The organism is Micromonospora rubida (assembly GCF_009908295.1).
Lineage (GTDB): Bacteria > Actinomycetota > Actinomycetes > Mycobacteriales > Micromonosporaceae > Micromonospora > Micromonospora rubida.
This window is the reverse complement of the sequence record NZ_JAAALO010000005.1, coordinates 357,077-414,747: the sequence shown is the minus strand read 5'-3', so window position 1 is coordinate 414,747 and position 57,671 is coordinate 357,077. Positions and strand designations below refer to the sequence as shown.

Genomic DNA, 57,671 nt, shown 5'->3' with positions numbered 1-57,671 from the left:
CGGGCGTTGGTCCGCTCCCTACAGGGCCGGAGCGCGGCGGCGCGGGAGGACATCCGGGCCGCCGAGATTCTCGCCGACCAGGTCGACGACCCGCACGGCCGTGCCAACGCGGCGCTCTTCGACGGCTGGAGGGCGTTGCAGGAACGCGACGTTCCCGGCGTACGGGCGGCGGCGGAGCGGTGCCGGTTGACCGGCGCGGCGACGGGGCTGCCGCACTTCGTGACGACCGGCGAGTTCCTCGCCGAGTGGGCCAGCGCCTACGGCGGGGACCCTGGTCGGCTGCCGGCGATGAGGGCCGCCGGCGAGGCGATCTACCGTCCTGGGCTGCGCTCGACCCGCACCATCACGCTGTGCGCGGTCGCCGAGGCGTACCTGGTGGGGGGTGAGCGGGCGACCGCGGCGGAGCTGGCCGAGCAGGCGTTGTCCGTGGCGGAGCAGTTGGGGGAGCGGGTCTGCGTCGCCCGACTGCGCCGGATCCGCGGCGCAGCCCGCCACGACCCGGTGGAACTGCGTGCCGGCGCCCTGCTTGCCGTCGAGCAGGGCGCCGGGCTGCTGCTGGACAGCTTCCCCGAGACGGCTCCACCGGCACCCTCGCGCCGACCGACGCGGTACGGGCCGGACGACACGGATCGCCACCGGGCCGGCTGATTCGCGGCGGGTCACCTCCACACGGTCTCCACATGGTCTCTACGTCTGCCTGGTGTCGTTGACGGGCAGGAGCGCCGGCGGCCGTCGCGGGGTCCTGCCGGAAGGAGACGTCCCATGCCCCCGGCGCAGGAGAAGGTCCACGACGTCGACGTCGCGGTGATCGGCTGTGGACCCGTCGGCGCGCTGACCGCCAACCTGCTCGGTGCCCGAGGGGTCCGCACCCTGGTCGTCGAGCGACACGCGTCGCCGCACGGCCGCCCGCGCGCGCTCTCCTGCGACGACGAGGCACTGCGCATCTACCAGCAGGCCGGCCTCGTCGAGCAGGTGAGTCGCGACACGCATACGGTCCCGGTCGCCGAGTACGTCAACCGTGCGGGACGAGCCGTCGCAACCGTCGCCCTGGCGGAGGTGGACTTCGGCCTCGGCCACCCGCCGCTGGGCTTCGTCGACCAGCGGCCGCTGGAGCAGACCCTCCGCGCCGGCCTGGGCCGCTTCGGCCACGTCGACCTCCGCCTCGGCGTCGAGCTGGTGGCGTTGCGGCAGGACGCCGAGGGGGTGACCCTGGTCCTGCGCGACGTGATCACCCTGGAGAGCCGGATGGTGCGGGCCCGCTACGTTCTCGGCTGCGACGGCGCCCGCAGCACCACCCGCGCCGCCACCGGCATCGGCGTGGTGGGTTCCAGCTACGCGGAGCCCTGGCTCGAAATCTCAGGGGATGTTGCGCCGGACGGAATCCGCGTCGAGCGGACGACGTTCGTCTGCGACTGGCGGCGTCCGGCTTTCGCGTCACCCGGGGCGAAGGGGAGCTATCGGATGGCGTTCATGCTGCGCCCCGGGGAGACCGCCGACGAGATGCGGCGGCCGGAGACCATCGGCGCACTCGTGGAGCCGTACGTCGACCCGTCGCGTTTCGCCGTCACCGGCGCGGTGGTCAGCACCTACCACCACTTCGTCGCACGGCAGTGGCGCGTCGGCCGGGTGTTCCTGCTCGGCGACGCCGCCCACCGGATTCCCCCGTTCCTGGGGCAGGGACTCTGTGGCGGGCTGCGGGACGCGGCGAACCTCAGCTGGAAGGTCGCCCTGGTCCTCGCCGGCGCCGCCGACCCGACGCTGTTGGACACGTACGAGATCGAGCGGCGTCCGCACGCCACGGCGATGGCGCGGACGAGCGCCCGGCTGGGACGGGTTTTCCTGGTGCGGAGCCGGTCGGCGGCATGGTTGCGCGACAGCGCACTGAGGGTCCTTCAGACCGTCCCCCGGATACGCCGGTTCGTTCGGCACTTCGAGTTCAAGCCGTTGCCGGCCTACCCGACCGGGCTGATGGCGGGCGGTCGGTGCGACGGCGGTGTCGGGACGATGTTCCCCCAGCCTCGGGTCGCGACGGCGGCCAGGCCCGCGCCGCACCTTCTCGACGAGGCGCTCGGTGCCGGCTTCGCCGTGCTCGGGTTCGGCGGAGCCGCCGAGCCGTCGCGGGGGGAGTGGCGGGAGCCGGCGGTGCGTTTCGCCGTCGTGCACCGGGCGGGCACCGCGCCGGAGGGCCTGCCGCCGCTTCGCGGGGACGGCGGGGCGGAGCGGGTCGACCTTGTCGATGTGGACGGGACGATCAGCGCCTGGCTGCGCCGGCATCGCGTCGAGGCGGTGGTGCTGCGGCCGGACCGGTTCGTCTACGGCGTCGTGCCGGCCGGTGGGACCGGCCGGGCGGGCCACGCCCTGGCGACGGCCCTCGGCACGCCACAGTCCGCGCCCGGGCCCCCGGTGGCCCGCCGGAGCGGCACGTAGCGGCCAGGCATTGCGGATCATGGCCGCGACCTGTTACAACGTAGTGAGTTTACTGCGAGTGGGGAGAACTACAGTGGACGCCGCACACCGCGTGGGTCCGCTGCTTGCGGTCGACTCCGCCACACTGGGGGGCTACCAGCTCGTCGGCCGGCTGGGCACCGACGGCACGGGGGTCGTCTACTTCGCCAAGGACGCGGACTGCAGCCCCGTGGCGATCAAACTGATCGACGCCGACCTCGCCGCCGATCCCGAGTTCATCGACCGGTTCCGCAGTGAGGCCGATCGGGCCCGGCAGGTGCCGCCGTTCTGCACGGCCAAGTTCATCGGCGCCGACCTTGACCACGATCCGCCCTTCCTGGTGGTGGAGTACATCGACGGCCCCAGCCTGAACGATGTCGTCGCGGAGCGGGGTCCGCTGCGAGGTGACGCGCTGCACTCGCTGGCGGTGGGGGTCGCCACCGCGCTGACCGGCATGCACGGTGCGGGAGTCATCCACCGCGACCTGAAGCCGGACAATGTCCTGCTGCCATCGGGCAGCACCAAGGTGATCGACTTCGGCATCGCCCGGCCGCCCGAGGCGACCAGCCACCACACCCGTACGGACGTCACGGTCACCTACCTGGCGCCGGAGCAGTTGTCCGGCGAGCCGAAGACGCCGGTGACCTCGGCGGCCGACGTGTTCGCGTGGGGCTGCGTCATCGCGTACGCGGGCACCGGCCGCGCGCCGTTCCTCGGTGACTCGCCCTCCGCGACCACAGGCCGCATCCTGACCCAGCCGCCTCGCCTGGACGGGTTGCCGGAGTCGCTGCGCGCTCCGGTACTGCTGGCCCTGGCGAAGGATCCTGCGGACCGGCCGACGGCGCCGGAACTGCGCGCCATGCTGCTCGGCGAGAAGGCCGGCTCGCGCTCGCTCCCGCAGACGGCCGCCGAACCGAGGCACCGCCGCCACCTTCCGCCGAGGAAGCGCCGGCGCCTCCTGTTGCCGACCGTCCTCGCCGCGCTGCTCGTGCTCGCCGGGCTGACGGCCGCCGGCCTCCTGCGCAACCGGGACACCGATCCGCAGCCGGCCTCCCTGGCGCCGATCAGGACCAGCGCCGCTGCCGCCCCGTCGGAGCCGGCCGGCTCTCCACCCGCCCCGCCGGCCCTGCTCTCCGCCAGCCCGAGCCCGTCGGTGGGTGTGTCCGCCCCGAAGACGCCGCCAACGTCACCCTCCGCCGGCCCATCCGCCTCCACCGCCTCCACCGCCTCGCCCTCCGCCGGCCCATCCGTCTCCACCGTCTCGGCCTCGGCCAACCCGACCGGCCGTAACCTGGCCCTCGGCCGCAGCGCCACCGCCTCCAGTTCGGAGGGCGTGCTCTTTGGCGCGGCCGAGGCCGTCGACGGCGACCCGGTGAGCCGGTGGAGCAGTGGCTTCAGCGACCCGCAGTGGCTGATCGTGGACCTCGGCGCCCGCTGGCAGATCAGCGAGATCGTGCTGCACTGGGAACGGGCGCACGCCGTGCGCTACCGGGTGGAGGTCTCGACGGACGGCAGGACATGGCAGTCCGTCTACTCCACCTCCAACGGCCAGGGCGGGGCCGTCAGCATCACCGCCGACCGGGTGCCCGGCCGCTACGTCCGGGTGTACTGCACCCAGCGCTTCAACGAGTACGGCTACTCCTTGTTCGAGCTTCAGGTGCGCTGAGGCGGCCCTCAGGATCCGGTGGAAACCGGCAGGCTCCAGTCCGTCCAGTGTTCGGCACCGTGCTCACGTACCAGACGGTCACCCGAACCACCCTGGACACGTTCAGCGATACCCCGAGGGGGGCCAGCCTCGGCCGATCTCGACGGCCCGCCCTCCTCGGGCCGGAGTGCGCCGGGGAGGAGTGGCTCCTCGATGTCGGGTGCCTTCCGGGCCCGGGCCAGCGAAGACTGTTCATGATCAAGGGCCGTCCGGCCGTTGCCCGCGAGCTGATCGACGGTCAGAATGCACACGGCTGCCGCGATGTCGCGACATCCGCGCCTTCCCGCCGGGCCGCGACCGGGTTCGGCGTGCCGCTGGGCAGCGACTGAGGAGGGCCGGGCATGGGTGCCGCGTGGGCGATGGCGGCGGCCTCGGTGGTCGGTGGTCTCGTCGGTGCCTCGATCATGGCGCTGATCGTCCGCCGGACGGCCACCGCGAGGACCGCCGAGCTGGCGCAGCTCGAACAGTTGGTGGAGCGGCGGGCGGAGCAGGTGACCGCGCTCAGCCATGAGCTGCGGACCCCGTTGAGCATGATCAAGGGCGCCGTCGATCTGCTACGGGAAGGCACCCCAGGGCCGCTCACCCCCGCGCAGGCCCGCTTCCTGCAGGTGCTGGATCAACAGTGCACGCAGGTCATCGGGCTGTGCGAGAGCCTGCTGATCCAGGCCAAGATCGAGGCCGGGCTGTTCACCCCGCAGTTGGAGAAGGTCGACGTCTCGGTGGTGGTGCGCGAGGTGGTGACCGCGATGCGACCCTTGTGCACGCAGCGGCAGCAGCGGATCAGCCTCGACATGCCGCAGGTGATGCCGCGCATCCCGGCGGACCCGATGCTGCTGACCCAGGCGCTGACCAACCTGCTGTCGAACGCGAGCCGGTTCACCACGACCGGCGGGAACCTCGACGTACGCGTCGCGCTGATCGACACCGGTGTCGCGGTGTACGTGACCGACGACGGCGCGGGGATGACCCGGGAGGAGCGGCACCGCCTGTTCCGCCGCTTCGCCACGGGCCGGCCGCTGGCCGATGGGACCGGCCTCGGCCTGGTGATCACCAAGACCATCGTGGAGCTGCACGGAGGCGAGATCATGGTGCACACGGCGTCGACCCGGGGGACCACCTTCCTCCTGACCCTGCCGGACAGGCCATGACGGGCCCCGGCGAGCAGCCCGGGGCTGGGCCCACCGCGTTGGTCGTCGACGACGAGCCGCAGATGACGATCATCGTGGAGTTCGCCCTGGAGACCCAGGGCTTCACCGTCCTCACCGCCCACGACGGCGCCACCGCCCTGCACCTGCTCCGGACGCACGCGGTCGACCTCGTGGTGCTGGACGTGATGATGCCGACGATGGACGGGCTGACCCTGTGCCAGCGGATCCGGGCGCGTTCGGAGGCGCCCATCATGATCCTCACCGCGATGGCCCAGCGTGACGACGTCATCGCCGGCCTGGAACACGGCGCCGACGACTACGTCACCAAGCCGTTCCACCCGCGGGAGGTGGCCCTGCGCGCCCAGGCGCTGGTGCGCCGCCGCCGGGGCACGGGCACCACCATCCGGGTCGGGGAACTGGTCATCGAACCGTCCACCCAGACCGCGACGTTGGCGCAGCATCGGCTTGACCTGCCGTTCACGGAGTTCAAGCTGCTGCACCACCTCGCGGTGCGCCGTGGCGTGCCGCAGTCGTGGCAGGACCTGCTGCGGGAGGTCTGGGGCACCACGGACCTGATCGGGGGGCGGGACGTCGTGAAGTCCGCGGTGTACCGGCTCCGGTCGCGGCTCGCCGGCCTGCCGGGCGGATCGGCGTACGTCCGCACCCTGCGCGGGGTCGGCTACCTGATGCCCGAGATGGCGGCCGACTCGCCCGACGGGAAGCCCTCCCCGCCGACCTGGTGACGGCGGCGTCACCAGCACTCACATCACCGTCACCGGTGCCCCGTTCACGCGCCTTTAACGTGGCCGTTACATCGCTCACATCAAATTTGCGGCCTCAGTAGGGAGACAACGTCGTGACGACGGACAGGTGGCGGGGAAACCGGGCGCTGCTGGCGGCTGTGCTGGCGGCCTCGACGGCGCTGAGCGTGGCCGGCTGCGCCCGCGAGGGCGGCAGCAACGGGGCCAAGAAGGACAGCGGCGTGGTCCACGTGGTGTGCGGCGCCACCGAGGACTGGTGCGCGGCGACCACGAAGAAGTTCAGCGAGTCGACCGGGGTGAAGGCCGACTTCGTCCGGCTCTCCAGCGGCGAGGCGCTGGCCCGCATCAAGGCGGGCAAGGGCAACGCCGAGTTCGACGTGTGGTACGGCGGGCCCGCCGACGGGTACGCCGCGGCCGGCGGCGAGGGGCTCCTTGAGCCGTACGTCTCCCCGAACGCGAGCGCCATCCCGGACAAGTACAAGGACCCCCAGGGCACCTGGACCGGCGTCTACGTCGGCGCCCTGGGCTTCTGCAGCAACAGCGAGCTGCTGGCGGAGCGGGGCGTCGAGGTTCCCGACTCGTGGGCGGATCTGCTCGTCCCGAAGCTCGCCAAGGACATCGGCATCGCGCACCCGTCGACCTCGGGCACCGCGTACACCACGCTCTGGACGCAGGTGCAGCTGGCCGGTGGCGACGAGGGCAAGGCGCTGGACTACATGCGCAAGCTGCACCCGAACGTGTTGCAGTACACCAAGTCCGGCTCGGCCCCCGGCCAGATGACGGCCCGTGGTGAGGTCGCGGTCGGGATCATCTTCGCGCACGACTGCGTGGCCACCATGGAGGCCGGCTTCCCCGGCCTGAAGGTGAGCTTCCCGGCGGAGGGCACCGGGTACGAGACCGGCGGCGTCGCCCTGGTGACGAACGCCAAGAACCCGACCAGCGCCCGGAAGTTCATCGACTGGGCCCTCACCGCCGAGGCGCAGGAGATCGGCCCGACCGTCAAGGCGTACCAGTTCCCGACCAACCCGACCGCGAAGGTGTCGGAGAAGGTCCTCCCGCTGTCCGGCATCAAGATGGTGGAGTACGACGCCGTGGCGGCCGGTAAGGCGAAGTCGGCCCTCAACAAGCGGTTCGACACCGAGGTCGCGCAGGCGCCGAAGTCATGACCACGCTGCTGTCCGACCCCGGGGTGACCGCCCCGCCCGAGGTGATCGCACCCCGGCGGCGTCGTCGGCTCAGCGCGGGGCTCAGGGTACTGGTCGGGATCTGCGCGGTACTGGTGGCGATCGGCGCGGCGGTCCCGCTCGTGGCGGTGCTGGCCACGGCCTTCGCGCCGGACGCGCTGCCCCGGTACGCGGAGTTCTTCACCTCCGCCGTCGATCTCGGAATTCTGCGCAACACGTTGGTGCTCGGGGCGCTCGTCGGGCTCTTCGGCACCGCCCTGGGGTTCCTGTTCGCGTTCGTCCAGACCCGGCTGGACGTGCCGGGTAAGAAGATCCTGCACGTCATCGCCCTGATGCCGATCGTCAGCCCGCCGTTCGCGGTGGCCACCGCCACGGTGGTGCTGTACGGCCGGCGCGGCGTGATCAGCAACGGTCTGTTCGGGCTCGAGTACGACATCTACGGCCTCGACGGCCTGGTCTTCGTACTGTCCCTGTCGCTGTTCCCGGTGGCGTACCTGGGCCTGCTCGGCATGATGCGGGGCCTGGACCCGGCGCTGGAGGAGGCGGCGATGAACATGGGCGCCAGCCGCTGGCAGATCATGCGCCGGGTGATCCTGCCGCTGCTGGCTCCCGGGCTCGTCGCCCCGTTCCTGCTGCTCTTCGTGGAGGCGATCGCCGACCTCGCCAATCCGCTGGTGCTCGGTGGCGACTACACGGTGCTGGCCAGCCGCGCCTACCTGGCGGTCACCGGTGAGTACGACACCACCAGCGCCGCCGTCTACTGCGTGATTCTGCTGGTGCCGTCCCTGGCCATGTACTTCGGCCAGCGGCGGTGGCTCAGCAAGAAGGTGCGCACCACCATCACCGGTCGGCCCTCCGGGTCGATCCATCTGATCACCGGCTGGAGCCGTTGGCCGGTGTACGGCCTGGCGCTGCTGGCCGCCGCGGTCATCGTCAGCCTCTACGGCACGGTGATCGTCGGCTCGGTGACCAAGGTGTTCGGCGTGGACAACACGCTCACCTTCGAGTACCTCGAAGAGGTGCTGTTCGGGGTGGGGGTCGAGGCGGTCCTCGACACGCTGACGTTCGCGGTCATCGCCACTCCGGTCGCCGCCATCCTCGGTCTGGTCATCGCCTGGCTGGTGGTGCGCCACCTGCGCCGTACCGCCTGGCTGCTCGACCTCGGCGGCACCCTGGGTGTCGCCGTGCCGGGCACCGTGCTGGGCATCGGGTTCGTGCTCGCCTACCGGCCCGACCGGTACATCGGTGACTACCTGGTGTTCCCCAGTCTGGTGGGCGGCAGCGCCATCGCCGGTGGCGCGATGGCCATCGTCGTGGCGTACGTGGTCCGCAGCGTGCCGGCGGGCCAACGCACGGCGGTCGGCGCCCTGACCCAGCTGCATCCGCAGATCGAGCAGGCGTCGACCGACCTCGGGGCCAGTCCGATGCAGACGTTCCGCTGGGTGACCCTGCCGTTGATCAGGCCGGCCCTGCTGACCGGGCTCAGCTACAGCTTCGCCCGCAGCATGACCTCCATGTCGACGATCGTGCTGCTGGTCACGCCCGAGACGAAGATCATCACGTCGCAGGTGCTCAGCGCCGCCAGCACCGGTCGGTACGGGGTGGCATTCGCCTACTGCACGGTGCTGACCGTTCTCGTACTGGCCGCCTTCGCGCTCATCCACCTCATCGTCGGTGGGGGCGTCGCACTGCAACGCACCGCCAAGTCTGAAAGGCCGAAACGATGACCGTCGCCGCGCCCGCCGAGGCCGCTGCGCTCGACCCCGCCGGACGCCGTGAGCCCAGCACCGGACGCCTGCAACTCGAGGCTCTGACCAAGCGCTTCACGGGCCGTGCCGGCGTCGTCACCGCAGTCGAGAGCGTCACGCTCGACGTCATGCCGGGGGAGTTCATCACCCTGCTGGGCCCGTCGGGCTGCGGCAAGACCACCACGCTGCGCATGGTGGCGGGTTTCGAGGACGCCACCAGCGGGCGCATCCTGCTCGACGGCAAGGCCATCGACAACATGCCGCCCCAGCGTCGACCTATGGCGATGGTGTTCCAGAGCTACGCCCTGTTCCCGCACATGACCGTCGCGGAGAACATCTCGTACGGTCTGCGGCTGCAACGGCGTACCCGCGCCGACATCGCCGAGAGCATGCGGATGGCGGTGACCAGCATGAACCTGGTCGGCCTGGAGAACCGCAGCCCGCACGAGCTCTCGGGCGGCCAGCAGCAGCGGGTCGCGTTGGCCCGGGCGCTGGTGGTGCAGCCGAAGGTGCTGCTGTTCGACGAGCCGCTGTCCAACCTGGACGCGAAGCTGCGCGACGCCATGCGGGCCGAGATCCGTCGCATCCAGAAGATGTTCGGGATCACCAGCATCTACGTCACCCACGACCAGGACGAAGCCATGAGCATGTCCGACCGGATCGTGGTGATGAACAAGGGCAAGGTCGAGCAGGCGGCGACGCCCGGCGAGATCTACGCCCGTCCGGCCAGTGTCTTCGTGGCGGACTTCATCGGCCGGGCCAATTTTGTCGAGACGGTGCCGGAGGGCGTCGCCGACGGTAGGGCGATGGTGACCGTGCTCGGCCGACGGCTGAGCGTCCCCGCCCATCCGACGGTGGCGTCCGGATCGATGGACGCGTACCTCATGGTCCGTCCGGAGACGGTGACGCTGTCCCCGGTCACCGACGGTGGGACCGGCATGGGCGTGGTGCTGCGTTCGACGTTCCACGGGCCGAGCATCGACTACGAGGTGGAGACGGCCGGCGGCACCATCACGGTGACCGAGTCGGGCAAGGACTCCAGGGAAGCGCTGGTCGAGGGCACCAACGTGGACGTGACCATCGCCCCGGACCGGGCGTACCTGCTCAATAGAGAATGATCTTGGTGGTGGCCCCCCGCTGTCGGCGGGCCACCACCAGCCGGTCGTCGACGACCGGCCCCTCGATCGGTCGCGTGCCGATCTGATCAACCCGAGGGTGAGGACACCATGGCCACCGTCACCGTAGCCGGTCGTCAGGAACTGACCGCGCGCGTCATGGCGAAGCTGGGTGACGGTGGCCGTGTTCTCCTCGTGGGCGACGCGGGCATGGGCAAGTCGACGGTGCTCCGCTCGATCGCCGTCATGATCGGGGAACGCCCGGGGCTGTCCCTGTCGGCGAGCCCGGTCGAGACCGACGCGCGGATGCCGTTCGTGACGCTGATCGACCTCTTCGCGGGCGTGCCCGCCGAGCATTTCGAGAGGTTGCCGGCGGCGACCCTCCGGGTCGTCGAGCTGGCCCTGCGCCGACGCGACCCCGCCGGGCAGGAACTGGACACCCTGGGCGTCTGTCTCGGGATGCTCGACCTCCTGCGACTCATGACCGATGCCACCCCCGTCACGCTGGTGATGGACGACGTCCAGTGGGTCGACCAGGCCAGCGCGGAGGTGCTCGCCTTCGCGCTGCGGCGGCTCGGCGCCGGGCGGCTGAGCGTGCTGGGCGCGCTGCGCTCCGGCGAGACACCGAGACTGGCCCTGCCGGACGCGGTCAGCCTGGAGGTCGGTCCGCTGCCGATGGACGCCCTCGTGCCCGTCGTCGTGGCACGGGCCGGTGGGCTGGTCGGCCGGCAGATCGCGCAACGGATCTGCACGCTCTCCGGCGGGAACCCGCTGTTCGCGCTGGAGATCGCCGCCGCTGTCGGCCGTAGCGGCGTGCGGCCGGTCCCCGGCCAGCCGTTGCCGGTGCCGGTGCACCTCGACACCCTGATGCGTCAACGCCTCGCCCTGCTGCCGGCCACCGCCCGCGACACCGTCCGGATGGCCGCCACCGCGTACCGGCCGACGCTGCCCCTGCTCGACCAGGCCGGCTGCCACACCGCCGAGGCGGATCTGACCGCCGCGTCCGAAGCCGGCATCTGCGACCTGGACAGCAGCGGCCGGGTCGCGTTCGGGCATCCCCTGCTGCGCGCCGCCGTCTACGCCGAGGCCCCGGTGATCGTCCGGATGGCGATGCACGCGCGGCTGGTCCAGGTCAGCATCGACCCGATCGACCGGGCCCGCCACATGGCGCTGGCCACCGGCCTTGAGGACGAGACCGTCGCCGTGGCACTGACGACCGCCGCCGAACTCGCCGGCCGGCGGGGCGCCTCCGGCGTGGCCCGGGAACTGATCGGCATGGCGGCGCTGCGCACCCCGGCGTCGAACCGGGCCGGCTGGGCGACGCGCAAGCTCGCTGAGGCCCGGTACGCCTACCAGGGCGGGCTGCTCAGCGAGGCGCGGGAGGCGGCCGGGGAGGTCCTCGCCGCCGAGGCGCCCCGACCGTTGCGGATGTCCGCCTGGCTGGCTGTGCTGGAGGCCAGCGGCGACGCCATCGGGCAGCTGGGTGACCAGGTGGCCGCGGCGTGCGCGGAGGCCGAGGCCGGCGGCGAGCCGCAACCGTGGGTGCGCGTCTACGCCGCGGCTCACCATGCGGCCGCCCTGCGCACCGACGCGGCTCTGGCCGACGCGTCGTGGGCGGCGCAGGCCGCGGCCACCGCCGGCGACGTCCGGGCCGAACTGCGCGCGCTGCACGTGCTGCTGAGGGTGAAGTCCCGGTTGGGGCAGCCCTGTGACGAGGAGACGGCCCAGGCCAGGCGGCTGCTGGCGGGGCGGGCCGACCTCGGTGAGGCCGCCCTGCTGATCCACCACGAGCTGGCCTGGCACCACTACGACAACGACCGCTACGACGAGGCGTACGACGAGCTGCGGGCGGCCGTGCGGTTGGCCGAGGACTGCGGGACGGTCGGCGGCCTCGAACTGGTGCTGCACCTGCTGGCCCGGGTCGAGTGGCGGCGTGGGCAGGGCGCCTCGGCGCTGGCGACCGTGGCCCGGCTCCAGCAACTGGCGGTCGACGTGGAGCCGGCGTCCGCGAACCTGGTGTCCTGGGCCCTGGCCGAGGCGGAGGCGGCCACCGGCAGCCTGCCCCGCGCCGTCGAGCTGGCCGAGCGGGTGATCGTCGCGACCGAACGGGTCGGAGACCTCGACAAGCTCGCGCAGTTCTGCCAACAGCTCGGTGCCTGGCGACTCGTCGCGGGCGACCCCGCCGGTGCCGTCGCCGTCCTGCGCCGCGCCCACCTGCTGGTCCGGGGCCTCCCGATCGGAAACCAGACCCGGCTGCTGCTCGCCGACCTCGTCGAGGCGCACGCCGACGCGGGCGACCTGACCCAGGCGCGCGGTCTGCTGGCCGAGCTGCGCGGCGCGGACACCCAGCCGGCCTCCGTGCTGGCCGTGGCCGCCCGGCAACGGGCCGAGGCGGTGCTCGCCTTCGCCGAGGGCCGCGCCGATGACGCCATCGACCTGCTCTCCTCGGCGGCCGACCGGTGCCGCGCCCTGGGCACGCCCATCGAGCTGTACCGCGTCCTGCTGTTGGCGGCGGGCATCGAGCGCCGGCGGCGGCGGCGCGGCGCCGCCCGGGCACTGCTCGACGAGGCGACCGAGGCGTGCCTCGCCGCGGGGTTGACGACCGGCGTCGACCGGCTCGCCCGGGAGGCCGCCCGGCTCATGCCGACCCAGAACCGCCGGGACACCCCGCTCACGCCGATGGAGAAGCGGATCGTGGCCCTCGTGGTGCAGGGGGCCACGAACCGCGAGGTGGCCCGGGACCTGTCCATCGCGGTGACCACCGTGGAGGGCTCGCTCACGAAGATCTACCGCCAGTTCCAGGTCCGTTCCCGCGTCGAGCTGGTCCGGGCGTTCGAACTCATCGACTCCCCGGTGGCGTGAGAACGGCGTCCCCGATGCCGATCATTTCGCGGTGAACTCTGGGTCGGCGGCGTGCGTAGTCACGGCGGAAGGACGCCATGGTGGGGTCGGAGCGGCAGGGGGCGGGGATGCGACGGCGGTGCCCGGTGCGGCTGTTCGCGTGGGTGGCGCTGGCTGTCCTGTCGGCCCCGGCCCTGCCGTCCGGACCGGCGGGCGCGGCCCCGTCGACCCGGTGCACGTCCCCCTCGCAGCAGCTGCTGCCCGCCGTCCCCTGGACGCACCGCCGGCTCGACCCGACCCGCGTGTGGCCGCTGACCAGGGGCGAAGGCGTGCTGGTGGCGGTGGTCGACACCGGGGTGGACGCGTCGGTGCCGCAGCTCGCGGGCCGGGTGCGGCCCGGCACCGACGTGGTGAACCGGACCGGTTCGGCGAACGACGACTGCTACGGCCACGGCACCTTCGTCGCCGGGATCATCGCCGCCCAGCCGAGGTCCGGCACCGGCATGGTGGGCCTCGCGCCGGGTGCGATGATCCTGCCGGTCCGACAGGCGAACGGTCCCAGTGACGGCACGGCGTCGACGCTGGCCCGGTCCATCCGGGTGGCCGCCGACGCGGGAGCCTCGGTCATCAACGTCTCGGCCAGCTCGTTCTTCCCCAGCGAGGAACTGCGGGCGGCGGTCGAGTACGCCGCCGAGCGCGACGTGCTGCTGGTGGCGGCGGTGGCGAACGAGGCCCAGCAGGGCAATCCGGTCGCGTACCCGGCCGCCTACCCACAGGTGTTGGCGGTCGGCTCGGTGGGGCCGGACGGACAGCGCAGCGAGTTCTCCGAGGTCGGGGCGTACCTCGATCTGGTCGCTCCCGGGGTGGACGTGGTGAGCCTGAGCCGGGCCGGCGTCGGGCACCTGGTCGACAGCGGCACCAGCTATGCCACGCCGTTCGTGGCCGCCGCCGCCGCACTGGTGCGTTCCTACCATCCCCGGCTCACTGCGGCACAGGTCAAACGGCGCCTGGAGCTGACCGCCGACCATCCCGGCACCACGCTGCCCGACCCGCAGCTCGGCTGGGGGGTGGTGAACCCCTACCAGGCGGTCACCGCGCTCCTGGCCGAGGAACACGACCGGGTCGCCCCCCGGCCGCCTGCGACGCTCGGGCCGATCCGGCAGGAATCGGACGGCGCCGGCGGTGCGGACCGCGCCATCGAGTTCGCCCTGACCGCCGCGGTGCTGGCCGGTCTCCTCGGGTTGGTGGCGTACCTGATCCCGCTCGGCATCCGTCGTGGCTGGCGTGGCGCCGGTGAGCCCGAGGACGACCGAGACCGCCGAGGAGAGTCGGGATGAGCACGATCCAGGTGGCCCGGCCACCGCGCCGGCCCGCCCCGACGATCGAGAAGGGCGAGTTCGCGTTGCAGGAGCCGCCGGGCCTGCCGGAGGCGGCCGGCGGGCAGCTCGCGAACCTGCTGACGTACCTGCCGATGATCATGGGCTCGGGCGCGCTCGCGCTGTTCTACCTCCAGCCGGGCGAAAACCGGATCATGCTGTACATGACGTCGGGGCTGATGGGCCTCTCGGCCATCGTCATGGCGTTCGCCCTGCTGATGCGGGCGGGTTCGGAGCGCAAGGCCAAGCTCAAGGGCGAACGCCGCGACTACCTGCGCTACCTCGGCCAGGCCCGCAAGCAGGTCCGGCGCAGCGTCGAGCGGCAGCGGTTGTCGGTGCTGTTCACCCACCCCGACCCGGCCCGGCTGTGGGCGATGGTGCCTACCGACCGGCTGTGGGAGCGCCGGGCCAACCACGCCGACTTCGCCGAGGTGCGCATCGGTCTCGGCCAGCAGCGGTTGGCGCTGACGTTGCAGGCGCCGCAGACCCAGCCGGTGGAGGACCTCGAACCGCTCTGTGCCAGCGCGCTGCGCCGCTTCCTGCGCGCGTACACGGTGATCGAGGACATGCCGGTCGCCGTGTACCTGCGGGGGTTCGCCCGGGTCAGCCTCGACGGGGAGGTCGAGGCGAACCGCGCGCTGGTCCGGGCGATGGTGGCGCAGCTGGCCACCTTCCACTCCCCGGAGGACCTGCACATCGCGGTGCTGGCCAGCACCGACCGGCTGCGGCACTGGGACTGGGCCAAGTGGCTGCCGCACACCCAGCACGGGGAGCAGACCGACGCCGCCGGCGCGGTGCGCCTGGTCTGCGACTCCTGGGCAGACCTGGAGAAACTGATCGGCGGCGCGGCGCTCGACGACCGTGGCCGGTACGAGCCGGGTGCCATGCCGAGCCCCGGCGAACCCTTCGTGGTGGTGGTCCTCGACGACCCGCCGATCTCGGGCAGCCACCGGCTGGCCGCCGCCGGATACCGCAACCTGGTCACGATCGACGTGGACGGCAGCCTGCCGTGGGACGGCGCGGCCACGGTGTTGCGGCTCCGGGTCGGCGAGGCGCGGATCGAGAAGGTCGACATGAGCCGGTCCGGCGACACGAAGTCCACGCCGGTCGGCCGGCCGGACGGGCTGAGCGTGGTCCGCGTCCGGGCGATGGCTCGGCAGCTCGCGCCGTACCGGCTCGGTGGCGCCGGCGCGACCACGGACGGCGCCGCCGTCGCCGCGGACCTGGCCTCCCTGCTCGGCATCGCCGACCTGCGCACCCTCGATCCGCAGCGACTGTGGCAGGCCCGGTCGGTCTGGGAGCACCTGCGGGTGCCGATCGGCGTCACCGACCGGGGGCAGACCGTCGAGCTCGACCTGAAGGAGTCCGCGCAGGGCGGCATGGGGCCGCACGGCATCCTGATCGGCGCCACCGGCTCCGGCAAGAGCGAGTTGATCCGCACCCTGGTGCTGTCGCTGGCGCTGGCGCACTCGTCCGAGAAGCTCAACATGGTGCTGGTCGACTTCAAGGGCGGCGCCACGTTCCTCGGCCTCGACGGGCTGCCGCACGTCTCGGCGCTGATCACCAACCTCGTCGACGAGTTGCCGCTGGTCGACCGGATGCAGGACGCGCTACAGGGTGAGCTGGTCCGCCGGCAGGAACTGCTCCGCCGGCACAGCCACACGTCGGTGCTGGAGTACGAGCGGGCCCGCGCGGCCGGCGCCGACCTGATCCCGATGCCCACCCTGGTGCTCATCGTGGACGAGTTCGGCGAGCTGCTGAGCGTCAAGTCCGAGTTCACCGACCTGTTCATGATGATCGGGCGGCTGGGGCGCTCGTTGGGCGTGCACCTGCTGCTGGCCTCGCAGCGCTTCGAGGAGGGGCGCATCCACACGCTGGAGACCCACCTGTCCTACCGGATGGGCCTTCGGATGTTCTCGTCGATGGAGTCGCGCAGCGTCATCGGCGTCAGCGACGCGTACGACAAGCCGCTGGCGCCCGGATCGGGCTACCTGCGCACGGACACCACGACGCTGGTCAAGTTCCGTGGCGCGTACGTGTCCGGGCCGTGCCCGGTGCGCGGCAGGCGGGTGGCCCAACCCGTCAGCAACTCCCGGGTGGTCGGCTTCGAGGCGGGCTACGTGGTGCCGAGCCGCCCGATCGAGCCGCCGCCCCGGGAACCGTCCGTCGACGATGCGCCGCCGGCCGAGACGACGCTCGCGGTGATCGTCGACCGGCTGCGTGACGCCGGCCCACCGGCGCACCGGGTGTGGCTGCCACCGCTGGGTGAGCCGGCCACCCTGGACGAGGTGCTGCCGAAACTCGTCCGTGACCCGCAGCGGGGGTTCGGCGCCCCGTACGGCGGCCTGCGGGTGCCGGTCGGCCTCGTGGACCGCCCCTTCGAGCAGCGCCGGGAGACGCTGGTCGCCGACCTTGAGGGGGCCAAGGGACACGCCGCTGTCGTCGGCGCGCCGCGCAGCGGCAAGAGCAGCCTGCTGCGCACCCTGGTCAGCGGGCTCGCCCTCACCCACACCCCGCGCGAGGTGCAGTTCTACATCCTCGACTTCGGCGGCGGGGCGATGGCGGCGCTGACCGGGCTGCCGCACGTCGGCGGGGTCGCCAACCGGCGGGACCGGGAGCGGGTCACCCGCACCGTGGCCGAGGTGTCCGACATCCTCGACCAGCGGGAGGAGTTCTTCGGCCGGCACGATGTCGAGTCGATGGCCGCCTACCGGCGGGCCCGGGCGGCGGGGCAGCACGCCGAGGACCCCTTCGGCGACGTCTTCCTCGTCGTCGACGGCTGGTTCACCCTGCACCAGGAGTTCGAGGGGCTGGAGCCGACGATCCAGGAGATCGCGACCCGGGGCCTGAGCTACGGGGTGCACCTGGTGATCAGCGCGGGCCGCTGGTCGGAGATCCGACCGTGGCTGCGGGACGTGTTGCAGAGCCGGTTCGAGCTGCGGCTCGGCGACTCCATGGAGTCCGAGGTCGACTTCCGGAAGGCCAAGACGGTTCCCGAGGCGCCCGGACGCGGCCTGACCGGGGACAAGTTCCACTTCCTGTCGCTGGTGCCGCGGCTCGGCCCGGGCGTGCTGGGCGCCGAGCCCGGACCGGGGGACGGCGACGTGGCCGGCGAGGACGGCCCCGCGCTGGCGGCGCTGGTCGACGCCGTGAGCGCCGGTTGGAGCGGCCCCCCCGCTCCGGCGGTCCGGATGCTGCCCAGGGTGCTGGCGCGACACCTGCTGCCGCCCACCCCCGGCGACGGCGAACTGCGGGTCGCACTCGGACTCGACGACCAGCGGCTCCAGCCGGTCTGGCACGATTTCGGCGCCAACCCGCACCTGATGATCTTCGGCGACAACGAGACCGGCAAGACGAACCTGTTGCGACACCTCGCCCAGGCCATCGTCGACCGCTTCCCGCCGCAGGAGGCACAGGTGATCGTCGTCGACCCACGCCGCAACCTCGCCACCGCCTTCAGCGCCGGCCAGACGGTCGGCTACGCCCTGCACGGCAAGGCGCTGCGGGAGGTGCTCGCCCGGGGCGTGCCGCTGCTGAAGGGCCGGGTGCCCGGCCCCGACATCGGCCCGGACCGGTTGTCCGCACGGGACTGGTGGCAGGGGCCCCGGCTGTTCGTGCTCATGGACGACTACGAGATGGTCAGCGGCACGATGGACTACCCGGCCGAGTCGCTGGTCGACCTGCTGGCCCACGGCGCGGAGATCGGCCTGCACGTCATCGTCGCCCGCAGCACCGCCGGGGCCGCCCGGGGCATGTCCGATCCGTTGCTGCGCCGCATGTGGGACCTCGGCAGCGTCGCCGTGCTGTTGTCCTGCCCACGGGACGAAGGTGGCTTCCTGGGGCAGGTCAAGCCGCTGACCCTGCCCGCCGGACGGGCCCAGTTGGTGCGCCGACGCGCCGACGCGATCCAGTTCCAGCTGCCGGTGATCGCCGATCCCGCCGGCGACGAAGCCCGGAAGGCCACCCCATGACCGACATCAGCCGAGTCGTCCTGGTAACCCCGCAGCGGACGGTCGAGGTGGCGCTGCCGTCCACGGTCGCGCTGGCCGACCTCATCCCGGTGCTGGTGCAACGGGCGACCATGTCCGGCACGCTGGATCAGCACGGCCAGCACCGGGCGTTCACCGGCGAGGGCGACTGGGTGCTGCAACGGTTGGGCGGCGGACCGCTCGACGAGGAACTCACCGTGTCGTCGCTGCAGATCCGCGACGGCGAGACGCTCTACCTGCGTCCCCGTGACGCGCAGTTGCCGCCGGTGCACTTCGACGACCTCATCGACGGTCTGGCCACCGGCGTGGGCAGCCGACCCGACCGGTGGCGGGACAGCCTGACCCGGGTCCTCTTCCTCGTCCTCTGCGCGGTCACGCTGGTCACCTGTTTCGCCATCCTGCTCGACGACGCCGTGCCGGGCCGGGGCACCCTGGCCACCGGCTGCGCCGTCGCGCTGGCCTTCGGGGCGATGATGTGCTCCCGGGCGCTGGCCGACGGCTGGGCCGCCGTCATCCTCGGGGTGGCCGCCGTGCCCTTCGCGGGCCTGGCCGGTCACACCGTGCTACCAGCATCGGCGGCCCACGCGCCGAAGCTGCTGTGCGTGGCCGTCGCGGCCAGCCTCGCCGCGTTGCTGGTGACCTTCGCCGTCGGGCACCACCGCGCCTTCTTCCTCGCCGGCTGGCTGGTCACCCTGGCCGGCGTCGGCTACGCGCTGCTGATGGTGCTCGGGACGACCGGACCACAGGCCGCCGCGGCCGGCGTCGCGGCGGCGCTGATCGCCACGGCCACCGCGCCCTCGGTGGCGTTCCGGCTGGCCCTGCTCCGGCTGCCCCAACTGCCCACCAGCGCGACCGACCTGGCCGAGGACATCGAACCCTTCCCGGGCACCAAGCTGATCTCCGGTGCGGTGGTCGCCGACACGTACCTCACCTGGCTCCTGGCCGCCGCCGGCGCGATCTGCACGCTGGGCCTCGCGGTGCTCGCCCCGACGCGCGGCTGGGCCCCGGCCTGGTTCGTCATCGCGGTCCTCGGTGTCCTCGCCATCCGGTCCCGCGGCCTGAGCTCGGGGTGGCAGCGGGCGGCCACCCTGCTGCCCGTGCTCACCGGCGGTGCCCTGCTCACCATCCGCCTGGCCGGGCGGAGCGACACGATGGCCAGCGCGCTGTCCGTGATCGGCCTGCTCGTGCTCGCGGCGGCCCTGCTCGCCATGTCGCGGGCACTGCCCGGCCGGCGCCTGCTGCCCTACTGGGGGCGCGTCGCCGACTTCGTCGAGTACGTGTTCGCCATCGGCATGGTGCTGGCGTTGCTGGCGGTCTTCGACGCCTACCAGTGGGCCCGAGCCATCGCCGGCTAGCCGACCGCACCGCGTCACCCACACCGCGAACCGTCGAAGCAGGAGAGAGGAGAAGGCAGTCGTGCAGAACCGCCGGGACCAGGCCCAGGCCCACGCCTTCGTGATGGGTCGGCTGGTGTCCGCGCTGCTGCGCGCCGAACCCGACGCGCCGATGTCACCGCTGCGGCGCTTCCTGGTCGGCACGATCTGTGGGGTGCTGCTCGGCGGGCTGGTCCTGGTCGGCTTCGGGGTGTACGGCTTCTTCGTGCCCGGCGGCAGCAGCGCCTGGCGCAAGCCGGGGGTGCTGGTGGTGGAGAAGGAGACCGGCACCCGGTACGTCGCGGTGGACGGCGTGCTGCGCCCGGTGCTCAACTACACCTCCGCCCGGCTGATCCTCGGTGGCGCCCCGAAGGTGGTCCGGGTGTCCCGCAACTCGTTGCGCGACGCGCCACGCGGGCTGCCGGTCGGCATCCTCGCCGCACCCGACTACCTGCCCGACCGTGATCGGCTGAACGCCGACCAGTGGCGGGTCTGCTCGACGACCCGCCAGGACGCCACCGGCACGGGGCAACCGCACGTCACGCTGGACGCCGGGCCGGCTGCGGCCATCCGGTCCAGCCCGGCCGACGAGGCCCTGGTCGTACGGACCCCGGCGAACGAGAGCTTCCTGGTGTGGAACAACCAGCGGCTGCGCGTGCGGAACCCCGCGATGCTCAGCTCGCTGGGCTACTCGGCGGCGACCGTACGGCAGGTCGGCTGGTCCTGGATCAACGCGGTCCCGGTCGGACCGGACCTGGTGGCGGAGCCCATCTCCGGTCGGGGCGACCCCGGCCCCAAGATCGACGGCCGGGCCTCCGTGGTCGGCCAGATGTTCCGGGTTCCCGGCATCGGAGCGGGCGAGGCCGACCAGTTCTTCGTCCTGCGCGCCGACGGGCTGTCGCCGATGACGGCCGTCGGAGCCGCGCTGACGCTGGCCGACCCGAGGTCCCGGGCGGCGTACCCGAATGCCCGGGTGACCATGCTGGACCTGAGTCCCGCGACGCTTGCGCAGTCCCGGCTGTCCGCGACCTCCTCGGTCAACGAGGGGCTGCCGGCGCAGCCCCCCGGCCTGCTGCGAATCGGCGCGGACGAGGTGCCCTGTCTGCGGATCACCATGGCTGCGGACGGGCCCAGGGTGCAGGTCGGGGTGACCGGCGCGGTGGCCGGGGCCGGCCAGCCGCTCGGTGGTGGCGCCGACCAGATCACCATCACCCCCGGCACCGGTCTGCTCCTGCGTGACCTGCCGGGCCCCGGAGTCGCCGGAGGCACCCTCTACCTGCTGGTCGACAACGGGGTGCGGTATCCGATCCCGACGGCGGAGATAGCCGGAACGCTCGGTTACGGCGGGGTCGCCGCGATGCCGGTCCCCGGACCGATCCTGGAGCTGTTGCCGGTGGGGACGGCACTCGAGCCGGCCGCCGCCCGGGCCGTGGTGCCCGTCACGCAGACCGGGCCGCCGAGGCGGGCCGGGGAAGGCCGGGGGGAGTGATGCCGCTGATCAGCCGTCCGGTCGCGTGATGTCCCGACCGCCATCTCCGCCACAGTTCCGAGCCCGCACCTCAGAAGGGTATGAGAAACATGACTTCTCCCATCTCCAATACCAGTGGCGGCATGCAGGCCGCTGGTCAGCGTTTCGTGTCGACCTACGGTGAGATCGACGGCCACATGAAGAGCCTCAAAAATGAGCTGAATTCGCTGCGTTCCCAGTGGGACGGCAGCGCGGCGGCAATTTTCGAGAACACCATGGTCCAGTGGGGAACCGAGTTCGACAAGATCCTCCGGGATCTCGACTCCATGGCCGACCGTCTGATCGGCGGTGCCGGCCACGTCGAGTCCGCCGAGGACTTCGCCATCCAGCAGGGCTCATTCTTCAAGTAGGCGCAGGACAGCCCGAACCCCGAAAACCGTCGAGGAGAACCTGATGAGTCAGCCCACCTATCGGTACAGCGACGCCGCAATCACCCAGGGCATCGAGGCCATCAAGATCGCGCACAACCGGATCGACGATGCCCTGGACGAACTGGAGCGTTACGCCGGCACCCAGCTGCAGGCGTGGGACGGCAGCACCCGGCAGAGCTACAACGAGTACAAGGCGAGTTGGGACCAGTCCATCAACAACATGAAGGACATCATGATCCGGGGGGCCATTCCGTCCCTGCAGAACATCCTGTCCAACTACAACCAGACCGAGCGGATCAACACGGCCGGTTGGCAGCAGGGCTAACCAACACGAGGTGGGGGCGGTCGGCGCGCTCGCGTCGCCGGCCCACCCCTACCCGAGCAGAGGACGGTCATTCGTGAGTGACAGCGGATCTGTTGTCGCCGATGAGGTAGGCATCCAGAAGCTCGCCGAGTTGTTCATGGCCTGGGCGGTAAGACTCGACGAGATGAAGTATCAGGCCAAGAACGCCCACATCACCCCGGGTCACCTCTCCCCGTCGGCGCTCGACCTCAAGGCGCGATTCGACACCCGGGTGCACACCGAGATGGTCTTGATTCTCGAGAATCTGGACAAGTCGTTCCATGAAGTGGGTGTGGAATTGAAACGGATCGCCGCCGTCTACGCCAAGGCCGAGCACCTCAACAAGGACGACCTCCTCCGCCTCCGTGGACTGGTCAAGTCGATCAGCCAGATCTATCCCGACTTCAGTCCACTGTCGGGGATCACCGATCAGCCGCTGACGCCCTAGACCGCCGCCGCGTCATCTGACAGCGCGCGGGGCCGGTCGATCGTACGGCCTGTGCCTGTCCGCTCATCCTGTGAAAGGACGCCCCTCATGCCGGATTACGGCGACTACACCATCACCCAGGTCCAGGCGGCGATCCAGCCTGGACAGCCGGCCACCATGACCGAAGCGGGCCGGGTCTTCGCCGGGGTGCTCGCGGACCTGAGGGCGCTCAGCGCAGAGATCCCGGTGGAGGTCCGCGCCGTGACAACAGGTGACCGGGCCTGGACCGGGCCGGCTGCCTCCGCATTTGTCGCGGTGGTCAACGGTCTCGTCGAGTTCCTCGACCGGGTGGCGCAGCCGTTGGAACCGTACGGGCCGGCATTGGCGGGCAGCGCCTCGGCGCTGTCGACGGCGCAGGCGGACCTGGCCCAGTTCTCCAAGGAGGTTGCCGCCTATCGGGCGCAGGTGACAGCGATCGGTGTGGTCTCCGACGACGCCAGCATCGACGCGGAGGCGCGGAAGATCCTGGTGGTGTTGGCGCTGGCCTACCGGGAAGCCGTCCTGAAGCTGCAACCGATACCCACCTCGCCGCAGGACGCCGCGTCCGGCCCCGGTCACGCCGCGGAGCCGAGGCCGCGCAGCGGGGTACAGCTGTCGCAGTTGCCGGTCGAACCGGTCCTGTCGCTGCCGGATCTGTCACCGCTCGCGCGGGCCGCTTACCTCGCACCGAACCCGACGAGCGTGCCGACCCTCGACGTACACCTCGGCTCTCCGGACCCGGCGACGCTGCTGGCCTCGTACACCGGGCCGGTGGTGACCGCCCCGGCGGTGTCCGGCATCCCCGTCGGGGCGATGCCCGAGCCGTTGGCGGGTAGCGGTCCGTTGGGTGGCAGCGGCCCGTTGGGTGGCAGCGGTCCGTCGGCCCCGGTCACCACGATGGCGGGGAGCGTCGCGACCACCCGCCGGGCTGCCGGACCTGGCACCGGCAGTCTCGGCGGTTCGGTTGCTCCGCAGGGTCTCAACCCCGGGCCCGCTCCGCTGCCGTCGACACCCTTCACCGGGCCCGGTGGCCGCCGGCCCGGCGACCGGTCGCTGCGGGTCGGCCCGGTGCTCGGCCGTCCGGAGGAAGAGGACGAGCGCCAGCCGGGGCTGCCATTCGTGGGTGACGAGGACTGGACCGATGACCTCGGTCTGACCGGAGCGATCGGCCGCACCTCACCGCCTCGATCGGGTGAGTGATCGGCGTGGGGAAGCACGTCGACAGCGTCAACACCTGGGTCCAGCAGTTCGACGACGAGTTGGCCCTCCTGCACAAGACGTACGGCGACCCGCTGCTCTTCGAGTCTGCCGGGGAATCGCCGGCACCCTCCAAACCCGGCAACGCCGAACTGGCCGCGAAATCGCTCGCCGCGCTGCGGAACCAGTTGGACGACCTGCGGGTGGACATGCTGACTGCCGATCTCGGCCGGGAGGTCTACTGGAAGGGGCCAGCGGCGAGCCTGTTCGGCGAGACGTTGTCCGCCTATCGCAGTTTCATGACCGAAGTCGCCGGGGCGATATCGACCTACGCGACGGTCACCAGGGAAATCGCGATTTCGCACGGTGACGCGCAGGCCAGGTATCGCAATGCCCTGGAAGGGCTGCGGACGGGTTGGAAAGCGGTGGAGACCGAATGGTACAGCCGTACGATCAAGCTGGCGCAGTCGCTGGAGCTCAAGGACAAAATCAAGTGGTGGAACCGCTGGGTTATTCATATCGAATTTCCCGACAATCTGGGAGAAATTTTCGACAAGGCGTTCACCGACTACAAGACTGATGCGCAGGCGGTCTACGACAGGGCGAAAGGTGAGTTTCAGAAGATCTGGGACGAGCTGAGCGGTAAATACGCTGAGTCTCTGATCAAGTACACCCGCCTGCCCAGTCCGGAGTTCGCGGGCGTCGTCGCGCCCGACAACGGCCGCGACAAGAAGACCGACGATCTGTCGGGTGGCGACGACCCGCCCAATCTGGACCTGTCTGACCTGTCCAAGCTGCTGGGTGGTGGCGGTTCGGGGGGTGGCGGCCTACCTGACCTGGGCGGCGGTGGCGGCCTACCTGATCTGGGCGGTGGCGGCGGCCTACCTGATCTGGGCGGTGGCGGTGGTCTGACGGACCTGCCGGGGGGCGGTCTGCCCGGCCTGGGCGGCGGTGGTGGTCTGACGGACCTGCCTGCGGGTGGTGGTCTGCCCGGACTGGGGGGCGGGTTACCTGGTCTGCCCGCTGGTAGCCGTACGGTACGCCGGCCGGATGGCTCGATGGGAATCGATCTGAACGGTGACGGTGTCGCCGACGTCGGCATGGACGGCAAGGCGCTGCCCGGGGGTGACGCGCCGAACGGGGGTCGCCTCGTCACCGGACCCGACGGCACCACCGGTTATGACATCACCGGCAACGACGTGCCCGACCTCGGTCTGGACATGCAGCCGCTGCCCGGTGGCGATCTGCCTGCGGGCAGCACGCTGGTCACCGGCCCGGACGGCACCCGGGGGATCGACACGAACGGCGACGGTCGGCCGGACCTGTCCCTCGACGGCAGGGCCCTGTCCGGATCGGGAGCGCCGGTCGGTAGCGCGGTGGTGACCGGCCCCGACGGGCGCACCGGGTTCGACGTCAACGGCGACGGTGTGCCCGACGTGGGCTTCGACGGGCGGCCGTTGTCGCCGTCGCCTGAGGGGCTGCTCGATCCGGGTGGCCGCATCCCCGGAGACAACGTCCGGCGAGTGACGGACGGAGCCGGGTCGGGCGGCACGGGGGTCGCCGCCGGCCAACAGGTGACCGGGCAGGGGATGGGCTTCCCGCCGCCGATCCCGCCTGCGGTGGGCGGTGCCGGCGCCGGGGGCGGCGGCAACGGCGAGCGCGAGCGTCAGACCTGGTTGCAGGAGGACGAGTCCGTGTGGACGGACGACCTGACCGCGGTTACCGCGCTCGGCCGGCCGGTTGATGACGAGGACGACGACGAGCCCGTCGACGAGTGGGCGGCTCCGGTGCGCCGGCCTCGCGGGACTCCGCGTGGACAGCGCCCAGCACAGGGCGGTTGGCAGCCGGGCGCGGCCCGGCGTTGATCGGAACACTGGCGATAGTTGGAGATGAAAGGAGCGGAATGTGCCGGATGAGGTGCAGGTCGACCGTGAGGCGATCAGAAAGCTCGGCGAAAAGTTCCTCAGCCTCGCGGAGCTACATGTCGATCCGGGTCTGGCGAAGGTGCCCAGCAGCACGATAAATCCGGGGGTCTTTGCGGACGCGGACGATCTCAGGCTGACATTCAACAATCGCAGGGACGCTCTGGCTGAAGGGCTTGCGAATATCAAGAAGGCGCTTCACTACATCGGCGACACGCTGGAGGTCATCAGCAAGAAGTACGAGAAGACCGACGGCGATACGGGCGGTGTCGCGGCCGAGTTGGACGCCCTTGTCGAGCGTGTTCGGAAAGACCTGCCGGGGATCAAGTACTAGGGCTGTGCGTGGGCACCGAACGGCATATTCGGGAGAGAGAAGGGCTTGCGGGTGGCAAACTACGAAGGTTGGACGCTGAAGGAGGTGAAGGAGGCGATTCAGCCCGGCTCGGCACCGACGTTCCACACCGCCTCGACCAATATCGGGGACACCTATCGCGCGCTCGGGATGCTGCTTGACGACATGCCGGCCGAGGTCGGCAAGGTGGTGGGCACGTCCTGGTCCGGCCCGGCCTCGAAGGCGTTCACCAAGTTTCTGGACGGTGTCTATCCGGTCATCGGGGAACTGCGGACCGCCATCGCCGAATACGAGAAGGAGCTCGAAAACGGCGGTGCGGCACTGACTGCGGCCCAGAGCGCCGTCGCAGAGTGTGTGGAGCACGACGTCTGGGTCCAGTCGACCATCGCGAGCTTCGCAGGAACGGCGGACTACGACGCCGTCCGCCAGTCCCTACAGGTGCCGTTCGACGCCTCCGTGCGACAGGTTCTGCTGAATCTGGCGAACGAGTACCGCCGCGTCGCGGCGGCGTTGAAGCCCATCCCGGAGGCCGTGCTCAAGAAACCCGGTGGTGGTTCCGGCTCGGGTGGCGGGGATGACGATGACGAGACGGGCGGCGGTGGCGGGGATGAGGACGAGGAGACGGGCGGCGGTGGCGGGGATGAGGACGAGGAGACGGGCGGCGGTGGCGGGGATGAGGACGAGGAGACGGGCGGCGGCGAGGACGAGGATGAGGAGACGGGATCCGGTGGTGGTTCCGGCTCGGGCGGTGGCGAGGGCTCGGGCGGTGGCGAGGGCTCGGGCGGTGGCGGGGACGAGGGCCTGGGTGGTGGTTCCGGCTCGGGTGGTAGCGGTTCCGGCTCGGGTGGCGAGGAAGACGGAACCGGTGGCGGTGACCCCGGTTCGGGTGGTGGCGGTCCCGGGAGTCCGACCGGCTCGGGCGGTCCTCTCGGTGATCAGAACCGGGCCCTGCCGGACGCGCCCCGAGCCAAGGACAAGAACGGCGTAACCGGAATCGACGTGGACGGCGACGGGGTGCCTGACCTGGGCCTCGACGGCAAACCGCGGCCCGATGCGAAACTGGTCGAGCTCGATGGCCGCAGCGGCGTGGACGTCGACGGCGACGGCCGGCCGGACATCGGGATCGACGGTGAGATCCTTCCCTCCGCGCCCGTCGTGCAGGGACCGGACGGCACGATCGGCATCGACGTAAACGGTGACGGCCGACCGGACGTGGGGATCAGCGGGCAGGTGCTCCCGGACGCCCCGATCGTGGTCAAGGACGGGGTCCGTGGTGTCGACGTGGACGGCGACGGTGTCCCGGACCTGGGCATGGACCGCAAACCACTGCCCGATGCCACCCTCGTCACCGTGGACGGCATCACCGGCGTCGATGTCAACGGCGACGGCAAGCCCGACATCGGGATGAATGGCGAGATTCTCACGTTCGCCCCGATGGTCTCCACCCCGGACGGCATAACGGGTGTCGACGTCAACGGCGACGGTAAGCCCGACATAGCCGTGCTCGGTGGCCTGTCGGTGTCGCCGAAACGAGGGGCCGAAGCGATCCCGATCCCGGAACTGCCGATCTCGCCGCAGCCGACCCCTACCGTGCCCACGAACCTCACCTCGGCCGGGCTCGGTGGCCATGTGGTGACGTACGCGCCGGATCCCAACGATCAGCCGACGGTGCTGACGAGTCTGGGGGCCGCGCTGGCGGGCCGAGGGCGGCCAGCGGGCGCCGACGAGGTCGCGGGCGCCGGCCACCAGGGCGGGTCCGGTACGCCGCCGTTCCAGTCCGGGGCTCCGGCCGGCCTCGCCAGCAGAGACAGCCGGGCGCGGCGCTGGGCGGCGTTGGCCCGGGACGACGACGCCTGGCACGATGATCACGGAGCGAACTCGGTGCTGGGGCGCCCGTCCTACGACAACGATTGGGAGGACTGACGTCATGGCATCCGGTTTCGAGGCCGCCATCAACGAGATGCTCACCGAGCTGGCGCAGCAGCGCGACAGCATGACCCGCTTGCAGCAGGGCATGGCGTCGGTCACCGGCTCGGCGACCGCGCCGAAGCGGCAGCTGTCCGTCGTGGTGGACGCGCAGGGCGAGATCACCGAACTGAAGTTCCTCGGCCAGAGCTACCGGTCGATGGCCGCCTCCGAACTGTCCAACGTGATCATCTCCACCATCAAGGAGGCGCGACGCGACGCCCGCGTTCGGCTGGCCGAGCGGGCCGGCGACGTCGGGGTGGCCGGGGCGAACGTGGGCGACCTGGTCGACGGGGAGGCGGACTGGGGCGCCGCGCTGACCGACGCGTTCACCGTGCCGCAGTCGTTCCTGGACCTGCTCCAGCGACCGCCGACCGACCTGGTCGACGGGATCGACCTCGACACCGGCTCCCGCAGGCCCGCCGCCGGGGGCGACACCCCGACGCGTAACCAGGAACCAGGAGACGGTAAGTGACCTCGCGTCGCGTCTACACCGTCTCGGCCACGGAACCCGGCTGCCTACGCCGGATCTCCGAGGCGCTGGCCAGGGCGGAGAGCGGTGCCATCATCGACGTCCTGCCCGGCGAGTACGCCGAGTCACTGCACCTGTCCGTGCCGGTGACCATCACCGCCCGCGACGGCCGGGGAAGCGTGCTCATCGCGCCGCAGGACGGGTACGCGGTGTACATGCAGACGGAGACGGCGACGCTGGCGGGCCTGGTGCTGCGGCACCGCGACGACAAGCGGGCCGCGGTGGACGTCGGGGTCGGTCGGCTCCGGCTCGACGGGTGTGACCTGCGGGCCGAGTCCCCGGCGGCCGTGTTCGTCCGGGCCGGCGCGTCGATCGTGATGACCGACTGCGGGATAACCAACTCCGTCGGCGCCGGGATCGTGGCGACCGACGACGCCGGCGGCTCCGTCGAACGGTGCCGGATCGAACGGGCCGGCACCACCGGCGTGGTGCTGCGCAGCGGCGCCGATCTGACCATCCGGGACAGTGTGATCAGTGGGGCGCAGGGCAACGGGATCTGCAGCACCGAGGCGGCCAAGGGCGTCGTCGAGCGGTGTGAGCTGTTCCGGATCGGCGGCCCGGCGGTCGTCATCGAGAAGGGCTCCACCACCCGGGTGTCCGGTACGAAGATCCATGACACCTCGGACGTGGGCATGTACCTCACCGGCAGCGGCCGGGCGACCGTGGAGGACTGCGAGGTCTCCGAGACTGCGGGTGCCGGCCTGCTCGTGGCCGACGGCGCTGATCCGTTCATCGCCCGGACCCGGCTGAGCCGTACCCGGGGGCACGCCATCCGCGTCGTCGGCCGGTCGCGGGGCACGTTCGAGCAGTGCGAGGTCAGCGACGCCCCGGTGGCCGGGGTGTGGGTCGGCGGGCACAGCGATCCGACCTTCACCGGGCTCCGCCTGCGGGACTGCGCCGATGCGGCCCTGCTGATCAGCGACTCCGCGGCGGGCACGTTCGACGACATCGACATCCAGCGTTCCCGGCAGCACGGCGTGCGCATCGCCACCGGCGCCAACCCGCTGCTGCGTAAGCTCGTCATCGCGGGCTGCCAGGGGCACGGCATCGTGGTGGCGGAGAACGGCCGGGGCCGCGTCCAGGGCGCCGAGATCACCGACACCCGGTTCGCCTCGGTCCGCAGCCTCGACGGCGGCAGCCCCGAGATCACCGACTCCCGGTTCGGCGGCAGCGACGACGTGGGGGTGCTCGTCGGCGCCCAGGGGCGTTGCGTGTTGCGCGGCTGCGAGGTCTACGAGGCCCGCAGCGGTGGCGTCGCCATCGAGGACGGTGGCGAGGCGACGGTCACCGACTCGACCGTGCGCGGCTGCGGTGGCGCCGGGATCGGCCTCGCCGCCGGTGCCCGGGGCGAGATCAGCGGCTGCGAGATCGTCGACAACGAGGGCGACGGCATCTGCGTCGACAGCGACCAACCGATCGTGGTGCGGGACTGCGCCGTGTCCGGCAACGGCGGTGCCGGCGTACGCCAGGGAAAGTCGGCGGCCCGGCTCACCGCCGAGGGCGTGACGAGCGAGGACAACGGCGAGGCTGACTCGTACGGCGCGCAGGTCACCGCAGGCGGCAGGCCCGGCGGCGGCGGTCGGTCGAAGGCCCGGGCCGGCACGTCGCCGGTCGACGTGGTGCCGACCGCGGACCTGCTGGCCGAGTTGCAGACCTTCGTCGGCCTGGACTCGGTCAAGCGCGAGGTGGCGGCGCTGGTCAGCCTGCAGCAGTTGGCCCACAAACGTGCGGCCGTCGGCCTGCCCAGCCCACCGATGAGCCGTCACCTGGTCTTCGCCGGCCCGCCCGGCACCGGAAAGACCAGCATCGCCCGCCTGTACGGCAAAATCCTCGCCTCGCTCGGCACCCTGCCCAAGGGGCACGTCGTGGAGGTGGCGCGGCAGGACCTGGTGGCCCAGTACGTCGGCGCCACCGCGATCAAGACCACGGAGAAGTTCACCGAGGCCCTCGGCGGGGTGCTCTTCATCGACGAGGCGTACACGCTGGTCACGGAGAGCGGCGGTTCCGGCGCGGACTTCGGCCGGGAGGCGATCGACACGCTGGTCAAGCTGATGGAGGACCACCGGGACGACGTGGTGGTGATCGCCGCCGGCTACTCCCACGAGATGCGCCAGTTCCTCCAGAGCAACCCCGGCCTCGCCTCCCGCTTCACCAGGACCGTCGACTTCGCCAGCTACACCCCGGAGGAACTCGTCTCCATCGTGGAGAATCTCTGCCGGGTCCATCAGTACACCCTGGAGTACGGCACCCGGGCAGCGGTCGAGCGCTACTTCACCTGGATCCACCGGGACGAGACCTTCGGCAACGGCCGCACGGCGCGCAAGGTCTTCGAGGAGATGGTCAACCGGCAGGCCCAGCGGCTCGCGGCCGAGGGCACCATGTCTCCGCAGGAACTCAGCAGGCTCCTGCCCGAGGACCTCGGCCCGGCCGCCGGGCCAGGCGTCGGCACGTCGGCCGGCAGCACCCGGGAGGAGCTGCCGGGCCTGCTCGAACAGCTCAACGCCATGGTGGGCCTGCCCTCGGTCAAACGCGAAGTCACCGACCTGATCAATCTGATCGGCACGGCCGAGCGCCGGCGTCAGGCCGGGCTCCCGGTGCCCAACCTGTCCCGTCACCTGATCTTCTCGGGGCCGCCGGGGACCGGCAAGACCACGGTGGCCCGCCTGTTCGGCCAGGTGCTCGCCGCGCTCGGGGTGCTGTCGTCCGGGCAGCTCGTCGAGGTGTCCCGGGGCGACCTGGTGGCCGAGTACGTCGGACAGACCGCCCGAAGAACCAAGGAGGCCTTCGACCGGGCCCGGGGCGGCGTGCTGTTCATCGACGAGGCGTACAGCCTCAGCCGGGGCGCCGGCGCCAACGACTTCGGCGCGGAGGCGATCGACACGCTCGTGAAGCTGATGGAGGACCACCGGGAGGAGGTGGTGGTCATCGCCGCCGGCTACAAGTCGGAGATGGGTGGCTTCCTCGCCGCCAACCCGGGCCTGGCGTCCCGGTTCGCGCCGCCTCTGGAGTTCGAGAACTACCGTCCGGACGAACTGGTGGTGATCTTCAACCAGCATGCCGAGACGGCTGGCTACACCTGTGCACCCGCCACCCTGGCCGCCGTCGCCCGACACTTCCAGGCGGTGGAGAGGGGCCGCGACTTCGGCAACGGTCGGTACGCCCGCCAGGTGCTCGAGCGCATGATCACGAAACAGGCGGGCCGGACCATGACCATGTCCGCGCCCACCACGCAGCAGCTCATCTCCCTGCTACCCGAGGATCTCCAGTCGTGACCGCCGGGCGGGGAGCCGGAGGGCCATCATGATCAGGGGGCAGCGCCAGGGCGCGGGCGAGGTGCCCCGGCTGCGCGTCGACGAGGTGGGCGACGCGCTGCTGGTCTCGGTCAACGGCGTCCATCCGGCGACGGCGGCGGTGACCCGTGCGCTGCCGACCGAGACCGGCCGGATCTGTGTCGTCATGACCGACCCGGCCCTGGCCTACCACCCCGACCTCGGGTACCGCCTGTGCCGGTGGGTGCCGGCGCGCTACGAGGCCGTACGCCTGATCTCGCCCTGCGCGGGCATGGCGGACCAGTCGGGCCGGATACCCGCGCAGCACCTCTGCGAACTGGTCGAAGCCGACGTGATCGCCCCGGTCGGCGAGCTGGTCGCCGTCCCCGGCGGCACGCTGTACGCGCTTGCCGGCGGGGTCGACGGGACGGACGGCCAGTGGCTGCGGTACCGGCCGGGCCGCCCGCCACTCGCCGCCGGCCAACGGTTTCCGTTGCCGGAGTGGGAGCGGGAGCTGGCTGACGCCGCCGATCCGGGCATCCCGGAGCTCACCGTCGAGCAGATCCCGGCCGGCCTGTGGGTACGCCGGTCGCACAGCCCGGCCGGCCCGGTGGAGCCGACCGACCTGGCATTCGCCGTGCCCGTCCAGCCGGACACCGTGACGCTGCTGGTGTCCCGGCCCGGTGATCCGCCGCTGCCCGCCGCCGGCCTGCGCCGCACGATCGAGGCGATCCCCGCCGCGCTGCGTGAACGGCTCATCGTCACGCCGTACGGCGATGCCCCCGTCGCCGACGGCGCCCTCGGGGCCACGGCGTCCGCCGCCGCGAACCGCACCCTGCGGGTACGCACCGGACTGGCGTTGCACCTGTCCGGCCGGGGCGCCCAGGTGGCGGCGGTCGGGGTGGACGGGGCACCGACCTGGATCCCGTTCGCCCGGGAGATCGCGTGGCGTCCACACGGCGGCGGCCGGATCCTGTCCTGGACGGCGCCCACGGACCAGTTGCTGCCCGCCGGTCCCGCCCAGTTCATGCTGAACGAGCGGTGGCTGGTGGAGGTCCTTGAGGCGGGGCTGTGGATTCGGGAGGTGAACCGCACCGAGGGAGCTGCCGTGATCCGGCGGCTGCCGCTGGAGGCCGAGCACTGCACGGTGGTGATCGGGGTGGGCGACGAGGACCAGGCGGCACCGCCCTGGCGGCCCGTCGACCGCCTGCTGCACCGGCTGCCCGGGGAGGCGCTCGCGCGGCTGCGGCTGGCGGTGCCGGCAGAGGCCGGGCAGTGGTTCGCCGAGGACATGGCCAAGGGTCTGCGCCGTACCCTGCGAGGTCTGGCACCGCTGGTGCTGACCCCCGCAGGCCGGCTGCTCGACCCGGCCGGGGAGGAGCCCGGCCGTCGTCCCAGCTCGGCACCCGAACCGACCGGGAAGTCAGCACCGCGGGCCGGAGCGGTGGCGGCCGGCGTGCCGGGTCGCCGCAAGTCAACCTCCGTCGATGAGATCAGTTCGCTGCTGAGCTACGTCGACCAGATACGCCAGGCGCCGGCCTGGGACGAGTTGCCCGGTGAATCCGGGCCGCCCCGCCCGCCGGTGGCTCCCGCCGCGCGGCCGTCACCCGGGCGTGCGGCGGAGGGGACCGCGCAGGCGACGCCCCCGACGGACGACGGGCAGGCCGTCCTCCGTCCGCCGGCTCCGCCGGTCGTGGTGCCGCAGTCCGCGCCCGTGGTGGTGGTTGCGGCACCGGTCGCCGTGGCCCCGTCGGAGCGGGAGGCGGGTCCTGAGCCCGCCCCCCGTCCCGCCCGCCGGGCCACCGTTTCCCCGGTGGACGAGGATGCCGACGGTCTGGCCAACGAGGAGGCGCCGGAGTGAGGAATCCCAGGTCCGGTAACCGGAACGGATTCGCGGGCGGCGCCGTTCTCGTGGTGATCATGACGGTCGTCCTGGTGGTGGTGATGGTCGTCGTGATCGGAAACGACGGCCCGGCGCAGCGGCCTCCAGCGGGTGCTGCCGGCCCGGCCGACAGCCCGACGACGGAACCGGAGGGCGCCATGGAGATCCCGGTGCCGCCGGCGTCACCGGAGTGGACGCCGCTGGACCCGATCCTGGAAACGTCCGCCGAGCCCACGGTCACAGTGGCGCCCCCCGTCATCGGGGCGGCGCCGAACCAGCCCGCCGACCCGGTCCCGAACCGGCCCGCCAGCCCGGCCCCGAAGCCCACTTCCGCGTCGTCGTACCAGTTCACGGCCCTTGCGGGCAACGGCTGCGCGGAGACCGCCACCTCCGGGTCCTCCGCCGCGTTCCCGGCAGGATCGCCGGTGGCGAGCGTGGGGGGCGGTTGGTCCGGTCCGGGCTGCGCCGGGGGCACCGCCTGGTCCGTGCCGATGTCCGGTGCCGCCGACCGGAGCGACAGCGACATCCAGGTCAGGTGGTGGTTCAGCACCGGCACGCTGACCCGGGGCAGCTGCGCGATCTGGCTGTTCGTGCCCAAACCCGCGCGGGAGCTGGACGCAGCGGGCAAGCCGGCCTTCTTCCAGGTGACCCGGGGACGCGAGGACAGCACCGTGATCGGCACGTTCAGCATCGACCAGCCCGCCCACCGGGGCCAGTGGGTCCGCGCCGGGTCCTTCCCGCTGGAGGGTGGGCGGATCGGGGTCAGGTTGCTCAACCGTGGCGCCGGCACCGGCGGCGCTCGGCACGGCGCCGGCCAGGTCCAGGTGGGCTGCACCACATAGCCGACTCGGTGAACCCGCCCCGGCCGGCGTACGTAGCCATGGTATGACCGAGACGATCATCATCGATGCGGATCAGCTTGCCCTCGTGGCCAAGGAACTGAAGATTCCGGCAGCAACCGTGCGGGATGCGGTGTCGACGTTCAACAAGAACAGCGCGGCGCTCGGTACGCCATGGGGCAACGACGAACTCGGCAAGAAGTGGGCCGAGATCTACGTCCCTGGTGTGGAGGGCGTGCAGTCGTCGTTCAAGGCGATCGTGGACGGCCTGTTAAAACTCTCGGACGATTTCGCCAAGATGGGCCATGTCTACAACCTCGTCGAGAAGGGCAACAGCCGATAGGTGGCCGGGTGAAGGCCGAGCCCCATCGCTTCGGTCAGGCCCGGACCAGGTCTGAAGACTGTCCCGTGGGCCGGCCATGACGGCGGGTTGGCGGGACGGCGGGCACGTCGCCCGACCGGATGCCGTCTGGTGTTTCGGTGAGTTCACCTCGTTCGAAGGAGTTGTCGTGACCGTTCCTGTCCGTAGTGCCGGTGATCTTGGTCAGGTCGCCGGCTGCCATGACATGCTGCTGCGCCTGGCGGGTCGGTTGCCGGATGACCTGATCGCCCAGGCGCGTAGCTGGCTCGCGGAGCGGGCGTTGGTCAAGCTGGCCCAGGTGTTGGCCGGGGCCGTCACGGCGCAGCGGGTGGCTCTGCATCCCGATGATGCCGCCCTGCTGGTCGACCTGCTACGCGGGGTGGACGCGGACACTTCCGAGCTGGCGAATCTCGCCCGGGCCGGGCACGACGTGCTGCTCCCGTACCTGTTCCAGCCGGTCACGCCGGACCAGGCGGCCACGATTCGGCGGCGTGGCGGGGTGCTGCCGGTCGCGCTTGATCTGACGTCCGGGACGCCGCCGCGGTGGGACACGGTGGACGCGGCGGCGGTCGAGACAGTCGCAGCCCGCCCCGGGGTGCACGGCTTGTGGCGGGCATGGCGGTCGGTGGCCGATGGCTCGGCGTGGCCGCTGCCGCGCCGGGTGTATCTGGTGGAGGTGGCTGACCCGGCGGAGCGGCCCGGGTTGGCCGCCGCACTCCAGGGCGCGCTCGAGGCCGCGGGCGAGATGGCGCCCCAGGTAGAGGTGAGCGCGGTGGGTGAGACGCCGTCGTACTACCAGCGCACGGCGCGCGGGTCTGGGGCGTTGCTGTGGGCGCACCGGGCCGCACCGGTGATCGAGAACGCGACGGTGTTCGATCTGGTTGATCCGGAGCGGGGTGCGGTCTTCGCGCCGGATCACCCGAAGGTGGCCGACGCGGCGGCCCGGGAGGCGCTGCTGGGCTATCTGGATGGCGGTCATCCGTTGATGTGGACCACCGCGACCATCGACGATGTGGTGGATACCAGCCGGGGTGCGGTGGTCCCGTTGAACTTCCGGACCGACGGCACCTGGATCTGGCCGGACGTGGTCGCGTACTACCTGCGCGAACATCACCTGCGGCCGGACGATCGGCTGGTGGAGCACATCGAGGGTGTGGGACATCGGATGGCCCCGCTGGACGGGGTGGCGGTCTTCCGTACGCTGACCAGGCTCCAGGAGCCGCCGGAGGGTGAGCCGGCGTGGCGGTTCCACGACGACGAGCCGGAGCAGCCCCCACTGGACGGCCCGGACCTGGATTGCTGATGTGGACCGTCCCCGGGCGGGTCGGACTGGTTCTCGACCGGGTGAACCGGGACCGCCGCCCGGACGTGGTAGTCGGGGAACGTCGAGAAGGGGGCTGACAGGTGGGCGACACCGATCCGGATGAGCACGACGACTGGGCCGAGGGCAACGATCGCGACGAGCGGCCGGGCAGGTGGGCCCGGCTGACCCGCAACGGGCTACGCCGCCCGAGCATGCCGCTGCTCGCCGCGGCGTGTGTCGGTGTGCTGGCGGTGTTGATCGGCATTGTCGTCGGTGGCCGGGAGCAGCCGGGCCCGCCGCCGCCGGCCGCCGCCGCTGGCGGCGGTGGGGTCACCGAGAATCCGACCATCGAGTTCGATCCGGTCTCGGAGGGCGAGGAAATGTCGCCGAGTGCGGCACCGGAGATCACCGTAGCTCCGACACCCACCCCGGGCGCCTCCAGCGCGGCACCGAATCCGACCCCGGGCGCGACCCAGCCGCCGCGACAAACCCCGGCGCCCGGCGTGCCGACCGGTGCTGCCCCTGCCCCCGCGCCCAACGCGCCGAACGCGCCCAAGTCCACCTTCACCGCAATCGGCGGCTATCACTGCTCGCCGACCGCGACCACCGGCTTCCGGCACTCCGACTGGTACAAGGACGGGGAGCGGGGCTGGTACTCCACGGGCACCGGTGGCTGGGTGGGTGCCGGCTGCGAAGGCCACTTCGAGTCGATGCCGATGTCCGGCTCCAAGACCAAGGACGACAGTGGTCTCTACGGTGAGTGGTGGTTCGTCGTCGGTGCGTCGACCCGCTCGTGTGACGTCTCGACGTACGTGCCGGCCACCACGGACAGCCGTAGGGTGGCCGGCGCCCCCGCCACCTACCAGGTGCGCGACACCGAGAGCGGGCCGGTCCGGGCGACGTTCACGGTCGCTCAGAAGGCCAACCGTGGACGGTGGGTGGCGTCCGGGACGTACGCCGTCACCGGCGGCCGAATCGTCATCCGGGTGGTCAACCGGGGAATCGACTTTAACGACTCCGGGGACACCCTCGACCACATCGGGATCGCGCAGATGAAGGTGACCTGCCACTGACGTGGCCGTGAGCCGGGCGTCATCGGGCGGCTGTCTTCCCTGACGGGGAGGCAGCCGCCCGCACGTCTTCGACGGGCCCACTCCAGCCCCGTCCGTTGCTGTAGCAGCGCGGACACGACACCAGTACGGGCAACTCGCCAGCGCTGCGCCGCAAGCCAACGACTCGGCACTGGGTGAACCGCGGTGATCCGGGATGCGTAGTCGTAGCAGCGCGGAAGCAGCACAGCAACGCTCACCGGCCTCTGTGTACGTGCCCTGAGGCGCTTGCTGGCCGTTGCCGCGTCCAGTGTCGGCGGTGTCGGTTCGCGACGGGGGGTCCCGTCGTCGCTCCGCCGTGGGCGATTCGACTTGTCCGGCTGGCCCGGTGTGGCCCTGTGGAAGGTGGCGCGATGAGTATTCCGGGTCCGCCGGAGGGGCTTGAGTGGGTCACGTTCGTGCTGGTTGGGGAGAACTGGCCGAAGGGTGATGAGGATGGGATGCGGGCCCTGGCCGAGGCGTGGCTGAGGCTTGGTGAGGATCTTGCTCCGTTGGAGGGGCAGTTGCGGTCGGTGGTCGCCCAGTTGGAGGCGGCCGGGCAGGGGCCGGCGTTGGCGGCGGCGCGGGAGTTCCTGCTGCGGATCAGCGGTGGTTCCGGCGCAGCGTTGCCAAAGCTGCGTAAGGCGATCGATGACGTGGCGGGGGGTGCGAAGAAGGTCGCTTTGGAGATCGAGTACACGAAGCTGATGATTATCGGTTTCGCGGTGATCCTCCTGCACATGTTGATGAAGTTGGTGTTCCTGTCGGTGATATCGGGTGGTGCGGCGTCGGCGGCGGCGGCGCCGATTGTGGAAACGTTCCGGCAGGTCGTGTTGCGGCTGTTGAAGCGTCTGGTGTTGGCTGTGGTGCAGGGTGCGTTGTTCATGGTGCTTCTGGATGTGGCGGTTCAGGGTTTCCAGGTGGTGGTGTTGAAGACCCGGGATCTGAAGGAATGGGATCTGAAGAAGACCGGGTTCATGGCGGGTATTGGTGCGCTGGGTGGGGCGATCGGTTGGTCGTTGGGTTGGATGCGGCGGCTGCCGTTCGGTAAGACCTGGTTGGGCACGGTGGTGAAGAACTCCCTGGCTGAGGGCCTGCCGGAGTTGATCGCGGATGCCATTTCGCAGGGTCATGCCGATGTGGGGCCGCGTGGTGGGTTTGTCGGTGGCTTGTTGTCGGGCGCGGTGGAGGGTGCGATTGAGCACCCCATCAAGGGTCTGAGCCGCCGCCGCATTTTCACTGACAACAGTTTGTTGTACATGTTGGGGCGGTTGTTCGGTGCGGATGTGACCCTGGGGCCGCCGCCGGACCTGCTCGGGGACCTGCCGAAGGGCGTGGGGCCGGTAGACGCGTCGGGGTTGTCGCCGGAGGCGGCTGCCGCTGCCGATCCGGTCCCGACGTATCAGGAGAAGCTTCCTGATGGGGAACTGTCGTTGGAGGTGGGTCCGGGCCGGAACCCGGATGTGGACGCCGGCTCGGACCTGGGTTCGGGTTCGGGTTCGGCCTCCAACCCGAACTCGAACCCGAACGCGAACTCGGGCTCCAACTCCAACTCCAACTCGGGCTCGAATTCGAGTGTGGGTTCGGGTGGGCCGGGGTCCGCTGCGGAGGGCTCGACGTCTTCGGTGGAGTCGTCCGACGCCGGGTGGGCCGCCGGGTCGTCTGCGGATGCTGGGCTGGGCGCTGGGTCGCAGTCTGGCGTGCAGGTCGATACGGGCCCGAACTCCTTGTCGAATGCGGGTGTTGGTGGGCTTACCGACGGTGGTGGGGGGTCGTCGGACTCCGGGTCTGTTGGTGGGCCGCCGTTGTCGGCGTTGGGGCAGCAGGACCTCGGGGGCTTGTTGGGTGCTGACGGGAGCTTGGCTCGGGAGCGGCTGTTCGATGAGTGGCGTGGGGCGGAGCTGGGTCGGTTCGAAGGGCTGTTCGACAGGTCGTTGCCGCAGGGGGGTGACCTGTTCGGGTTGTCGGTGGCGGACCTGAGGGCGGAGTGGCTGCGTCAGGCGGAAACGCATTTCGACAATGTCTTCGCTCCGTTGGTGATCCCGGTGGACCCGTTGTCGGGGGCGTCGTTGGTCCCGAACTCGGCGGATCAGGTGCGGGGGTTGCAGTCGCGTTGGGCGGCGTTCACCGCCGATGTGAACGTGGTGGCGGGGCTGGGCGGGAGCGCGTGGGCCGGTGTGTTGTTCGCGCACGTGTTCACCGGTCACGAGGTCGAGGTGGTGGTTGATCGGTGGTTGGGGGCGCGGCCGGATGTGGTGGTGTCGGCTGTTGATCGGATCGCGTTGCGGGATGCGGTGGTGGCGGAGGTTCGCGGTGCGGTGCTGGCCCGGCTGGAGGCGGTGGCCGAGAGCGGGGCGTTGCCGGCTGATCGTGTGGTGAAGGCGGTGCAGTCGGTTCGGGGCGATGGTGTCGCCCTTGAGCGTCGGGTGGAGGAACGGTTGGCGGCGTTGGTCGCGGCCGGCAGGGTTGCCTCCCCGGACGACGCCGTGAACGCGATGGCGAGTTCCACCACGACTCCCTCGGCTGATTCGGTCGGGTTGGTGGAGCCGACGGCGAATGTGGATGTGGTGGTCCCGCTGGATGCCCTGGTGTCGGTGGCAGCGGATGGGAGCACGTCTGCTGCTGGCCCGGTCGCGGTGACTGCGGCGACGGCCTCGACTGTTCCGGTGGCTGTCCCGGTCGTGGCTGCTTCGGCGGGTCAGCAGTCCGTGATGGCGGTTCCGGCTCCGGCTCCGTCCGGTGCGGTCGTGTCACAGCCGCTCCCGCAGTCGCGGTCCGCTGCTGTGGGGGCGTCGTCGGTTGCTGTCGGGGTGGCTGTGCCGGCGGGGCGGTATCTGCCGGGGGTGGCGGACGGTCAGCAGTGGGGGGTGAACGCGGCGGCCCTGCCAGAGTTCGTGGTGGATGGTGTGCCGTGGTTCGCGGTGGCGGGTCACGGGGTGCCGGATCCGGGTGGGGTTACGAATTCAGTGGGAATTGCCTTGGGTGATCAGGTGCTGGATGCGGAGCGGTTTGCGGATGCGGTGCGAGGCATGCCCGGGTGGGATGGCCGGCCGGTGGTGCTGGTGATGTGCCGGGCGGGGGCGGCTGACGGGGATGGTGTGTCGTTCGCGTCGAGGGTGCGTGATTTGTTGGAGGTGCCGGTGGTGGCGGCGCCGTTGAACGTGTGGTCAGATTCGGGCGGGTCGGTGCTGGTCGGTGAGTTTGTGGTGTCGCTGTCGGGGCGGATGTCGTTCTCGTCGGGCGATGCCCGGGCAGCGTGGCAATATTTCCCGGAAGGCAAGGGGGCCGCCCCAATCTCCCATGCGGCGGGTCTCACCGACACGATGAACGCGTTGGCGTCCGTGCCAGCTTCGGCTGGTGTCTCTTCGCCCCCGACGGGTCGGGGCTGGACCCGCTGGGCGGAACTGGCGATTGGCGATGGTGCGTCGCTCACCGCGCCCGGCGGGGCGGTAAGCCACGGCGGGGCCACGAGCAGGCCACCCGTCGTCCCGCCGATCCCGTCTGAGACACGGACGTTCGTGGAGGAGGTGTTCGAGGAACTTGATGAGGGTGTGCCGTCCGAATCACCGACGACCGCAGTGGTGGCGGACGCCGATCCGGTGACTGCGCCTGGAATCGCCGTGACGCAAACGAACGGCGGAGGCACGCCGGATCTGGTCTCGCCGGACCTCGGGCCCGTTGCCGGGGCGGTCCCGCCGAGCGGTCCGCCCTCGCCTGATCCGCGGCTGACGAGCAGTTACCGCATCCGCTCCGTCGACGGCGATATGCGGTTCGAGTCCCTGTTGCCGCTCACAGTGGCGGAGCAGGATCCCGCTGACCCGACCGCCTTCCCCGCATTCGTCCCGCAGTGGTCGAGTCTTGCGCAGGCGCATCCGCCGCTACGGGTCTCGGCCGACTTTTCCCTGGCGATCAACGGAACCCATTCCGTGCAGAGCAGCGCCAACCCGATGGAAGTGCGGGAATTCTACGCCAGTGGTGAGGTGTTGGCAGCCGCTCAGGCCGCTCTGCGTCGTACCGGTGGCGATATTGAGTTGGAGGTTTCGGGAAGTCAGGTGCTGCTCGACGAGAACGGCACCGAAGCCGCACTGTACCGGGTTGTGCCTCGAATGAGAGAACCCCGCAGTGACATCTGTCGGGACTTCGCTGGGAAGATCCACGGTGAGGTAGCCGACACGGTCGTGTTCCGCCAGGATGATGGAACCACCGCGTGGGCCGACATCAATGCCCAGGATGGCACCGAAGTAACTGGGATGTGGCACCTCGCCGAAGGGCTCGCGGGTTTTGTCGAAGCTGGACAAGATCCAGCAGGGGCCACCGCCATGTGGGCGACCTCACTGGTGGCTCAGGACATGCGGGAAATGGGTGGAGGGCCCGGTCGGCCGATGCCGGGCGACCGTTACGGCGCTGCCCTGAGCTACCGGACCGGAAATGAACAGGCCCGGCAGCGAATGGACAACCTGGCGAGCCGGATCGGAATCAACCAGCATGCCTGGGCCGCCCCCGGTGAGACGTACGCTTCCGTGTCGATTCCCACCCAAGGGCCGGACGGCATGCCGGACTTCAGCCGCGATGTGGCCCGTGGGGTGACCAACATCGGGGGTTCCGGATACCACTTTGCCGCCGTGATCGCCGAAAGCGCGGATGGCCGCAGCCAGATCACCCTCGAGAACGCCGCGCACCGGGCCGAGATCCTGTCGGTCGTCGAAGAGGCCATCAGAAGGAATCTGGCGAACCATGGCGCGGACCCGGAAAGCGCCCTGCGTGACCTGGACGCACGCCTGCGTGATCTGGATGCACAGCTGGGCGACCCGGCGCAGCGGCCCACTGCTCCCGAGGCGGCAAGACTGCAAAAAAGCAGGGCACTCGCTGCGGCGCTCGCCGCCCTTCAGCCCACCGGTTACGACGGCGCGGAAGAGGGCCTGAAGAACAAGGCCCGCAGTGCGATGCTCGCCGCTGCGGCGCTTCCGCCACCCGGCAACCAGTGGTACTTCAGGATGTACACCCGGGAGCCGGGTGAGAGCTTCTTCGAGCAACAAACCCTCCTCTACGAACCATCGGCGACTGTCCCGAGAGTGAACCCGTTGGTTGTGGTCGCCACCGGCGGACATCGCCGGATTGGACCGGTGACGGTTCACTTCGAGCGAGGTGATCGGAACGTTACGGACCAAGCTCTCGGCGTTTTGCGGTGGTCCGGCCGCAGGGTTGCCCGGTCTGCCCTGTGGTGTGCCGACAACGGGCTTCCACTGCCCACCGTCGTGGTCACCGGCCATGCCAATGTCGGACGCCTCGGTGGGAGGCGAGCCAGAACGGCCGCGGCGGAACGGGCCAATTCCACGGCTACGGCCTTCCGTGCCGAACTCGATTCGGCCCTTGCCCGACTGGAGGACACCGATGTGAGGGTCCGCGCTGACGAGGTGCTGATCCAAGAGTTGGTGGCGGACCCGCACACCGATCGCGACGCCGTCACAGACAACCGCCGGGCCACCTTGGAGTTCTTGGTCCGCGACGAGACACCATCCATCGGCGTCCGCCCGGATGACGGTACGACGTCGCACTCGGCGTCTTTCCCACCGGAGACCTCCTCGACGGTCCTGCCGGACCCTACTGGCGACCCTGCCTCGGCTACCGGAACCCCGGCCGGGGACGAGCGGGCCCAGCGACCGGCCCGGTCGGGGCCCGAGCCGGCCTGGCTCGCGTGGAACGCGACAGCTCCGGCCTCGACCGGCTCCGGGCCGGCAGCGTCGGACGGCACACCGGTCCTGGTCAGCGACACACACGGTCGGGCGGTGTACGGCTGGGTTCCGGAGGGCCGGCGGGGTCCCCTCGTGCTGTACCGCACCGACGGCGGTTCGCCCGAGGTGCCGGCGGAGCTTCGCGCCTGGGCGGCGCAGACGGATCGGTCGGCCCCGGGCCTGACCCTGCTGGCGCAGCCCGGCCTTTCCGCCGAGGCACTGTTCGACGCGGTGGGGTGGGCCGTGGCTCGCCCCGGTGAAGCGGTGCCTGTTGCCGTCGAGGTGGTCACCGAGCAGGGTGCGGCCGGGCTGTCGGATCGACAGTTGGCGGAGCTGTGGCAGAAGCACCCGGGCACCGAATTCACCCAGTCGTCCCGAGCGGAGCCGCCTACCGAGCTGTCGACCGATCGGGGCAGCACGCCGGCGTCGGGGGCCTCCGAAGGCAACGACCTCTTCGACGCGCTGATCGACACCTTCCCTGAGCACCTGAAGTCGAAGCTCGGGGTGCAGAGGCCGACGGTGGAAATGCTCCGGGAGCGGGTCGCCGCCGCGCTGGAGGCCGACTTCGCCCTAGCCGCCGTGACGGGTGAGGTGGGGGCGAGGTGGGCCGGCTTCGTGGCGAGCCGCGACGGCGAGAGCAGGGAGGCGGCTCGCCAGCGGTACCTGACGGACATCAGGACACCGGGCAGTTGGCAGCACGACGCCGACGACCTGGTGCCCACCATCGCCGCCGCAGCCCTCGATCTGCCGGCGACGCTGCTCATCACCCCGGTCCCCGGGGGCTCGACGGCGGTGGCGAGTGTGGGGGTCGCGGCCGGTCGGTACCTGCCGGCGGCGGGCGACCAGGCGAATCCGGCGGTGAGCGGTGGCTCGCTGCCGGTCTACGCCTCGGCCGGCGTCGACTGGCTCGCGGTGGTGGCGCACGGCAAGCCAGGTGGTGTCCAGGTCGGTGCCCGGGTGTTGGACGCGGCCGGGTTCGCCGCCTGGGTGCGCAGCGTGCCGGGCTGGGCCGGCCGCCCCCTGGCGCTGGTGGTGTGCGGTGCCGCCAAGGCGGATGCGGACGGTGGGTCGTTCGCGCGGGAGGTGCGGGACCTGTTGGGGGTCCGGGTGCTGGCGGCCCCGGAGAACGTGTACACCAACGAGAGCGGCGCTGTCTTCGCGGGGAGCCTCGACCTGGCAGCGGGCCGACCCCGCTTCACGTCTGACGGCGAGGCGGCCTGGCAGTTGTTCCCCGCTGAGCGGGATGCCGCGTCGGAGAGCCTGGGCAGTGGCAGCCTCGACATGGCGATGCACAGGCTCGGCGCGACGGTGCGAGCCGAAGGCGACCAGGCCGAGCCCGCCGGGTCGACCTGGTCGCCCCGCTGGGCCGGGGAGCCGGGGACGGCCGTGGTCAGCCCGGACCCGGTCGGAGTGCTCGAAGTGACCGAGCAGCCGGATCCGGTCGGAGTGCTCGAAGTGACCGAGCAGACCGTGGAGGGGCGTCCGGTCGCGGTGCAGGTCGCACTGGCTGGCGGTGAGCCCGCTTCGACGCTCGACGGCCAGGTCTCGGAGCGCTCGTACCTCGACGCCGGGACGTTGTCCACATTGGAGAACGCCCTCATCGCGGTCGTCGACGATCGCGTGGTGACCCTGCCGGACGGCCAGGTGAACGCCCAGCGGTTCGTCGAATCCCTCGAACTGGTCATGCAGCCGATCGCCGCGAACCCCCCGGCTGTCGTGGTGGTGGCCCTGAACGGGGCGTCGACCCGATTCGCCGAACAGCTCCGCCAGGTCGCCGATGCCCATCCGGCCGTCTGGTTCCTGGCCGCCCCGGGCCCGGTGTACGCCGCCGATGGCCGGCTGCACGCTGGCGCGCCGGGCCGGCCCGACACGTGGCTTTCCTTCCGCGCCGGGGAACCGGTGGAAGACGCGGTGACCGGTGCGCTCACGCCGGACGCGCTCAGCGACTGGCTGGAGGAGGCCACCTTCGATCTGCCGACGGCCATCGCCGAGTTGCGTAGGCAGATCACGGAGCTCGAACGGTCGTTGGACAGCGCGGCGGCAACGGGCAGCCCGGGCCGGGCGGTTCGAGATGAGGTGCTTGCCTCCCTGGCCAGTGCGACGGCCTCGCTCCATCTCGTCGAGCTGGCCGGGTCAACTCGTGCGGGCCTGCCGGATCTCTTCGCAGCCCAGGACCATGTCCTGCATGCCGAACGGACCCGGTACGCGCCGATGCCAGCCCTCCAGGTGCCGGCGGGACCGGCCCGAACCCGCGAGGAGCCGGCACCGGAACCGGTGGCCCCGGTTGTTTCGACGGCCCCGACTGTTCCGCCTGCGCCGGTCGTTCCGACGGCCCCGACTGTTTCGACGGCCCCGGTAGTGTCGCCGGCCCTGCCGAGCGACGCCGAACTGCTTGACGCGGCCTTTGTCGTAGCCATGGAACCCGTCCTGGAGATCAAGCTCCGTCAGGCCCAGGAGCCTCTTCCGCCAAACACGCCGGAGGTCCGGGAGGTAGCTGACGCGCTGCGGCAGTTCAACCTTCTGATCGAGGAGGCCCGGCAGGCCGGCGAGTTGCCGTCGGCCCCCCTTGCCCGGGTCATGGTCAACGCGTCGCCCGCACAGATGCGGGTCTGGCAGGAGACCGCGCAGCGGAGGGCCACCGCGCTCGCGCAGCGGGCGGAGGCCACCGGCGAGCCGGCTACGAGGGCCCGGCACCTGCTCGGCAGCGTGTTGTACCAGAACTTCCCGATGCGGACCGGCGCGCTGGGTCTTGACCCGGAGGCACCCGGCAACGGGCAGTTCCTGCCGCTGGTCCAGCAGGCGCTCGACCCGTCCGCCCTAACGGTGAACGAAGAGCACATGGACCGTCTGACCGGGTACGTCACGTCCCTGGTCGGAGCCAACGAGCCGGTCACCCTGGACGCGCTCACCCGGCGTGCGGGCTTTGACGCCCTGCGGATCAAGCTCGGTGATCGGACCGAGGTCTCGCTACCGGATCTCGACCAGCGCATCGCGGGGTCGCGGTACAGCGCTGATCTGTCGCCCGATCGGGTGCTCGAGCTGCGCGCACTGGCCCGCGACCTGTCCACCGCGAGCAACGAGCCCTTCGAACCCACTGACCGGAACCTGGAAACGCTCAACCAGGTGATCGAGTCGGCCTACCGGCGGTATGCGAAGGTCTACGACGGCGCCCGGCCGGACGGGCCGTTGGGGTTGGCAGACCTGGGGGATCTGCTTCGCCACAAGCTCGGGGATCGGGCGGCCCTCACCTGGGCGAACGTGCAGCGGGTCGCTGATGAGAGCAACGCACGCCAGCTTTGGCGGGAGAGGCATCCGGGGCAGGCGTGGGTGGCCGGCGTGACCCGGTCCGTCACCGTCAAGCTGCCCGCGCTGGGCAGGTCCGCCGTCTACCAGACCGTGTCCGCCCGGCACACGCACAACATTCAGCAGACACCGGGCCAGGCGGACTCGCCGGCGGAGCGCCAGGCTGAGTTGGACAGCCTGTGGGCAGCGGTGTCGGCGGCCCCGGTGGCACCGCCTGCCGTGTTGGCGGCGGATTTCGATCCGCTGCCCGGAGCCGTGGCCCCGGCGGCGCAACAGCCGGACCCGGTCACCCGGGACGACCTCGCCGGACTGGTCGACGCCCGACGTCTGCTCTACGCCGACGGCCGGGACCGCTGGTACACCGGGCTGTCCGAGTACCGGCCCATGGCGCTTGAGCTGCTGGGCGTCGAGGGCGCGGTGGGTGCGGCCGAGGTGCGCGAGTTGGCCACTCTGGTGCGCGACGCGCGGGCAGCCAGCGGCCCCCGCCTGCGGACCGGTGCGGCCGTCACCGCGGATCGGTTCCATCGTGCGGTCACCCGGCAGCGGCTCACCGAATTGGCGATCTCGCGCTGGCAGGACGGGAAGCCGCGCAGCCGCCCGAGCCCGGAGGGTGTGACCGAGGACCACAGCAGAATGGTCACCGCCTTCCACGCCATCGAAGAGTTGCCGTTCGTGCCGGAGTTGACCACCTGGATCAACCGGGCCGTGCCGTTCGGCGGGGGGCAGATCAGCGAGGAGGTCGTCAACCGCACGCTGGCTTCGCTGTTCGGCCAGGTGCTCGACGACGGCGCGGCGCTGTCCGTGACGGCGGGGGGCCGGACCTACGACATCCGGCTGTGGGCCGTGGCGACCAGCGAGCCGGTGGTGGAGCCGGCCAGCCTGCTCGGCGCCAAGGAAGAGGGCAGCACCCGGTTCTCCGGTAAGCAGGAGAACCGGATCTACCGCTACCGGGACACTGCGATCTGGCGGTCCGAGGCGCAGGGGAGCAGCCTCGACGTCGGGTTGGCGTATCGGGGTGGCTTCGGCGCTCCGGGCACGGTCGAGGCCGGCCGGGCGGACGTGGCGGCGACCTACGGTCGGGCGAACACCAGGGGCCGGCGTCAGCTCGCCGCCAACGCCACCTCGGACTTCCAGCAGTTGCGGATCAAGGAGCCCCTGGGCTGGGTGAACCTGCTGGTCAACTGGGTGCTTCGGGTGCAGGACCGGGAGACCGGCCGGTGGCGGGAGCTCCGTCTCCGCGACGCGCACGGCGCGTTGCGCGAGCACCAGGTGCGCTACGCGGTGGCGCAGTTCCAGTTGCCCTACTCCGTGCCGGAGAGCCAGCTACCCGGGCTGTCGTCCAACACCGACCCCGACTATCGGAGCCCAACGCCGATCACGAGCGCCGAGCAGTTCCCGGTGTGGAACCTGGACCACGCGGTGCCGCGGGTGCAGCTCGCCGACTCGGTGCTGGACGGGGTCCGGCAGGCGCTCAGCCCGCAGGACTACGCGTTCTGGAAGCCCGTCGTCGAGGCATACCTGTCCAACGACCAGCTCGCCCTCGGCCTGCGGGACATCCTGCGGCCCAGGAAGGGATCCAGCCCGACCGACCGTAGCGATGACCGCCACTACCAGCAGGTGTTCCGCCATACGTTGCAGCGTGACGGCCGGCATCTGAGCCTCAGTCTCACTGCCGGCGACCTGGTCCAACCGATCCACACGGTCACCAAGATCAGCGAGGTGAGCAGCAGCGGTGAGACCCGGTTCGACCGGGTGTTGGCCGTCGTGATCAAGACATTGCTCAGCCAGGACTCCACGCGGTCGGGCCGAGGCACGCTGACCGGGAGCCTGCGGGCGATCGAGCAGTATCTCAGAATTGGCGGGCGCGGCCAGTTCACCCAGCGAAGCGGTGATCAGCTCATTCGTCATCACCGGGCCATGTTGACCCGGGCCATGCGGGTCGGTGGCCCGTTGCAGGTCGTACTGGCCGACTTCACCGTCCAGTTGGAGGTTCACCACCGACACGGGGCCGAGGAGACAGCCCCGCCCGCGGTGAACATCGACGGCTTCGCGCACTTCATGGTGCACTCGGACGCCCTGCGGTCGCTGTCGGTCGACACGGCGGCGGCCGACTCCGGGAGTGCGTCGGCGGGTCCCGCGTCGGCGTCGACCAGTTCGGAGCCCGCCCCGGCCGACCCGAGGTGGTGGACGCCGGGCCCCCGCTTCGGGCTGACGATGGACTTCGTCAGGCGTCTCGACGGCGTGCCGGAACTCTACAACCAGATCGCCGCGCTCATGGTCGCCGAGGGGTACCTACCGAGGCAGGCGGTGGGCGACGGGACAGCAACGCCGTGGAACACGTTGCAGGGACTGTCGGTGACCGGCGCGGACGTCAACCAGCCGGGCCAGGCGTACCTGAACTGGCGGCTGCTCGTCAGCCAGTTGTCGGAGGAGTCCCTGCGGGCCAGGGCCGACGACGTGTTGAGCGCCGACGCGGGGCAACCGGGCGTCACCTGGGTCTTTTCGCATCCCGAGGAACCGGTCTCCCCGACCCGGGGGCTCACCATCGGTCTGTGGGCCGAGGCCACCGGCGTCGACACCTACAAGAGAGCCACCGAATACCAGGTGCAGTACGGCCACACGAGCGTGGACACCATGGCCGTCAAGGGCGCGAGCAGTCGGGTCAGGGACCTCTCCGGGTATGCCGGGGCCGGCGGCACGGGCCGGAGCGATGGCCTGGGGCAGGGGCAGGTTGGCGGCCAGCTCACCACGTCGGCGACCGGCAAACTCGGCCGGACCCAGTCCACCGCGTTGACCTCCGACACCGACGGGCAGAAGATGCCCAGCTCGGAGTTCGAGGTGGGGATCCGCTGGCGCTGGTTCGCCAACCGTGGCCCGGCATCGTTGGAACAGCCGGCGGAGGTTCCGGCGACGGCGATCCTGCTGCAACCCAACGCGCTGCACGCCGACGCCGGCCCATCGCCCCTGGCACCGCTCGATGTCGTCGCCGCCCGGCCCGATCCATCCGTGGAACCGATCAGCACCCGGGCGGACCCGCCGCCCGGGCTCCTGGACGACCGCCGGATGCGCTCGGTGCTGACCACCATGACGGCGGCGATCTATACCGCGATCGGCGTCCAGGGCGTCGGGGTGCTGCAGGACAGGCTGATTCGGATGACGGGTCTGCCGAGGGCCGCCGTCTGGCAGGGGCTGACGCCGACCGTCTACAAGACCGTCCTGATGCGGGCGCTCTCCGCAACGGCGGCGATCCCGGTCGGAGACCGAATGGTCGATCTGGCCGTCCGCCCGGTCGGCCGCCCGGAGATTGTCAAGGTCTGGCTCCCCTACACCCAGCAGGTGCTCGAGAGTCAGGTAGGTCACGAGCAGGGCACCGACAGCCTGAGCCAGCGTGGCGTGCAGGCTCAGGGGACAGGCGGCGCGACCGCCCTCGGCCCCGACGAAGCCGAGTTTCTGACCGGTAGCGGCAGCATGACCAGGTCGACCGGGACGGGGGAGAGTGCCGCGTCGCTGCACACGGTGGGCAGCTACCGAGGTGTCTACCAGGACACCCGCATGGCGATCGTTCGTACGGTGGTGGTCAACCGGGTCGAGACGGCGGGCGGTGCCCTCGTCGAGACCTTCGGCGAGGTGTGGCTCAACGTGCTGCGGACCGATGTCCTCGCCAACCGGGACGCCTTCGACAACGCCGAGCTGCTGAACGAACCCGAATCCGACCCGAAGGAAGAGGCTTCGGCCGCCGACGAGGCTCCGCCCCCGATACCGCCGGCGGTCCGGTCGCTGAGCACCGAGAGGCTGCCACCGGTCAGCCTCCAGGACGGCCTCTCCTGGGCCGTGATGTGGCCGATGCTGTTCAACGGTGGGGGCGCGGAGGCGGGCTTCGGAGGCTTGAGCGAGAGGTTGGCCGCCGAGGCCGCCAGGTTCGGTGAGCCCGAGCTGGTCAACCAGGTCCGGTCACTGCCCTCCTGGTTGAGTCCGTACATGGCGAAGATGCGCGACGGAGGCGCGGCCTGGACCTTCCGGGCCGGTGATCGGGTCTTCGAGGTGCTGATGTCCGCCGAGTTGGTCGGGCCGGGCCGGAACAGCCGTCCCGGCGGAAACGGGGTCAAGGTCTACGAACGGGGCAACGCCTATCGTGACGCCACCCGTCGTAACGTCGCCTCGACCGGCGTGGCCGGCGGACTCACCGGCGGGGGGCAGCCGGGGGTCCTTGACGGGCACTGGGGCCTGACGGTCACCGGCGGGCGGACCAAGCGGGTCGAGCAGGCCGACACGCGCGGCTCGAACCTGCTGTTCATGGCCGGGGTACGAGCCAACAAGCTGATGGACTTCACCCAGGCGGTCCGGTTCACCGCGACGATCCGAGAGATCACCAGTCTGGGCACCCGGGTCGTGGACGGAACCGTCGGCAGGCTGATGAGCACGGTGCGGGACCGGGACATGCCGCTCCGATCGTCGACCATCACAGTCGACGAGGACCATGTGGTCAGCGTGCCCGACGAGGGCACGGTCGCCCTGGGAACCCCCCTGCCGAACCTCAGGACCAGGCTCGGAAGAGTGCTACCGCCCACCGCCCTGGTCGAGGGAATTCTCGGCCTACGGGTGATCCACGAGGCCGTGCGGTCGACCCGGGTGGGCAACGTCTCCGACCCGGCCACCGTTCCGCCGGCCACGGACCAGCTCACCTTCGAGACGATGCGGGGCAGTCTCGCCGCGATGCTCACCGAGCAGGGGGCCTGGTTCCGTTCGGTGGCCACCGCCAACGAGGTGGTGGACCCCGGGCACGCCGGCCTCCGGGTACGGGCCAGATTCGGTGAGGTCCGCCAGCTCTACTACATGGAGAAGGCCGAGCTGGAGAACTACGATCACGGCACCGACCTGGTCGCCCACAACCGCAGCCAGAACAATCGCGACAACCTGGCCGGCACCTTCACGCTCGGTGTCGAGGTGGCCCCCGGCAACTCGGTCGGGCCGCAGGTCTCCATCGGAACGGAGCGGAGCAGGGCCGTCGGCACCGACCAGACCGCTTGGATCGAGCATCGAGCCTGGCTACGCGCGGACACCGCGGTCTACTTCGTCTACGCCACACTGGAGTACGACATCAGCCTGCCCGGGACCGGCCTTGCCCCGATGCGGCGGGCCGGCAGCGTCGAGCTGGTGGTCAACGAGAAGAGTGCCACGGAGCTGGGCATTTCCACCGACACGCTCAGGTCCGTCGTGCCGGTAAAGAAGCCGGCCACGGAGCTTCCCGGCGACGCCGGGCCGAGCGCGTCGTCACCGGCGGGCCCGTCTGCGCCCCCGGAGCCGTCGGCGCACTCCGGCCCCACCTCCTCGGACTACCACAGGCGACTCTCCGAGGCGTTCCATCTCGTGGTCGAGCGTCTGCGCGCAGTCCCTGAGCCGGTGCCGGCCACGCCGGAGGAGGCAGCCGTACAACAGGCGGATGAGTTCCGTGCCGTGTTCCTCGATCCGGCGCAGGGGAGCAGCGGGGCGGCTTCGTCCCGGGTGGCGAACAGTTCCTCCCGCAAGGGCAAGGAACGAGCCGAGCCCCGCGGGCGGTGGTGAGCAAGGGTTTTCCAGGGTTCGCGTCACCTCCTCCATCCCTAGGTTTCGCAGGTGGAGGAGGTGTGGCTGACGTGGTCGATGGTGCTCATGATGACCGGACGGAGACGCTTGAGCGGCTCTACCGGGCAAGCTTCGCGCCGCTGCTCTCGTACGTGCGGAAGCTGACGCTGGGGGACACGGCGAGGGCCGAGGACATCGTCCAGGAGGCGATGGTGCGCGCCTGGCAGCACATGGACGAGCTGAGTCTCACCCAGGAGACGGCCCGGCCCTGGCTGTTCACGGTCGCCCGGCGGATCGTGATCGACCAGTTGCGCGCGAAGGCCTCCCGCCCGGTCGAGGTCCAGGTGGACGTGGCGGAGTTCTGGCCGGTCACGGACGACGGGATCGACCGTGCGCTGGACGCCCTTGAGGTCCAGTACGCGTTGGCCGGTCTGCCCGCGCACCACCGCGATGTGCTGGTCAACCTCTACCTGCGTGAGCGGACGACGGAGGAGACGGCCCTCGCGATGGGCATCCCGCAGGGCACGGTCAAGTCACGGGCGTACCACGCTCTGCGCACGGCGCGGCGGACGATGGCTCACGCCGGGCCGGACAGGAACCAGGCCAGCACGTCGTGTGTGCCGACCGCGTCAGCGGTGAAGGCGGCGAACCCCGGGTAGGCAAGCCCCGCACCGACCGTCCTGGCGAGGTCCACCTCGGCGGTGAGCACCGGCTTCGCGGGTTTCGCGGCACCGGTCGAGACGAACACCCGAACCGTCTGCGACCTCGCCGAGTAGTCGATCCACACCGTGACCGGGCCACTGCCCAGGTCGACGGCGGTCGCGGCGCGGCCCTGGGTGACCGGCGGGCCGGTGCGGACGGCGGTCACGGTGACCCTGCCGGTCGGAGACTTGGCCACCGGGGCGAGGTCGACGGTCAGCCGGGGGCGTAGCCGGTCGAGCGGCAGTCTGCTCGTGGGGCCCTCGGCCTGCAACACGAACGAGAGGGCGCCGGAGCGGCCGGCGCTGACGTACTGAAATGCGGTGCTGAAGGACTTCTTCGGGTTCAGCGGGACTGCCGACCACATCGCCCCGGAGCGCTGCGCCCCGTCGGCGAGCCGAACCGTCGGGGCCGAGTGCACGGCCGCGCCGGTCAGCGCCAGGCCGGCCGCCTCGGCGAACGTCGGATAGTCGATGGGGCGCGCTCCCTGTTGCGTGCGGAGCGCCGTGGGCGTCGGTGCCCCGGCGCTCTGCGTGGCCGCTGGTGGGGCCGGCGGGTTGGGCGCGAACCGGTCGGGAAGCTCGGCGACGATGAACCAGCCGGCCACGGCGGTCGTCAGCAACAGGGCGACGGGCGGCAGCCAGCCGCTCGCCCGTCGCGGGCGGGCGGCGCGGTCGGGTTCGGGCCCCGGCCGATCAGGGGCCCGCTGGACGGCCGGAGGATCGGCCACCCGATCGGGTCCGTCCGCCGGCTCCGGCAACTCCGGTCGGGGTGCCGGTGCCGGTGCCGGCGGCTGCGGTCGGGATGCCGATGCCGATGCCGATGCCGGTGCCGGTGCCGGTGCCGGTGCCGGTGCCAACGCTGGTGCTGGTGCCAACGCCGGTGCCTGCGCCAACGCCGGTGCTGGTGGCGGTGGCTCGGTTGGCGGCGGTTGCGGCCCGGGTTGGGACGCCGGAGTCGGGGTCGGAGGCGGGTTCGGCGCTTCGGGCGATTCCGGCCGCGCTCCACCGGGTTGCGGCTTCTGGTGCCGTTTCGGCCTCAGGCCGCGTGGAATCGACACCAGCAGGCCGGTGGGCGGGACGACGGCCGGCGGCTCAGCGTGCTCGGGGGGTGCCGCCGGTGGATCGCTGGCCGTGGGCTGGTGCCGGGGCCGGTCCACGTTCGGCCGGCCGCTCGGCGGGCTCGGGGTGTCGACGGTCGTGCGCGCGGGCCGGTCCGGGATCGGCACGACGGCAGGAGCGGATCTCTCGGCCGGGGGCGTCGCCGCAGCGGAATCCGGCCCCTGGGCCGATCCTGGGTCGACCGTGTCCGTCCCGGGCTGTGCCCGAAGCCAGACGGCTCGGATCGGTCGCAGCGCCTCGGTCGGAGTACTGTCGCGTTTCGCCACGCCGGCCATCGCTCCCTGCTGCGTACCCATGTGTCGTCACCGGCGACAGGCCGGCATCGGCTTTCCCGGCCACTACGCAGGAGCCGGAGGTCGGGTTCAACCCACCCGGAAACCCGCCCTGCCCGCCAGCAGAGAATCGCCGGACCGGCAGCGGACCGCGACCGGTGCTGCCTGTCGCCGCGTACCGGGGGCCGACCTGACCATGCGGGCAGGTCGGCCTGTCGTACGGAGTGTCGCACCCGCCGCGTCGGCGCACGGTCGCCACCCCACCGGCGTCGAGTTCGCGTGACTGCTCAGGCCGCCCTGCCGCGCCTACTCACGCCACCAGGTTCTGCTCGGCCAGCTCGGTCAGCCGCACGGTGCACAGGCCGTTGCGTTCGGCCCGCACGTCGGTCACCTCGAGCTGCGTGCCGGGGGCGAGGATGAACTCCTCCTCGCCGGTGAACGCGGAGAACCTGCGGATGCCCACCGCCCGCACGGGAAGCACCTCGAAGAGCGTCCGCTTGCCGCGGCTGCCGAGGAACGCCTGGGCCACGCTGAGCTTCGACGTGCACGAGGACACGCCCCACCACGTCACGGTCTGGCCGAGCGGGTACTGCGCCCGCAGGTCCAGCGACACCCCGCGCCACAGCGGCTCCTTGCGGGCCGGAAGCCGCGACACGGCCGAGAACAACAGCCGCAGGTACGGCAGGTACGGCAGGATCCTACTGCGGTCCGGGTTGCGCAGGGTGGCGTTGATCTGTCGGTAGAACGCCGACTCGCAGGTGTACAGGTAGAGGGCGGCGACCTCGTCGACGGACAGGTCGTCGGCCCCGCCGTCCACCTGCATCTCGCCGAACTGGCGCGACTTCTCCACGTGCCAGTCGAGCCCCGACAGCAGCTTGGCCACCGGTGCGGCGGCCTCACGGAAGTCCATGAGGGGGGTGTCGAACACGCCGGTGATCGCGGGAAGTACGAGCCCCTCGTCCTTGACGCTGGCGAGCCGATCGAGGTAGAGCTTGTGCAGCTCCATGGTGGAGGCGATGAACGCCCCCATCCGGTCGGCCATGTCCGCGTCCGTGCCACCGGCCGGCCCGGTCAGCTTGCTCCACCCCTTGCTGGGCAGCCAGTCGATCTCGTCGGCCCCCAGCGTCCTGAGGGCGGCGTTCACGTCGGCGAAGTGGTTCCCGTCGCAGAAGATGTCGCCCTGTGCCGCGGGGTTGGGGTGGTCGATGTGCCGGACCTCCACCCCGGGGTACTTCTTCTCGAGCTGGAGCACGATCCTCTTCAGGTTGCGGGCGTGCGCCCCCCACCACGCGAACACCACACCCCGGTCCTCTTCGTCGGCGTGCTGCTTGGCCTTCAGGATCTCCTCGACGAGCTTCTCGACGACCGGTTGCCAGAACGCGGTGTGCTGGCCGGTGGACATCGCGCCGTCGCTGCTCGCGGTGAGCGCCGCGTTCAGCAGCAGCACGCCCTGCGTGAGCATGGCCTGGAACCACTCCGGCGGCTGCACGGTGTCGTGCTCCTTCAGCAGGGCGCGGATGTCCCCGATCGGCGTCTTCTTGGGGATGCCGTGCTTCCACATCGCCGCGGCCTTGATGATGCAGCGGATGGAGACGACCCTGCCGAACTGGCTGTCGGCCCAGTCGTGGAAGGTGTTGTCGAACATGGCGATGCCGGTGGCGCTCTCGGGCCGCGGGTACGGGTTCTGGCCGAAGACGACCACCTTCCACTTGTGCGGTGGGTTGGGCTTGAGCGCCTGGAAGGTCAGTTCCCGGACGGGCACGACCTTCGGGGCGCGGCCCGGGCCGATGAACGCGGCCGCGGCCGGCTGCGCCTCGATGACCGGCTTCAGGAGCGGCAACCACGGCTCGCCGCCGCCCTGGAAGAGCTCGGCGAGGGCCAGCGGATCGGTCGGGTCGGACGGAGTGGGGGCATCGGCGTCGGCCATCGTGGGCTCCTGAGGTGGCGACCCGTGGCGGTGACGGCACGGGTGATCAAGGTGAGGGGGAATTGTGCCGCGCGAGTGCGACAGCGGCGATGTGGGGAGGCAGGGCAGCCCGCCCGTCGGCGTTCCACCCGGCACGCCGTGTGTCGCCCGACGCGGTATCTTGATCCACGTCGGATGCACCCCTTCCCGCCACCGGAGCGAGCCATGACTGCCGATCGTGAAAAGCCGCTGCTCAAGGTGGTGCTGAAGGACGTCAACGCCAAGGTGGTGCAGGCGTGGCGGGCGGCGTTCGCGGACACCCCCGAGGTTGAGATCCACAAGGGGTCGATCACCGACCAGCGCGCCGACGCCTGGGTCAGCCCGACCAACTCAGCCGGGCGGATGGACGGCGGGGTCGACGCGGTCATCAAGCGGCACCTCGGGGCGGGGATCCAGCTGCGCGTCCAGCGCGCGATCCGCGATCAGTTCGGTGGGTCGCTGCCGGTGGGAAGCGCCGTGTGCGTGTCGTCCGGGGCCACCAACCCGAAGTTCCTGATCTCGACGCCGACGATGGAACAGTCGGCGGAGAACGTGAGCGAGACGTTGAACGTGGCGCTGGCCTGCGCCGCCGCGTTCCAGGCGATCCACATGCAGAACGAGAAGGAGCCGGGCAGCATCAGGTCGGTGGTGCTGGTCGGCATGGGCGCGGCGACGGGCCGGGTCGTGCCGCGGGTGTGCGCCAACCTGATGTGGACCGGCTACACCCTGTTCAACGACCACTACTTCCGGGACTACGACGACCTGCGGCAGACCATCTGTGCGCAGCTCGACGGCATCGAGAGCCGTCCTGCGGAGGAGCGGGTCCGGGTGACGCCCCCCACGGCACCCGGCTCTCACCGATGACGTCGTGAACGCCGACCCACCCGGCTAGATCCAGCCCTCCTCCCACGCGCGGTGCGCGGCCGCGTGACGCGAGCTGACGTCGAGCTTGGTCATGGCGGCGGACAGGTAGTTGCGGACGGTGCCCGGGGCGAGGTGCACGCGCGCGGCGATCTCGTTGACCGAGGCGCCGGCCCGGGACGCGCGCAGCATCTCCAGTTCGCGCTCGGTGAGCGGGCAGGCGTCCTCGGTGAGCGCGGACGCGGCGATCTCCGGGTCGACGTACCGCCGGCCGAGACGTCGCGGACGATCTCCGCGAGCCGGGTGGCCGCCGTGCTCTTCGGCACGAAGCCGCTCACCCCGGCGGCCAACGCCCGGCGCAGCACGGCCGGCCGGGCATGCCGGGTGACCAGCACGATCGCCGCGGGCCCAGGCCGGCACGCCCCCGCCCAGTAGCCAGTCGCCGGTGAAGAGGACCAGCACGCTCATCACGGCCCCGGCCAGGGTCCACCAGGTGTACCGGCGAAAGCCCGTCAGCCCCGTACCGTGCTCGATCGGCTCGTCCACCACGCGGCCATTGTCGCAGTCGACCGGCGTGACAGGTGTCATGAGATCGCGTGACAGACCCACGCTCCCGCATGCGGGTCGTGGCCCGCTCGTACGCCGAGTGGTGCGGCGTGTTCGACGTCCTGATCGCGGCCCAACTGATCGTCCTCGGGTAGCCGATCTCCGGGTGCCCGCACCTCGGGGGAGGCCCAGCCGCCCGAGCTGGGCAGCCCGATGCCCGGCGGGCGGCGAGAGCACATTCGCTCTCACCGCCCGCCGGACGTGGTGCACCCGTCAGGTGCTGATGGCGATCTTGTCGACCTGCCCGCCGCTGCCCATGGTCAACCACGGGGCGTAGGCGCCCTGCTTGGCGAAGAAGTTGCCGCCGCCGACGAAGGCGAACCAGCCATCGCCGCTGATGGCGATGTCGGTGACCTGTCCGCCTCCGGCGATGGTGAGCCATTCGGCGTAGATGCCGTCCTTGGCGTAGAAGTTGCCGCCCTGTTGCCAGCCGATCCAGTTGCCGCTGAGGACGACCTTGGTGGCTC

35 protein-coding genes (1 of these 35 cut by a window edge) are annotated in these 57,671 nt (G+C 71.2%); 31 read left to right on the top strand and 4 right to left on the bottom strand.

Features of this window, described 5'->3' with window-relative positions:
• From GVV04_RS20900 to GVV04_RS20755, 30 genes are all read left to right on the top strand, one after another.
• Window positions 1–648, top strand: partial view of a BTAD domain-containing putative transcriptional regulator gene (locus tag GVV04_RS20900; protein WP_328822491.1) — the end only. It extends 2,547 nt beyond the left edge of the window; only the last 648 of its 3,195 coding nucleotides appear in the window; its start codon lies off the left edge, out of view; it ends in the stop codon at window positions 646–648.
• Between the two features lie 114 nt (window positions 649–762).
• Complete coding sequence (locus GVV04_RS20895) at window positions 763–2,427, top strand: bifunctional 3-(3-hydroxy-phenyl)propionate/3-hydroxycinnamic acid hydroxylase (RefSeq protein ID WP_161689754.1); 1,665 nt, start codon at window positions 763–765, stop codon at window positions 2,425–2,427.
• Window positions 2,428–2,500: 73 nt separating this feature from the next.
• Entirely contained in the window at window positions 2,501–4,111 is a 1,611-nt protein-coding gene (locus GVV04_RS34025) for a serine/threonine protein kinase (RefSeq protein ID WP_328822490.1), read from the top strand.
• 47 nt (window positions 4,112–4,158) lie between these two features.
• On the top strand, window positions 4,159–4,479 hold the full coding sequence (locus GVV04_RS20885) for a hypothetical protein (protein WP_161689752.1): 321 nt from the start codon (window positions 4,159–4,161) through the stop codon (window positions 4,477–4,479).
• A 12-nt stretch (window positions 4,480–4,491) separates the two neighbouring features.
• Window positions 4,492–5,298 carry a sensor histidine kinase gene (locus GVV04_RS20880; RefSeq protein WP_161689751.1) on the top strand — a complete coding sequence of 269 codons (807 nt, stop codon included), beginning with the start codon at window positions 4,492–4,494 and terminating at the stop codon, window positions 5,296–5,298.
• Window positions 5,295–6,041, top strand: coding sequence for a response regulator transcription factor (locus tag GVV04_RS20875; RefSeq protein WP_161689750.1), 747 nt, complete (start codon window positions 5,295–5,297; stop codon window positions 6,039–6,041). The genes GVV04_RS20880 and GVV04_RS20875 overlap by 4 nt, the downstream gene beginning before the upstream one ends.
• 113 nt (window positions 6,042–6,154) lie before the next feature.
• The gene (locus tag GVV04_RS20870; RefSeq protein ID WP_201753857.1) at window positions 6,155–7,225 is read left to right on the top strand and encodes an ABC transporter substrate-binding protein; all 1,071 of its coding nucleotides are present in this window, start codon (window positions 6,155–6,157) and stop codon (window positions 7,223–7,225) included.
• Entirely contained in the window at window positions 7,222–8,970 is a 1,749-nt protein-coding gene (locus GVV04_RS20865) for an ABC transporter permease (RefSeq protein WP_161689749.1), read from the top strand. Before GVV04_RS20870 ends, GVV04_RS20865 begins: the two co-directional genes overlap by 4 nt.
• Complete coding sequence (locus tag GVV04_RS20860; protein ID WP_161689748.1) at window positions 8,967–10,109, top strand: ABC transporter ATP-binding protein; 1,143 nt, start codon at window positions 8,967–8,969, stop codon at window positions 10,107–10,109. Before GVV04_RS20865 ends, GVV04_RS20860 begins: the two co-directional genes overlap by 4 nt.
• Window positions 10,110–10,217: 108 nt before the next feature.
• A complete protein-coding gene (locus GVV04_RS20855) occupies window positions 10,218–12,968 on the top strand; it encodes a LuxR family transcriptional regulator (protein WP_161689747.1) in 2,751 nt (916 codons plus the stop codon).
• Between the two features lie 125 nt (window positions 12,969–13,093).
• Complete coding sequence (mycP, locus tag GVV04_RS20850) at window positions 13,094–14,284, top strand: type VII secretion-associated serine protease mycosin (protein ID WP_201753856.1); 1,191 nt, start codon at window positions 13,094–13,096, stop codon at window positions 14,282–14,284.
• Window positions 14,281–18,294 carry a type VII secretion protein EccCa gene (eccCa, locus tag GVV04_RS20845; protein ID WP_161689746.1) on the top strand — a complete coding sequence of 1,338 codons (4,014 nt, stop codon included), beginning with the start codon at window positions 14,281–14,283 and terminating at the stop codon, window positions 18,292–18,294. Before mycP ends, eccCa begins: the two co-directional genes overlap by 4 nt.
• On the top strand, window positions 18,291–19,667 hold the full coding sequence (eccD, locus tag GVV04_RS20840; RefSeq protein ID WP_161689745.1) for a type VII secretion integral membrane protein EccD: 1,377 nt from the start codon (window positions 18,291–18,293) through the stop codon (window positions 19,665–19,667). The genes eccCa and eccD overlap by 4 nt, the downstream gene beginning before the upstream one ends.
• 61 nt (window positions 19,668–19,728) lie before the next feature.
• The gene (eccB, locus tag GVV04_RS20835) at window positions 19,729–21,174 is read left to right on the top strand and encodes a type VII secretion protein EccB (protein ID WP_161689744.1); all 1,446 of its coding nucleotides are present in this window, start codon (window positions 19,729–19,731) and stop codon (window positions 21,172–21,174) included.
• 89 nt (window positions 21,175–21,263) lie between these two features.
• On the top strand, window positions 21,264–21,563 hold the full coding sequence (locus tag GVV04_RS20830; protein ID WP_161689743.1) for a WXG100 family type VII secretion target: 300 nt from the start codon (window positions 21,264–21,266) through the stop codon (window positions 21,561–21,563).
• A 43-nt stretch (window positions 21,564–21,606) separates the two neighbouring features.
• Complete coding sequence (locus GVV04_RS20825; RefSeq protein WP_161689742.1) at window positions 21,607–21,909, top strand: WXG100 family type VII secretion target; 303 nt, start codon at window positions 21,607–21,609, stop codon at window positions 21,907–21,909.
• A gap of 73 nt (window positions 21,910–21,982) precedes the next feature.
• A complete protein-coding gene (locus GVV04_RS20820) occupies window positions 21,983–22,375 on the top strand; it encodes a hypothetical protein (protein ID WP_161689741.1) in 393 nt (130 codons plus the stop codon).
• An 87-nt stretch (window positions 22,376–22,462) separates the two neighbouring features.
• Window positions 22,463–23,593 carry a WXG100 family type VII secretion target gene (locus tag GVV04_RS20815; protein WP_161689740.1) on the top strand — a complete coding sequence of 377 codons (1,131 nt, stop codon included), beginning with the start codon at window positions 22,463–22,465 and terminating at the stop codon, window positions 23,591–23,593.
• Window positions 23,590–25,455 (top strand): hypothetical protein, encoded by a 1,866-nt coding sequence (locus tag GVV04_RS20810; RefSeq protein WP_161689739.1) that lies wholly within the window; start codon window positions 23,590–23,592, stop codon window positions 25,453–25,455. Before GVV04_RS20815 ends, GVV04_RS20810 begins: the two co-directional genes overlap by 4 nt.
• A 40-nt stretch (window positions 25,456–25,495) precedes the next feature.
• Window positions 25,496–25,846 (top strand): hypothetical protein, encoded by a 351-nt coding sequence (locus GVV04_RS20805; protein WP_161689738.1) that lies wholly within the window; start codon window positions 25,496–25,498, stop codon window positions 25,844–25,846.
• 51 nt (window positions 25,847–25,897) lie between these two features.
• A complete protein-coding gene (locus GVV04_RS20800) occupies window positions 25,898–27,787 on the top strand; it encodes a hypothetical protein (RefSeq protein WP_161689737.1) in 1,890 nt (629 codons plus the stop codon).
• A gap of 4 nt (window positions 27,788–27,791) precedes the next feature.
• Window positions 27,792–28,304 carry a YbaB/EbfC family nucleoid-associated protein gene (locus tag GVV04_RS20795; protein WP_161689736.1) on the top strand — a complete coding sequence of 171 codons (513 nt, stop codon included), beginning with the start codon at window positions 27,792–27,794 and terminating at the stop codon, window positions 28,302–28,304.
• Window positions 28,301–31,633, top strand: coding sequence for a right-handed parallel beta-helix repeat-containing protein (locus GVV04_RS20790; RefSeq protein ID WP_161689735.1), 3,333 nt, complete (start codon window positions 28,301–28,303; stop codon window positions 31,631–31,633). The genes GVV04_RS20795 and GVV04_RS20790 overlap by 4 nt, the downstream gene beginning before the upstream one ends.
• 28 nt (window positions 31,634–31,661) lie before the next feature.
• Window positions 31,662–33,491: a hypothetical protein gene (locus GVV04_RS20785; protein WP_161689734.1), complete on the top strand. Its 1,830-nt coding sequence runs from the start codon at window positions 31,662–31,664 to the stop codon at window positions 33,489–33,491.
• Between the two features lie 59 nt (window positions 33,492–33,550).
• Window positions 33,551–34,354, top strand: a complete 804-nt coding sequence (locus GVV04_RS20780; protein ID WP_161689733.1) for a hypothetical protein — start codon at window positions 33,551–33,553, stop codon at window positions 34,352–34,354.
• 43 nt (window positions 34,355–34,397) lie between these two features.
• Window positions 34,398–34,694, top strand: coding sequence for a hypothetical protein (locus GVV04_RS20775; protein WP_161689732.1), 297 nt, complete (start codon window positions 34,398–34,400; stop codon window positions 34,692–34,694).
• Window positions 34,695–34,860: 166 nt separating this feature from the next.
• The gene (locus tag GVV04_RS20770; RefSeq protein WP_161689731.1) at window positions 34,861–36,015 is read left to right on the top strand and encodes a hypothetical protein; all 1,155 of its coding nucleotides are present in this window, start codon (window positions 34,861–34,863) and stop codon (window positions 36,013–36,015) included.
• 101 nt (window positions 36,016–36,116) lie between these two features.
• Window positions 36,117–37,088, top strand: a complete 972-nt coding sequence (locus tag GVV04_RS20765; RefSeq protein ID WP_161689730.1) for a hypothetical protein — start codon at window positions 36,117–36,119, stop codon at window positions 37,086–37,088.
• 389 nt (window positions 37,089–37,477) lie between these two features.
• Window positions 37,478–51,700 (top strand): WXG100-like domain-containing protein, encoded by a 14,223-nt coding sequence (locus tag GVV04_RS20760; protein WP_161689729.1) that lies wholly within the window; start codon window positions 37,478–37,480, stop codon window positions 51,698–51,700.
• A 62-nt stretch (window positions 51,701–51,762) separates the two neighbouring features.
• Window positions 51,763–52,359, top strand: a complete 597-nt coding sequence (locus GVV04_RS20755) for a sigma-70 family RNA polymerase sigma factor (RefSeq protein WP_201753855.1) — start codon at window positions 51,763–51,765, stop codon at window positions 52,357–52,359.
• Here the strand turns inward: GVV04_RS20755 and GVV04_RS34450 are convergent.
• Together GVV04_RS34450 and GVV04_RS20745 are read right to left on the bottom strand one after the other, a co-directional pair.
• A complete protein-coding gene (locus tag GVV04_RS34450; protein WP_161689728.1) occupies window positions 52,278–53,129 on the bottom strand; it encodes an L-type lectin family protein in 852 nt (283 codons plus the stop codon). The genes GVV04_RS20755 and GVV04_RS34450 overlap by 82 nt on opposite strands.
• A 973-nt stretch (window positions 53,130–54,102) precedes the next feature.
• Window positions 54,103–55,719 (bottom strand): ADP-ribosyltransferase domain-containing protein, encoded by a 1,617-nt coding sequence (locus GVV04_RS20745; RefSeq protein ID WP_161689727.1) that lies wholly within the window; start codon window positions 55,717–55,719, stop codon window positions 54,103–54,105.
• A gap of 204 nt (window positions 55,720–55,923) precedes the next feature.
• On the opposite strand from GVV04_RS20745, the gene GVV04_RS20740 reads away from it, so the two are divergent.
• Window positions 55,924–56,601, top strand: coding sequence for a macro domain-containing protein (locus GVV04_RS20740; protein ID WP_161689726.1), 678 nt, complete (start codon window positions 55,924–55,926; stop codon window positions 56,599–56,601).
• A 24-nt stretch (window positions 56,602–56,625) separates the two neighbouring features.
• Here GVV04_RS20740 and GVV04_RS34020 read toward each other — a convergent pair whose 3' ends face one another.
• Together GVV04_RS34020 and GVV04_RS32280 are read right to left on the bottom strand one after the other, a co-directional pair.
• On the bottom strand, window positions 56,626–57,147 hold the full coding sequence (locus tag GVV04_RS34020) for a helix-turn-helix transcriptional regulator (protein WP_201753854.1): 522 nt from the start codon (window positions 57,145–57,147) through the stop codon (window positions 56,626–56,628).
• Window positions 57,148–57,417: 270 nt separating this feature from the next.
• Window positions 57,418–57,671, bottom strand: a 254-nt coding sequence (locus GVV04_RS32280) for a hypothetical protein (protein ID WP_201753853.1), incomplete at its 5' end; no start/stop codon positions are given.

Coding starts and splice junctions, on each gene's coding strand:
- eccCa (WP_161689746.1), top strand. CDS start 14,281: ATGAGCACGATCCAGGTGGCCCGGCCACCGCGCCGGCCCGCCCCGACG.
- GVV04_RS20865 (WP_161689749.1), top strand. CDS start 7,222: ATGACCACGCTGCTGTCCGACCCCGGGGTGACCGCCCCGCCCGAGGTG.
- GVV04_RS20815 (WP_161689740.1), top strand. CDS start 22,463: ATGCCGGATTACGGCGACTACACCATCACCCAGGTCCAGGCGGCGATC.
- GVV04_RS20740 (WP_161689726.1), top strand. CDS start 55,924: ATGACTGCCGATCGTGAAAAGCCGCTGCTCAAGGTGGTGCTGAAGGAC.
- GVV04_RS20795 (WP_161689736.1), top strand. CDS start 27,792: ATGGCATCCGGTTTCGAGGCCGCCATCAACGAGATGCTCACCGAGCTG.
- GVV04_RS20830 (WP_161689743.1), top strand. CDS start 21,264: ATGACTTCTCCCATCTCCAATACCAGTGGCGGCATGCAGGCCGCTGGT.
- GVV04_RS20745 (WP_161689727.1), bottom strand. CDS start 55,719: ATGGCCGACGCCGATGCCCCCACTCCGTCCGACCCGACCGATCCGCTG.
- GVV04_RS20855 (WP_161689747.1), top strand. CDS start 10,218: ATGGCCACCGTCACCGTAGCCGGTCGTCAGGAACTGACCGCGCGCGTC.
- eccD (WP_161689745.1), top strand. CDS start 18,291: ATGACCGACATCAGCCGAGTCGTCCTGGTAACCCCGCAGCGGACGGTC.
- GVV04_RS20825 (WP_161689742.1), top strand. CDS start 21,607: ATGAGTCAGCCCACCTATCGGTACAGCGACGCCGCAATCACCCAGGGC.
- GVV04_RS20875 (WP_161689750.1), top strand. CDS start 5,295: ATGACGGGCCCCGGCGAGCAGCCCGGGGCTGGGCCCACCGCGTTGGTC.
- GVV04_RS20780 (WP_161689733.1), top strand. CDS start 33,551: ATGACGGTCGTCCTGGTGGTGGTGATGGTCGTCGTGATCGGAAACGAC.
- GVV04_RS20775 (WP_161689732.1), top strand. CDS start 34,398: ATGACCGAGACGATCATCATCGATGCGGATCAGCTTGCCCTCGTGGCC.
- GVV04_RS20785 (WP_161689734.1), top strand. CDS start 31,662: ATGATCAGGGGGCAGCGCCAGGGCGCGGGCGAGGTGCCCCGGCTGCGC.
- GVV04_RS20880 (WP_161689751.1), top strand. CDS start 4,492: ATGGGTGCCGCGTGGGCGATGGCGGCGGCCTCGGTGGTCGGTGGTCTC.
- GVV04_RS20860 (WP_161689748.1), top strand. CDS start 8,967: ATGACCGTCGCCGCGCCCGCCGAGGCCGCTGCGCTCGACCCCGCCGGA.
- GVV04_RS20760 (WP_161689729.1), top strand. CDS start 37,478: ATGAGTATTCCGGGTCCGCCGGAGGGGCTTGAGTGGGTCACGTTCGTG.
- GVV04_RS20895 (WP_161689754.1), top strand. CDS start 763: ATGCCCCCGGCGCAGGAGAAGGTCCACGACGTCGACGTCGCGGTGATC.